48 protein-coding genes and 1 pseudogene (2 of these 49 cut by a window edge) are annotated in these 57,340 nt (G+C 59.1%); 20 read left to right on the forward strand and 29 right to left on the reverse strand.

Annotation, left to right across the window (positions count from 1 at the left end):
• The 3 genes in view from CKW21_RS17645 to CKW21_RS17655 are tightly spaced (at most 30 nt apart) and all read left to right on the forward strand, a layout consistent with a single transcriptional unit that may run on beyond the window.
• Positions 1 to 111, forward strand: the final stretch of a protein-coding gene (locus tag CKW21_RS17645) for an MFS transporter (protein ID WP_095195231.1). Its footprint begins 1,218 nt before the window's first position; 111 of the gene's 1,329 nt are visible here — the last part of the coding sequence; the start codon falls outside the window, past its left edge; it ends in the stop codon at positions 109 to 111.
• Positions 112 to 141: 30 nt separating this feature from the next.
• A complete protein-coding gene (locus tag CKW21_RS17650; protein ID WP_095195232.1) occupies positions 142 to 1,053 on the forward strand; it encodes a dihydrodipicolinate synthase family protein in 912 nt (303 codons plus the stop codon).
• Positions 1,046 to 2,542: an aldehyde dehydrogenase gene (locus CKW21_RS17655; protein ID WP_095195233.1), complete on the forward strand. Its 1,497-nt coding sequence runs from the start codon at positions 1,046 to 1,048 to the stop codon at positions 2,540 to 2,542. The genes CKW21_RS17650 and CKW21_RS17655 overlap by 8 nt, the downstream gene beginning before the upstream one ends.
• A gap of 136 nt (positions 2,543 to 2,678) precedes the next feature.
• On the opposite strand, the gene CKW21_RS17660 is transcribed toward CKW21_RS17655, so the two are convergent.
• From CKW21_RS17660 to CKW21_RS17680, 5 genes and pseudogenes are all read right to left on the reverse strand, one after another.
• Positions 2,679 to 3,539 carry a CAP domain-containing protein gene (locus CKW21_RS17660; RefSeq protein WP_095195234.1) on the reverse strand — a complete coding sequence of 287 codons (861 nt, stop codon included), beginning with the start codon at positions 3,537 to 3,539 and terminating at the stop codon, positions 2,679 to 2,681.
• A 154-nt stretch (positions 3,540 to 3,693) separates the two neighbouring features.
• Entirely contained in the window at positions 3,694 to 4,338 is a 645-nt protein-coding gene (locus CKW21_RS17665; protein ID WP_095195235.1) for a metalloregulator ArsR/SmtB family transcription factor, read from the reverse strand.
• Between the two features lie 19 nt (positions 4,339 to 4,357).
• Positions 4,358 to 4,693, reverse strand: a pseudogene (locus tag CKW21_RS17670) (hypothetical protein); the annotation flags it as partial.
• A gap of 276 nt (positions 4,694 to 4,969) precedes the next feature.
• Complete coding sequence (locus CKW21_RS17675) at positions 4,970 to 9,061, reverse strand: bifunctional nitrate reductase/sulfite reductase flavoprotein subunit alpha (protein ID WP_095195236.1); 4,092 nt, start codon at positions 9,059 to 9,061, stop codon at positions 4,970 to 4,972.
• Positions 9,062 to 9,429: 368 nt separating this feature from the next.
• A complete protein-coding gene (locus tag CKW21_RS17680; RefSeq protein WP_095195237.1) occupies positions 9,430 to 10,332 on the reverse strand; it encodes a LysR substrate-binding domain-containing protein in 903 nt (300 codons plus the stop codon).
• A gap of 131 nt (positions 10,333 to 10,463) precedes the next feature.
• On the opposite strand from CKW21_RS17680, the gene CKW21_RS17685 reads away from it, so the two are divergent.
• Both CKW21_RS17685 and CKW21_RS17690 read left to right on the forward strand, forming a co-directional pair.
• Positions 10,464 to 11,849, forward strand: coding sequence for an MFS transporter (locus tag CKW21_RS17685; protein ID WP_095195238.1), 1,386 nt, complete (start codon positions 10,464 to 10,466; stop codon positions 11,847 to 11,849).
• Positions 11,846 to 13,120 (forward strand): glucarate dehydratase family protein, encoded by a 1,275-nt coding sequence (locus CKW21_RS17690; protein WP_095195239.1) that lies wholly within the window; start codon positions 11,846 to 11,848, stop codon positions 13,118 to 13,120. Before CKW21_RS17685 ends, CKW21_RS17690 begins: the two co-directional genes overlap by 4 nt.
• 214 nt (positions 13,121 to 13,334) lie before the next feature.
• On the opposite strand, the gene CKW21_RS17695 is transcribed toward CKW21_RS17690, so the two are convergent.
• On the reverse strand, positions 13,335 to 14,123 hold the full coding sequence (locus CKW21_RS17695) for an alpha/beta hydrolase (RefSeq protein ID WP_095195240.1): 789 nt from the start codon (positions 14,121 to 14,123) through the stop codon (positions 13,335 to 13,337).
• Positions 14,124 to 14,175: 52 nt separating this feature from the next.
• Between CKW21_RS17695 and CKW21_RS17700 the strand changes: the two genes are divergently transcribed.
• The 3 genes from CKW21_RS17700 (at position 14,176) to CKW21_RS17710 (ending at position 17,326) form a co-directional block, all read left to right on the forward strand.
• Positions 14,176 to 15,453 (forward strand): NTP/NDP exchange transporter, encoded by a 1,278-nt coding sequence (locus CKW21_RS17700; RefSeq protein ID WP_095195241.1) that lies wholly within the window; start codon positions 14,176 to 14,178, stop codon positions 15,451 to 15,453.
• On the forward strand, positions 15,450 to 16,394 hold the full coding sequence (locus tag CKW21_RS17705; protein ID WP_095195242.1) for an aldo/keto reductase: 945 nt from the start codon (positions 15,450 to 15,452) through the stop codon (positions 16,392 to 16,394). The genes CKW21_RS17700 and CKW21_RS17705 overlap by 4 nt, the downstream gene beginning before the upstream one ends.
• Positions 16,395 to 16,672: 278 nt before the next feature.
• Positions 16,673 to 17,326: a peroxiredoxin gene (locus CKW21_RS17710; RefSeq protein WP_095195243.1), complete on the forward strand. Its 654-nt coding sequence runs from the start codon at positions 16,673 to 16,675 to the stop codon at positions 17,324 to 17,326.
• Positions 17,327 to 17,450: 124 nt separating this feature from the next.
• Here CKW21_RS17710 and yghX read toward each other — a convergent pair whose 3' ends face one another.
• The 6 genes from yghX to CKW21_RS17740 form a co-directional block, all read right to left on the reverse strand.
• Positions 17,451 to 18,338 carry a YghX family hydrolase gene (gene yghX / locus CKW21_RS17715; RefSeq protein WP_095195244.1) on the reverse strand — a complete coding sequence of 296 codons (888 nt, stop codon included), beginning with the start codon at positions 18,336 to 18,338 and terminating at the stop codon, positions 17,451 to 17,453.
• A 55-nt stretch (positions 18,339 to 18,393) separates the two neighbouring features.
• Positions 18,394 to 18,795, reverse strand: a complete 402-nt coding sequence (locus tag CKW21_RS17720; RefSeq protein WP_095195245.1) for a heme-binding protein — start codon at positions 18,793 to 18,795, stop codon at positions 18,394 to 18,396.
• Between the two features lie 19 nt (positions 18,796 to 18,814).
• Positions 18,815 to 20,032 carry a glycolate oxidase subunit GlcF gene (glcF, locus tag CKW21_RS17725; RefSeq protein ID WP_095195246.1) on the reverse strand — a complete coding sequence of 406 codons (1,218 nt, stop codon included), beginning with the start codon at positions 20,030 to 20,032 and terminating at the stop codon, positions 18,815 to 18,817.
• A gap of 3 nt (positions 20,033 to 20,035) precedes the next feature.
• On the reverse strand, positions 20,036 to 21,100 hold the full coding sequence (gene glcE / locus CKW21_RS17730) for a glycolate oxidase subunit GlcE (RefSeq protein WP_095195247.1): 1,065 nt from the start codon (positions 21,098 to 21,100) through the stop codon (positions 20,036 to 20,038).
• Entirely contained in the window at positions 21,100 to 22,599 is a 1,500-nt protein-coding gene (glcD, locus tag CKW21_RS17735) for a glycolate oxidase subunit GlcD (protein ID WP_095195248.1), read from the reverse strand. Before glcD ends, glcE begins: the two co-directional genes overlap by 1 nt.
• A gap of 268 nt (positions 22,600 to 22,867) precedes the next feature.
• On the reverse strand, positions 22,868 to 24,631 hold the full coding sequence (locus CKW21_RS17740) for an L-lactate permease (RefSeq protein WP_095195249.1): 1,764 nt from the start codon (positions 24,629 to 24,631) through the stop codon (positions 22,868 to 22,870).
• A 178-nt stretch (positions 24,632 to 24,809) separates the two neighbouring features.
• On the opposite strand from CKW21_RS17740, the gene CKW21_RS17745 reads away from it, so the two are divergent.
• Entirely contained in the window at positions 24,810 to 25,046 is a 237-nt protein-coding gene (locus tag CKW21_RS17745; RefSeq protein ID WP_095195250.1) for a hypothetical protein, read from the forward strand.
• Between the two features lie 655 nt (positions 25,047 to 25,701).
• Here the strand turns inward: CKW21_RS17745 and CKW21_RS17750 are convergent.
• The 3 genes from CKW21_RS17750 to CKW21_RS17760 form a co-directional block, all read right to left on the reverse strand.
• Positions 25,702 to 26,121, reverse strand: a complete 420-nt coding sequence (locus CKW21_RS17750; RefSeq protein ID WP_095195251.1) for an organic hydroperoxide resistance protein — start codon at positions 26,119 to 26,121, stop codon at positions 25,702 to 25,704.
• 202 nt (positions 26,122 to 26,323) lie between these two features.
• Positions 26,324 to 27,577 carry a patatin-like phospholipase family protein gene (locus CKW21_RS17755; RefSeq protein WP_095195252.1) on the reverse strand — a complete coding sequence of 418 codons (1,254 nt, stop codon included), beginning with the start codon at positions 27,575 to 27,577 and terminating at the stop codon, positions 26,324 to 26,326.
• Between the two features lie 289 nt (positions 27,578 to 27,866).
• Positions 27,867 to 28,628, reverse strand: coding sequence for an alpha/beta hydrolase (locus CKW21_RS17760; RefSeq protein WP_095195253.1), 762 nt, complete (start codon positions 28,626 to 28,628; stop codon positions 27,867 to 27,869).
• 113 nt (positions 28,629 to 28,741) lie between these two features.
• Here CKW21_RS17760 and CKW21_RS17765 point away from each other — a divergent pair, with 113 nt between their 5' ends.
• A complete protein-coding gene (locus CKW21_RS17765) occupies positions 28,742 to 30,181 on the forward strand; it encodes an HD domain-containing phosphohydrolase (protein WP_095195254.1) in 1,440 nt (479 codons plus the stop codon).
• Positions 30,182 to 30,184: 3 nt separating this feature from the next.
• Here CKW21_RS17765 and CKW21_RS17770 read toward each other — a convergent pair whose 3' ends face one another.
• Positions 30,185 to 30,694 carry an Lrp/AsnC family transcriptional regulator gene (locus tag CKW21_RS17770; protein ID WP_095195255.1) on the reverse strand — a complete coding sequence of 170 codons (510 nt, stop codon included), beginning with the start codon at positions 30,692 to 30,694 and terminating at the stop codon, positions 30,185 to 30,187.
• Between the two features lie 165 nt (positions 30,695 to 30,859).
• On the opposite strand from CKW21_RS17770, the gene CKW21_RS17775 reads away from it, so the two are divergent.
• The 5 genes from CKW21_RS17775 (at position 30,860) to CKW21_RS17795 (ending at position 36,832) form a co-directional block, all read left to right on the forward strand.
• Complete coding sequence (locus tag CKW21_RS17775; protein ID WP_095195256.1) at positions 30,860 to 31,876, forward strand: 1-aminocyclopropane-1-carboxylate deaminase; 1,017 nt, start codon at positions 30,860 to 30,862, stop codon at positions 31,874 to 31,876.
• 145 nt (positions 31,877 to 32,021) lie between these two features.
• Positions 32,022 to 32,486 carry a transketolase gene (locus CKW21_RS17780; protein WP_095195257.1) on the forward strand — a complete coding sequence of 155 codons (465 nt, stop codon included), beginning with the start codon at positions 32,022 to 32,024 and terminating at the stop codon, positions 32,484 to 32,486.
• A gap of 59 nt (positions 32,487 to 32,545) precedes the next feature.
• A complete protein-coding gene (locus tag CKW21_RS17785; RefSeq protein WP_095195258.1) occupies positions 32,546 to 32,842 on the forward strand; it encodes a hypothetical protein in 297 nt (98 codons plus the stop codon).
• The gene (gene mdeB / locus CKW21_RS17790; protein WP_095195259.1) at positions 32,839 to 35,538 is read left to right on the forward strand and encodes an alpha-ketoglutarate dehydrogenase; all 2,700 of its coding nucleotides are present in this window, start codon (positions 32,839 to 32,841) and stop codon (positions 35,536 to 35,538) included. The genes CKW21_RS17785 and mdeB overlap by 4 nt, the downstream gene beginning before the upstream one ends.
• 40 nt (positions 35,539 to 35,578) lie before the next feature.
• A complete protein-coding gene (locus tag CKW21_RS17795; protein ID WP_095195260.1) occupies positions 35,579 to 36,832 on the forward strand; it encodes a dihydrolipoyllysine-residue acetyltransferase in 1,254 nt (417 codons plus the stop codon).
• 134 nt (positions 36,833 to 36,966) lie between these two features.
• On the opposite strand, the gene CKW21_RS17800 is transcribed toward CKW21_RS17795, so the two are convergent.
• A complete protein-coding gene (locus CKW21_RS17800) occupies positions 36,967 to 37,797 on the reverse strand; it encodes an alpha/beta fold hydrolase (RefSeq protein WP_095195261.1) in 831 nt (276 codons plus the stop codon).
• Positions 37,798 to 37,918: 121 nt separating this feature from the next.
• On the opposite strand from CKW21_RS17800, the gene CKW21_RS17805 reads away from it, so the two are divergent.
• Both CKW21_RS17805 and CKW21_RS17810 read left to right on the forward strand, forming a co-directional pair.
• The gene (locus CKW21_RS17805) at positions 37,919 to 38,374 is read left to right on the forward strand and encodes a MerR family transcriptional regulator (protein WP_095195262.1); all 456 of its coding nucleotides are present in this window, start codon (positions 37,919 to 37,921) and stop codon (positions 38,372 to 38,374) included.
• A 288-nt stretch (positions 38,375 to 38,662) separates the two neighbouring features.
• Positions 38,663 to 40,522: an ABC transporter ATP-binding protein gene (locus CKW21_RS17810; RefSeq protein ID WP_095195263.1), complete on the forward strand. Its 1,860-nt coding sequence runs from the start codon at positions 38,663 to 38,665 to the stop codon at positions 40,520 to 40,522.
• Positions 40,523 to 40,569: 47 nt separating this feature from the next.
• Here the strand turns inward: CKW21_RS17810 and CKW21_RS17815 are convergent, their stop codons facing one another.
• The 5 genes from CKW21_RS17815 to CKW21_RS17835 all read right to left on the reverse strand — a co-directional run bounded on the left by CKW21_RS17815 (position 40,570) and on the right by CKW21_RS17835 (position 46,249).
• Positions 40,570 to 41,376: a lytic transglycosylase domain-containing protein gene (locus tag CKW21_RS17815; protein ID WP_095195264.1), complete on the reverse strand. Its 807-nt coding sequence runs from the start codon at positions 41,374 to 41,376 to the stop codon at positions 40,570 to 40,572.
• Positions 41,377 to 41,672: 296 nt separating this feature from the next.
• Complete coding sequence (locus CKW21_RS17820; protein ID WP_095195265.1) at positions 41,673 to 43,400, reverse strand: type I restriction enzyme HsdR N-terminal domain-containing protein; 1,728 nt, start codon at positions 43,398 to 43,400, stop codon at positions 41,673 to 41,675.
• A gap of 192 nt (positions 43,401 to 43,592) precedes the next feature.
• Positions 43,593 to 43,970: a hypothetical protein gene (locus CKW21_RS17825; protein ID WP_095195266.1), complete on the reverse strand. Its 378-nt coding sequence runs from the start codon at positions 43,968 to 43,970 to the stop codon at positions 43,593 to 43,595.
• Positions 43,971 to 44,525: 555 nt separating this feature from the next.
• Positions 44,526 to 44,975 carry a hypothetical protein gene (locus tag CKW21_RS17830; protein ID WP_095195267.1) on the reverse strand — a complete coding sequence of 150 codons (450 nt, stop codon included), beginning with the start codon at positions 44,973 to 44,975 and terminating at the stop codon, positions 44,526 to 44,528.
• 20 nt (positions 44,976 to 44,995) lie between these two features.
• Complete coding sequence (locus CKW21_RS17835) at positions 44,996 to 46,249, reverse strand: hypothetical protein (RefSeq protein ID WP_141232987.1); 1,254 nt, start codon at positions 46,247 to 46,249, stop codon at positions 44,996 to 44,998.
• A gap of 656 nt (positions 46,250 to 46,905) precedes the next feature.
• Between CKW21_RS17835 and CKW21_RS17840 the strand changes: the two genes are divergently transcribed.
• Both CKW21_RS17840 and CKW21_RS17845 read left to right on the forward strand, forming a co-directional pair.
• Positions 46,906 to 47,310, forward strand: coding sequence for a DUF6632 domain-containing protein (locus CKW21_RS17840; protein ID WP_095195269.1), 405 nt, complete (start codon positions 46,906 to 46,908; stop codon positions 47,308 to 47,310).
• 239 nt (positions 47,311 to 47,549) lie between these two features.
• On the forward strand, positions 47,550 to 48,170 hold the full coding sequence (locus tag CKW21_RS17845) for a tyrosine-type recombinase/integrase (protein WP_095195270.1): 621 nt from the start codon (positions 47,550 to 47,552) through the stop codon (positions 48,168 to 48,170).
• Positions 48,171 to 48,393: 223 nt separating this feature from the next.
• Here the strand turns inward: CKW21_RS17845 and CKW21_RS17850 are convergent, their stop codons facing one another.
• Positions 48,394 to 50,259, reverse strand: a complete 1,866-nt coding sequence (locus CKW21_RS17850) for a DUF4209 domain-containing protein (protein ID WP_095195271.1) — start codon at positions 50,257 to 50,259, stop codon at positions 48,394 to 48,396.
• 398 nt (positions 50,260 to 50,657) lie between these two features.
• Here CKW21_RS17850 and CKW21_RS17855 point away from each other — a divergent pair, with 398 nt between their 5' ends.
• Positions 50,658 to 51,062 (forward strand): hypothetical protein, encoded by a 405-nt coding sequence (locus CKW21_RS17855; protein ID WP_095195272.1) that lies wholly within the window; start codon positions 50,658 to 50,660, stop codon positions 51,060 to 51,062.
• Between the two features lie 470 nt (positions 51,063 to 51,532).
• On the opposite strand, the gene CKW21_RS17860 is transcribed toward CKW21_RS17855, so the two are convergent.
• The 6 genes from CKW21_RS17860 to CKW21_RS17885 form a co-directional block, all read right to left on the reverse strand.
• Complete coding sequence (locus tag CKW21_RS17860) at positions 51,533 to 51,850, reverse strand: hypothetical protein (RefSeq protein WP_095195273.1); 318 nt, start codon at positions 51,848 to 51,850, stop codon at positions 51,533 to 51,535.
• A gap of 166 nt (positions 51,851 to 52,016) precedes the next feature.
• Positions 52,017 to 52,904, reverse strand: coding sequence for a DUF2950 domain-containing protein (locus tag CKW21_RS17865; protein WP_095195274.1), 888 nt, complete (start codon positions 52,902 to 52,904; stop codon positions 52,017 to 52,019).
• A 26-nt stretch (positions 52,905 to 52,930) separates the two neighbouring features.
• Complete coding sequence (locus tag CKW21_RS17870) at positions 52,931 to 54,388, reverse strand: DUF3300 domain-containing protein (protein WP_095195275.1); 1,458 nt, start codon at positions 54,386 to 54,388, stop codon at positions 52,931 to 52,933.
• A gap of 133 nt (positions 54,389 to 54,521) precedes the next feature.
• Positions 54,522 to 55,196: a MarC family NAAT transporter gene (locus CKW21_RS17875; protein WP_095195276.1), complete on the reverse strand. Its 675-nt coding sequence runs from the start codon at positions 55,194 to 55,196 to the stop codon at positions 54,522 to 54,524.
• Between the two features lie 49 nt (positions 55,197 to 55,245).
• A complete protein-coding gene (locus tag CKW21_RS17880; RefSeq protein WP_095195277.1) occupies positions 55,246 to 55,821 on the reverse strand; it encodes a hypothetical protein in 576 nt (191 codons plus the stop codon).
• Between the two features lie 504 nt (positions 55,822 to 56,325).
• Positions 56,326 to 57,340, reverse strand: partial view of an aminotransferase class V-fold PLP-dependent enzyme gene (locus CKW21_RS17885; RefSeq protein ID WP_095195278.1) — the 3' portion only. It continues 119 nt past the right edge of the window; only the last 1,015 of its 1,134 coding nucleotides appear in the window; its start codon lies beyond the right edge, outside the window — the gene reads right to left on this strand; its stop codon occupies positions 56,326 to 56,328.

A 57,340-nucleotide genomic window follows, 5' to 3' on the forward strand; every position in this document is an offset into this window, starting at 1 on the left:
AACACCATGTATGTGGCAGCAGGCGTCACCTTTATCGGGTTGACGGCGGCCTGGGCCATGGCACCTGAAACACGTTCGCTGAACTTGCGCGATGCGGCGGCACTGAGTTGAAAAACATCCCTTACTGATGGAGAGGCAATCATGAAGTTCGAAGGCATCTATACCCCGGCAATCACTCCCTTGACGGCCAATGGCGAGATCGACAAATCGGCCTTCGCCGACGTGCTCGAGTACCTGATCGAATCCAAAGTGCACGGCATCATCATTGGCGGTTCGACCGGTGAGTACTACGCCCACACCGCGCAAGAGCGCATCGCCCTGGCGACCCAGGCCAAGGACGTGATCGGCGGGCGCTTGCCGCTGGTCATCGGCACCGGCGCCATCCGCACCGAAGATTCGGTGGAATACGCTACGGCTGCCCGCGCCATCAAGGCCGATGCGATTCTGGTCGGCTCGCCACCCTATGCGCTGCCGACCGAGAAGGAAAACGCCATCCACGCGTTGACCGTCGACCGCGCCGCCGACCTGCCGATCATGCTCTACAACTACCCGGCGCGCATGGGCGTCAGCATGGGCGAAGAGTATTTCGCGGCGGTGGCTGAATCGAAAAATATCGTCGCCATCAAGGAAAGCTCCGGCGACATGGCGCAAGTCCATCGCCTGGCGCGCAACCACCCGAACATTGCGTTGTCCTGCGGTTGGGACGACCAGGCTCTGGAGTTCTTTGCCTGGGGTGCGCGCAGCTGGGTGTGTGCCGGTTCCAACTTCATCCCCCGCGAACACGTTGCACTCTATGAAGCCTGCGTGATCGAGAAGGATTTCGAAAAAGGGCGCAAGATCATGAGCGCGTTCATGCCGCTGATGGACTTCCTGGAAAGCGGCAAATTCGTGCAGTCGATCAAATACGGCTGCGAACTCAACGGGCTGCGCACCGGCAGTGTGCGTTCGCCGCTGCAACCGCTGTACGAGCACGAAAAACAGGCCCTGAAAGACGTCATCGCCACCCTCAAGCGTGAAGTCGCTCAAGTGATCGGGAGTTCGAACAATGGCTGATCTTCTCAGTGCGGCTGAATATGCCGCTATCGCCCAGAAACTGAAGTTCCCAACGCAGTCCTTTGTGAATGGTGAGTCTTACACTTCTGGTTCGGGCAAAACGTTTACTACAACGAACCCGGCGACCAACGAAGTGCTGGCCGAGATCACCGCATGCGATGCCAAGGATGTCGATTTCGCCGTGGCCAAGGCCAAGGAGGCCTTCGACGACGGTCGCTGGCACAAGCTCAGCCCCGGCGAGCGCAAGAAAGTACTGCTGCGCTTTGCCGATCTGCTGGAGCAGAACACCCACGAACTGTCGGTCATGGAAAGCCTGGACAGCGGCAAGCCGATTCGCGAGTGCCAGCTCACCGATATTCCCGAAACCATTCATACCCTGCGCTGGCATGCCGAGCTGATTGACAAGATCTACGACAACACGGCACCGGTCGGTTCCGGTGCGATGACCCTGGTGGTGCGTGAAGCCATTGGTGTCGTCGGTCTGGTGTTGCCATGGAATTTCCCGCTGCTGATGCTTGCGTGGAAAATCGGCCCGTCTCTGGCCGCCGGTTGCTCAATCATCGTCAAGCCGGCCAAGGAAACCACGCTGACGGCACTGCGTGTCGCCGAACTGGCCCATGAAGCCGGCGTGCCGGCCGGTGTGTTCAACGTGTTGTCGGGTGGTGGCAGTGAAGTCGGGGAGCCACTGGGACGGCACATGGACGTGTCCATGGTCAGCTTCACCGGGTCGACGGCGACCGGTCGCCGCTTCCTCAACTACGCGGCCGATTCGAACCTCAAGCGCATCGTGCTGGAGTGCGGGGGCAAGAACCCGGCGGTGGTGATGAACGACGTCGAAGATCTGGATCTGGTGGCGAGCCATGTGGTCAACGGCGCGTTCTGGAACATGGGGGAAAACTGCTCGGCGTCGTCGCGGCTGATTGTCCATGCCGACATCAAGGACGAGTTGCTCAAACGCATCGGCGTGCAAATGCGCGAGTGGAAAATGGGCAGCCCGCTGGACCCGGAAAATCGCATCGGGTCGATGGTCAGCAAGGCGCACTTCGAGAAAGTCCGCTCTTACCTCGAACACGCTGCTGTCGAGAAGCTCAACGTGGTGTTCGGTGGCAACACCGAGAGCGACATTTTCGTCGAGCCGACCGTGGTCGACGGTGTGGGCGCTGAAAGCCGCCTGTTCCAGGAAGAAATCTTCGGCCCGGTACTCGCCGTGACCACCTTCACCACCATTGACCAGGCCATCGCCCTGGCCAATGACTCGGTATATGGCCTGGCGGCGTCGGTCTACACCGATAACCTGCGCAATGCGATCAAGCTGTCGCGGGAAATCCGCGCAGGGATCGTGACGGTCAACTGCTTCGGTGAGGGTGACGCATCAACGCCGTTCGGTGGCTACAAGGAATCCGGCTTCGGCGGGCGTGACAAGTCGATCTGGGCGCATGATCAGTACACCGAGATCAAGACGATCTGGATCGACGTTTCCGAGCGTTGACTGACTCTTCGCGAGCAGGCTCGCTCCCACAGGGGACTTTTGCGGCCACAACATCTGTGTGCGCATTGATCCATTGTGGGAGCGAGCCTGCTCGCGAAGACGGCATTACAGTCAACACAAAATCAAGCTACCTCCGTCAAGGCGCCCCAAACATCATCGTCCAATAAACCCCCTGATCACTGCGCGCTTGCGTGGCGACGCCTGCACCCACCTGGGTAAACATCGGATTCATCAAATTGGCGCAATGGCCCGGGCTGGCCAGCCAACCGGCCATCGCCTTGCTCGGTGAGCCTTGACCCGCCGCGATATTTTCCCCGATCTGTCGACCACGAAAGCCGGCGGCCCGCGCCCGGTCAGTGGCGGTGTCACCATCAGGATCGCGGTGGGAGAAATAATTGCCGTAGGCCATCGCCTTACTATGCCCCTGGGCCGCCGCGCCGAGGCTGGCGTTCCAGGCCAATGGCCGGGCGGCGGCGAAACGCTGGCGACCACACAGACGCGGTTTGGCACGGGCGGCGTTGACCTGTGCCAGCAAGGTTTTGCCGACGCTGCGCGTATCGCCCACCTGGCTGTCCAGCACCGGCCGCGCCAGCACCACTTGCCATTCACCGCGGCTGCGGCTGACCCCGACATCCGTGTATTGGCTGTCGAGCAAGGCGGAGCAGTGGTCACTCTGCATCAGGTCGAAAGCCTCTTCGGCATCTCGCGCACCCACCACCCGGATGCTGCGCACCGACACCGCCTGATACCCGGAATCCTTCAATCTTTCCCGCAAGCCGCCGCCATAACCCATCGGTAACGCCAGGCTGGATTTCTGCGCCAGCGGCGACAAGCGTTGGGCGGGGCGGCGTTCGCAGCCCCGGGGGTGGGCACGGTAGTCGTTGATCGCTTCCACCAGATCTCGCTCCGCACCGGCGTGGGCGGGGCTGGCGATGAAGGGAAGAGCGTTTAACAGGCACAGCGAAGTGAAGCGCAAGGCGAGGGCGGTTTGGCGCATGGGACGGACAGCTCTGATGAGATGACGACGGTTGGGAGGAGGATCAATCGCCGGTTTAGACTGGCGCCCCGAAACAAGTTCAAGGCGCAGGAGGGGATATTTTCAGGGGCGCTCTTATGTCCGACGGACGTAGCACAGGAGGGCATTTTTCCTGTCAGCGGGAATGGTGTTCAACCTCCGGCACAGACTTGACCGGCTGCAGTTTGAAACGGCAGACATGCCCGCCACGGACCATGCATTCGGTGTGCTCGACCTCACCGCCGCCCAACGTACCGATCAGAGCCAGATCCAGTTCGCAGACCACTGGATGGGCCGCGGCCAGGCGATGGAACACGCAGTTGTGTGCGACGATTTGCGCGTCACCGGATGAGCGAAAGAACACTTCGGCTTCATACCCCGCCTGATTCATGTGCTCCACAATCTTCACTTCATCGACGACTTCCTGTTCGCGGTCCCGGGCCAGTTTGCGACCCAGGCTGCGCATCAGCGTCGCCAGGGCCTCGGGGCCGATGATCTCCGCTACTTCATCGATCAGCGCGCTGGCCAGCAACTGATACTGGCGTGGGAATTGCTCCCTGGCATGGTCGGTGAGCCGATACAGCTGCTCCGGCCGCCGCCCCGTCGGACGGGTTTCGCCGCGCAGCACCAGGCCGTCACGCTCCAGCGCCGCCAGGTGTTGGCGAATCGCCGTGCGCGTGACCGCCAGATGCTCGGCCAACTCGTCAATGCTCATGCCGCCCGCTTGGTGCAGCAACGCATTGAGCAAGTCCTGCTGTGTGCGGCCCAGTCCTTCCAGCATGGTGTGCCCTCGCGCGGTGTCAGAACTTGTCCGGGAATTGCTTGACCAGTGCCGCGGTCAACGCGTCCGACAGCGTCAGGATGTGGGTGCGCATCATCTGCCAGGTCTTCGCTTCGCCTGCGTAGTCGTGGGCGGCGAACTCATCGATTTGCGCAATGTGGTGGCCGCCGTGTGCCGACAGCAAGTTCACCAACGTGGCTTCGGGCAGGTTGGGGTTGGCACCGGCCAGAAAAGCCGCAATCGCCTTGGCATTGCTGGTCAACTCCGTAACGGCGGCTTGCTTGTCCTTGGCGTCCTTGGCAACTGTCGCGTCGCTGTAGTGTTTCACCGCGCCCCAATGGCCTGCAAGCAACTCAGACCGGTTGTGCGCAGAAGGCCAGCAGGATCAAAGCCAGGATCTTGATATTCATGACGGCACCCTCTTGTAGTGGGAACGTTCGACAATATCAATTTAAGCATATAAATATGTTTTTATTGCGAAGGCAAAATCCCGGATTAACGGTCGTGAGTGCACTCACATAAATGTGGGCGCGAGCCTGCTCGCGAAAGCGGCGTATCAGTCAACAACGAGGTCGACTGACACTCCTTCTTCGCGAGCAGGCTCGCTCCCACAGGTTTATCGGCAAACCAGTCAATAAACATCCCGCAGATAACGCTTCTGTTCACTCAACTGGCGCCAGTAATCCGCAGCGCCTTCGGTGCACAATCCGCCATGGTCCTGGGCGATCCGGCGCAAGGCCTGGTCGACATCCCTGGCCATGCAACTGGCGTCCCCGCAGATGTACAGCTGCGCGCCTTCCTGCAGCCAGCGCCACAGTTCGGCACCCTGTTCGCGGATGCGGTCCTGCACGTAGATCTTCTGTGCCTGGTCACGGGAAAAAGCCAGGCTGAGTTCAGTCAGCAGGCCATCGCGCTGCATGCCTTGCAGTTCATCACGGTAGTAAAAGTCGCTGGCGGCGTGCTGCTCGCCGAAAAACAGCCAGTTCTTGCCCTGGTCGCCCCGGGCGCGACGTTCTTGCAGGAAGGCGCGAAACGGTGCGACGCCGGTGCCGGGGCCGATCATGATCATGGGCACGTCGCCATCGGCGGGGGCGCGGAAGTTTTTCGACGGCTGGACGAAGACAGGGACGGTGCTGTCTGCGGCGCGATCGGCAAGAAAGGTCGAGGACACGCCTTTGCGCTTGCCGTAACGCACGGCGGCCACTGTGAGATGGACTTCCTGCGGGTGCGCCTTGGGGCTGGAGGAGATGGAATACAGTCGCGGTTGCAGACGCTTGAGCGTGCCCAGCAACTCACTGGCGGAGCAGTCGACCGGAAACGCCTGCAACACATCCGCCAGTTGCCGACCCCACAGCCAGTCTTTCAATTCAGCCTTGCGCTCGCTGCCTAGCAGTTGTTTCAACGCCGGATTGCGACTGCGCTCGGCGATGAACGCCAGGGTATCGCTGTTGGGCCGGGCGATTTCGAAGTGTTCGGTCAGTGCCTGATGCAACGGCAGTTCACCGACCTTGTCGACGTGAACGGTGGTGTCGGCGCCCAGCCGCGTCAGTTCCAGCATCTCGCCGACCAGTTCCGGGCAGTTGCGCGGCAAGACGCCCAAGGCGTCGCCCGCTTCGTAGTGCAGTCCGGAATCGGCCAGCGCCAGGGAAAACATGCGGGTTTCCTTGTTGGCGCTTTGCTGGTTCAGGTGCAGGTTACTCAGCAAGCGTGAGGCATAGGGTTTGGCCTTGCACGGTGCGGTGACAGGGTGGGCGATAGCCGCCGGTGCTGGATTGATCGTTACCGGTTGCAGGGTTTTCAGAAGGTCGGCCAGCCACTGGTCCGCGCGGGCCTCGAACTCGGTGTCGCAATCGACCCGTTCCAGCAACCGCGTGGCGCCCAGTTCCTGGAGACGCTGATCGAGTTTTTTACCGTGCTGGCAGAACTGGTCATAGTTGGGATCGCCCAGGGCCAGTACCGCGAAACGCAGGGACTCCAGACGTGTCTCGGCACGGCTCAAGCTGTGCCAGAAACCTTCTCCATTGTCCGGCGGATCGCCGTCGCCGAAGGTGCTGCTGATCACGGCCAGGGTGTGAGTGTTGGCCAGTTTGTTGGCGGGAAAGTCGGCCATCGCGCTCAGCTCGACGGCGATGCCCGCGTCGCGTAAACGGCTGGCGAAGCGCTCGGCCAAGGCTTCGGCATTGCCCGTTTGCGAAGCCCATAGCAGCGTCACGGCAGGTGTGCTCGCCAATGATCCGCTGCTGTCGCTGAGTAGCGGAAGGGGTTCGGCCCGGCTGAATAAGCCGCCCAACACGCCGTCCAGCCATAACCGGGTGTCGGTGGCCAGGGGGGCGTTGGCTGGCAGGACAGGTACGCCACCGGCCTGGCGGCTCTCCGTCGATTGCAGGCCACTGACGAATCCGGCCAGGTAAAGGCGTTCATGTTCATTGAGCTTCGGTGAGGGCAGGCGACTGACGCCGGCGATATCGGCAAATGCCTCGATGCTCGACATGGCGAGTTCCTCTGGCAAGGGGCAAACGGGGAGACGTTCATCGGCAGGCGCAGGCACTTCGAGGAACTGGTGCTCGATCAGTTCGACCCGTTGCAGGGCGACTGCGCAGAATTTGAATCCGGGCTGCAGCGAAATCGGGTCGACCGCATCATGGGTGACGGCATTGACCGCCAGGTTTTCACCGAACACATCGTTCCAGTGAAACGGCGCAAAACAATTGCCCTGACGCACCCGGTCGGTCACCACCGCCGGCAGTACGGCGCGGCCACGCACGGAGCGCACTTCGACATGATCCTTGTCGCGAATGCCGAAGATGGCGGCATCTTGCGGATGGATCTCGACGAAGGGGCCGGGATTGAGCTTGTTCAGGGTCGCGACCTTGCCGGTCTTGGTCAGGGTGTGCCACTGGTGCTGCAAGCGTCCGGTGTTGAGGACAAAGGGAAAGTGTTCATCGGGCATTTCTGCCGGCGGCATGTGTGGACGGGCCAGGAAGATCCCTTTGCCGCGTTCGGTGGCGAAGACAATGGCCGGCCGGCTGCCATCGGCTTCGACCTTGAGCTGTTGGCTCACGCCATTGTTGAGATAGCGAATCGGATGGCGGTCCTCGCTGTCGTTTTCCGCGCAGGGCCATTGCAGCGGTTTTTCCCGAAGACGCGCATGACTGGCCCCGCGAATGTCATAGCCGGTCTTGGGGTTCCAGGCGCGTTTGATCTCTTCAAACACCTCGGCGGCCGAAGTGTAGGTAAACGCCTCGGCGAAGCCCATTGCGCATGCTACCCGAGCGATGATCTGCCAGTCGGCCAATGCTTCGCCGGGCGGCTCCACGGCTTGCTGCATCAGCGTCAGGTTGCGTTCGGAGTTGATCATCACCCCTTCGGCCTCGGCCCAGAGCGCGCCGGGCAGGAGGATGTCGGCGTAACGGTTGGTCTCGGTGTCGAGGTAGGCGTCCTGGGTGATGACCAGTTCGGCGGCTTGCAGGCCTTCAATCACTGTGCGGCGGTTGGGCACCGATGCCACCGGGTTGGTGCAGATGATCCAGCAGGCCTTGATCCGGCCCTCAGCCATTTGCTCGAACATGTCCACGGTGCCACCACCGACGTTGCGGGGCAGGCTGTCGCGGGGAATGCTCCACAAATCCTCGATGAACGCCCGGTCCGCCTCGACCAGCACCGAACGCTGGCCGGGCAGGCCTGGCCCCATGTAGCCCATTTCCCGACCACCCATGGCATTGGGTTGGCCGGTCAGGGAAAACGGCCCGCTGCCGGGCCGGCAGATCGCGCCGGTGGCCAGGTGCAGGTTGCACAGGGCATTGGTGTTCCAGGTGCCGTGGGTGCTTTGGTTCAGGCCCATGGTCCAGCAGCTCATCCACTCGGCTGCCTGACCGATCCACTCGGCCGCTTGACGAATGTCCGCTTCGGCCAGGCCGGTGAGTGCTGCGACCTTGTCCGGCGGGTAGTCGTCGAGGAATTGCGGCATGACTTCCCAGCCTTCGGTGAACGTGGCGATGAAGTCCGGGTCGGTGTAGCCGTTTTTTACCAGCAGATGCAGCAAGCCATTGAGCAAGGCCAGGTCAGTGCCGGGGCGGATTTGCAGAAACAGGCCGGCCTTGTCCGCCGTGGCGCTGCGCCGCGGATCGACCACGATCAGTTTGGCCCCGGCCTTGACCCGGTCCATCATGCGCAGGAACAGAATCGGGTGACAGTCGGCCATGTTGGCGCCGATCACAAAGAACAGATCCGCCTTGTCGAAGTCTTCGTAGGAGCCGGGCGGCCCGTCGGAGCCGAGCGAGAGCTTGTAGCCGCTCCCCGCGCTGGCCATGCACAGGCGCGAGTTGGATTCGATGTTGTTGGTACGGACAAAGCCCTTGGCCAGTTTGTTGATCAGGTATTGGGCTTCCAGCGACATCTGGCCCGAGACATAGAACGCCAACGCGTCTGGCCCATGGCTATCCAGAATGCCACGCAGCCTGCTGGCCGTTTCACTGATCGCCTGATCCATGGCGACCCGCGCCGGTTCCTGATTGCGCGCCTGGCGCAGGTAGGCGTTTTCCATTCGGCCCGACTCGGCAATCGCCTGCCCGCAGGTCGTACCCTTGGTGCAGAGTCGACCAAAGTTGGTCGGATGGGTCTTGTCGCCTGCGACCTTGACCACCCGATTGCCTTCGACCTGCATGACGATGCCGCAACCCACACCACAGAAGGGACATACGCTGCGTACGGTTTTGTCTGCCATCCTCGAAACCCTGCCAACACCTGATCAATTCAGAAACGCAAAAGGCGCCATGCGGCCCTCCGTCGGAACGGGGGCTACACGGCGCCTTTGTCGTATAGGTGCAATCTGCGTTGACTGCGTAGTGGGTGGTTGCAAAGGGCGGGCCAGAACCCTCAAGGCCACGCTGTAAAGGCTTTCGAGGCTGTCAGCAGTGATGGAACAACCGTTGGATGCACTTTTTTATTGCGATGTTCAGGCTCGATGCACCAGCGGATGGCGAGCCTGTAATCCCTGTGGGAGCGAGCCTGCTCGCGAAGGCGGCGTATCAGTCACCGTAAAAGTCGCCTGACACACCGCCTTCGCGAGCAGGCTCGCTCCCACAGGGGGGGCTACGATCCCCATCCCTCACGCACCGCCCGCCGAATCCCTTCCAGCAGCATCGCGAACGCCGGGTTGTCGTTGTTCTCGCGCCAGATCAGATGCAGCTCGCTTTGCACCCCTTCGCCCAGGTCGATATCGCGAAACACGACGTTCTTGAACACCACGCTGGTGGCGCAACGGGGCACCAGGGCCAGCCCCATGGCGGCGTTGACCAGGGCGAGGATGGTCAGGGACGACCCGAGCCACTGAACGTAATCAGGCGCAACGCGGGCCGAGCGCAGCATGCCGGTCAGCAGCTCGTTGAACGGCGGGTAGGCGGCGTGGGAGTACATCAGGAACGGCTGGCCGTCGAGGTCCTTGACCGACACGCTGGTGGCCGTGGCCAGTGGGTGAGTGCTCGGTACCGCCAGTACAAAGGGTTCGCGCACCAGGCATTCGGTGGAATAACCAGGCTCCAGCAACGGCGCGCGGGCGATGCCCAGGTCAATGCGCCGGGCGCGCAGGGCTTCGTGTTGCTGGTAGGTGTTCATTTCCGACAGGTCGATTTTGACGTGGGGTTGCGTCAGTCGCGCCTCGGCGATGACCTTGGGCAGGAACTCGTACACCGCGCTGCCGACGAAGCTGATATTGACCGAGCCGATATCGCCCTCGGCAAAACGCCGGGCGGTCACCGCGGCTTGCTGGGCGCGCTCCAGCAGGTTCTGTGCCTCGATGAAGAACGCACGGCCGGCAGCGGTGAGGGCGACGCTGCGGGTACTGCGGGTGAACAGCTCGACCCCCAGGTGATGCTCCAGCAACTGAATCTGCCGGCTCAGCGGCGGTTGAGTCATGTTCAGCCGTTCGGCGGCGCGGCGGAAATTCAGTTCGGTGGCGACGGTGGTAAAGCAGCGCAGTTGCGTCAGTTCGAACATTGATCTAATCCAGGTATCAATCGAATGCCAAGTTAGATTAGACGGGATCAATGCGGGCGTCCATCATCGCTCCAGGCCTACACCAATCCCTTAAAGCTACCCCTACAAAAAAAATGATCGGGAGTCGCCCCTTGAATACCCACCAGAGTCCACCCGACCCGAACGTGCTCGCCCGCGCTGCCGCCAAGGTCAAGCGCCACATCCTGCCGCTGTTCGTGATCATGTTCATCGTCAACTACATCGACCGGGTCAACATCGGCTTCGTACGCAGCCACCTGGAAACCGACCTGGGCATTGGCGCTGCCGCCTACGGCCTGGGTGCCGGGCTTTTCTTCATCGGCTACGCCATTTTCGAAGTACCGTCCAATCTGCTGCTGCAACGTTACGGCGCCCGCGCCTGGCTGACGCGGATCATGTTCACCTGGGGCGCCGCCGCGATGGCGATGGCCTTCGTCCAGGGTGAAACCAGCTTCTATGTGCTGCGCTTTATCCTTGGCGCCGCTGAAGCCGGCTTCTTTCCCGGGATCATTTATTACTTCACCCAATGGCTGCCATCCACCGAACGCGGCAAGGCCATGGCGATTTTCCTCAGCGGCTCGGCCATCGCTTCGGTGATTTCCGGCCCGGTGTCCGGCGCGCTGCTGCACATCGAAGGCTTGAGCCTGCACGGCTGGCAGTGGATGTTCCTGATCGAAGGCTTTGCCTCCATCGCCCTCTGCGGTTTTGTCTGGTTCTGGCTGCAATCGCATCCACGGGAAGCCAAGTGGTTCAGCGAGGAAGAAAAGACCGCGCTGATCACGGCCATTGATCTGGAGCAGCAGGCTCGCGATGCCACGCATACGGTCAAGCCGTCGATGTTCAAGTTGCTGGCCGACAAACAGATCGCGCTGTTCTGCTTCATCTACTTCTCGATTGCCCTGACCATTTACGGCGCCACGTTCTGGCTGCCGAGCATGATCAAGAAGATGGGCAACCTCGGTGACTTCCAGGTCGGCCTGTTCAACTCGATTCCGTGGATCATCTCCATCGTCGCGATGTACGGCTTCGCCGCCATGGCCAGCAAATGGAAGTACCAGCAGGCCTGGGTCGCGGTGACGCTGGTGATCGCCTCGTTCGGCATGTTCATGTCCACCACCGGTGGTCCGGTCTTCGCTTTCGTCGCCATCTGTTTTGCCGCGATCGGCTTCAAGGCGGCCTCGGCATTGTTCTGGCCGATCCCGCAAGGCTATCTGGACGCGCGCATCGCCGCGGCGGTGATCGCCCTGATCAACTCCATCGGCAACCTCGGCGGCTTCGTCGCCCCGACGGCGTTCGGCATCCTGGAACAGACCACCGGTTCCATCGAAGGCGGCCTGTATGGCCTGGCCGCTACATCATTGGTCGCGGCGGTGGTGATCTTCTTCGCCCGCACCGCACCGCGCGGCAACATCCTGAGCTCGCCGGCCGAAGATGCCACCGCAAAAAAGCCGGTCAGTCATCAAGCCCTGAAATCTGATCCAACGGGAGCAGCCTCTTGAAAATCACACGAGTCACCGTCACCCCCATCGCCTTCCGTGATCCGCCGCTGCTGAACGCCAGCGGTATTCATGAACCTTTCGCGCTGCGCTCGATCATCGAGATCGAAAGCGACAATGGCTACATCGGCCTGGGTGAAAGCTACGGCGACGCGCCTGCACTGGCGATCCAGCAGCAACTGCAAAGCCAACTGATCGGCCTGGACCCGTTCAACCTCAATCAACTGCGCGCGATCGTCCAGGCCACGGTGGCGGCGAACAAACCGGCGAGCCTGGCCGGCGCGGAACTGGCGCCCGGGTCCCACGCCAGCAAAGCGGTGAGCAATGCCTACTCGGCGTTTGAAGTGGCGTTTCTGGACCTGCAGGCACACTCCCTGAACGTGCCCTTGGTGGACTTGCTGGGCGGGGCGATCCGCGACGAGATTCCATTCAGCGCCTATCTGTTCTTCAAGTACGCGCAGCACGTCGATTCACCCTACAAGCCCGACAGTTGGGGCGAGGCGCTGAACGAGGAGCAGATCGTCGCCCAGGCGCGGCGCATGATCGAGGCCTACGGCTTCAAGAGCATCAAACTCAAGGCCGGCACGCTGCCGCCGGAGCATGAAGTGTCGTGCATCAAGGCCTTGAAAAGGGCGTTTCCCGGCTATCCGCTGCGCATCGACCCGAACGGTAACTGGTCGCTGGAAACCTCGGTCCGCATGGCCGAACTGCTCGGTGACGACCTGCAGTATTACGAAGACCCGACGCCGGGCCTGGATGGCATGGCCGAGCTGCACAAACGCACCGGCCTGCCGCTGGCGACCAACATGGTGGTCACCGACTTCGATGAGTTCCGCCGCAGCGTGGCGCAGAACAGCGTGCAGATCGTCCTCGCCGACCACCACTACTGGGGCGGCCTGCGCGACACCCAGGCACTGGCGAAAATGTGCGAGACCTTCGGGCTTGGCGTGTCCATGCATTCGAACTCGCACCTGGGCATCAGCCTGATGGCCATGGCCCATGTCGCCGCCTCGGTGCCGAACCTCGATTACGCCTGTGACACCCACTATCCATGGCAGGAACCGGATGAAGAGGTGATCAAGGGCGGCAAGCTGCCGATCGTCGACGGCTGCGTGAAAATCACCCGGGCTCCGGGGCTGGGCCTGGAACTGGACCATGATCAATTGGGCAAGCTGCATGACCAGTACCTGACGTGCGGGATTCGCCAGCGCGATGATGTGAAGCAGATGCAGCGTTACAAACCGGACTGGAAGGCGGTCAAGCCTCGGTTCTGATTGCAGTGTTTTGATGGGCATGTAGCAACCTTTGGTCCGGGAAGCGTGGTCGCGCTTGCCCGGACTTTTTTTCCTGTCGAACTGTTTTTTTGTAGGGGAGCAGGATGTGCCGGCCTTATCTCGACCTTGTGGGAGCTGGCTTGCCAGCGATGGCGACCTCGAGATCGCTATCGCTGGCAAGCCAGCTGCCACAGGTCCGTGTTTTCCTTTCACCCTACAATCCATCTCCCAGCAATCTGAGGTATTCAGGGCTGTCGCTGATGGAATTGTGCCCGGTGCCCGCAATCACCTGCAGCGTCGCTATGCCCTCAGGAAAATGGCTGAAGAGCCGCCGGGTACTGGCAGCGGGAATCACTTCGTCATGCTCGGCAGCGATCAGCCGTGTCGGTATCGTGATGTGTTCGGCATAGCGCCAGGACTCGAATTTATCCTGCAGCAGCCACTGCACCGGAAACCAGCGGAACTGGCGGACAGCGAGCTCCTCCAGGCTGTTGTAAGGCGTGATCAATAGCAACTTCGTCGCCGGGCGAGAACCGGCCAGGCGAATGGCCACGCCCGAACCCAGGCTGCGCCCGACCACGGCAATCTGCGGGTGGTCGGCGTAGACCTTGTCGAACAAGGCCATGGCGTCGCGGGCAATGGCTTCTTCGGAGGGCGAGCCGCTGCTGCCGCCGTAGCCCCGGTAATGCATGAAATACAGGGCATGCTCAGGAAAGGCCTGGGCGAATGGCGGCAGGCTGCGCGAGACGTCCTCGGCGTTGCCACCGAAGTAAATCAGCGCTTTTGGACCCACGTGCGGCCTGACCGAAACCAGTATCTGCGCGTCGTCGACGGGCAATGTAAGCAGCGTCGCGGCTGAGTCGACGGCGCGGGGTTGCGGGTAGTAGATGAGCGCGCGCTGAAACACGAACAGCGCAGCGCAAAGCGCCAGGTACAACGCTGCGAGGATGACGACGAGTAACATCAGGGTCCGGGACATTCGGCTAACGTTAGTGGGCGGCATTGACGGCTCCGGGGTGCTGTCAGAGTGTAGCTGGCGGTAAAGGAGGGGACCGATGCCCGATATTCCTCAATGGCTCAACGTACGGCCATCCGAACGATCGGCCCTGTGGCTGGGGTTCGCCTTCCATTTCTGCGTGCTCGCCAGCTATTACTTGGTGCGACCGTTGCGCGATGCCCTGGGGCTCGAAGGCGGCGCCGACAAGTTGCAGTGGCTGTTCACCGCCACTTTCGTGGTCATGTTACTGATGGTGCCCGTGTTCGGCGCGCTGGCGTCGCGCCTGCCGGCCACGCGGTTCGTGCCGCTGATCTACCGGGTGATCGCTGTGTCGATGCTGGTATTTGGCGGGCTGATCGCCAACCACGTCGCACCGGTCATGGTTGGTCGGGTGTTTTTTGTCTGGATCAGCATCTACAACCTGTTCATCGTCTCGATTTTCTGGAGCGTGCTGGTCGACCGCTTTTCCAGCGAGCAAGGGCGGCGACTGTTCGGATGCATCGCGGCGGGCGGCACCCTCGGCACGTTTGTCGGGCCGTTGCTGGCGGCGACCATGGCCACTCGTCTGGGGCCGATGGCCCTGACCGTCGCGGCGGCGCTGTTGCTGGAAATCGCCGTACGCTGCTATCGGGCACTGCTGTCGCGCACGCAGTCACAGTCCGGCAATCGGCTAATCGACGAACGGCGCATGGGCGGCAGCATGCTCGCCGGTATCACCCTGATTCTGCGCTCTCCCTACCTGCTGGGGCTGGTGCTGTTCATGCTGCTGCACACCAGTGCGGCGACCTTCTTGTATTTCGAGCAGGGACGGATTGTCGCTGGCAGCTACGCTGATACTGGCAGCAGGACGCAATTCTTCGCCGTCGTCGATCTGATCGTGTCGGCGCTGACCTTGACGTTCCAGCTGCTGCTGACGGCGCCGTTGATCCGCCTGGTGGGCATTGGCGGAGCGTTGGTCGCCCTGCCGATGGCGACGATCGTGGCATTCACCGCCATGGCGCTGGCACCGGTGCCGACCACCGTGGCGCTGGCCCAGGGCCTGCGCCGCGCGGTGGAGTTCGCCATCGTGCGCCCGGCGCGGGAGGTGTTGTGGACGGTGGTGAGCCGCGAGGAGAAGTACAAGGCCAAGAATGTGATCGAGACCCTGGTCTATCGTGGTGGTGATGCCGCCAGTGGCTGGTTGTCCGCCGGTTTGACGGCGCTGGGCACGGGGTTCGGTCTGGTGGCGGTGGCGATCGTGCCATTGGCCGGGTTGTGGGGCTGGTTGTGCCTGTGGCTGGCCAGGCAGCAGGCACGACGCGCCGGACCTGCACCACGGGAGAGGGACATGTCATGAGCCATGCGGATGGTTTCACCCGCAGGAAACTACTCACGCTGGCTGCCGGTGTTTCGGCGGTCTTCACGCTCGGTCCGGCGGTTGCGCAAACCGTGCTGTCGACGGGAACAGGAGGCAAAACCATGCAGACCCGCGCCATTCCTTCCAGCAACGAACCACTGCCCATCGTCGGGTTGGGCACCTATCGCGGGTTTGATGTCTCGCCCCAGGATCAGGCCTACCGGCAATTGCCCGGGGTGCTGCGTGCGTTGTTCGAGAAGGGCGGGACGGTGATCGACAGTTCGCCGATGTACGGTCGCGCGGAAGAGAACACGGGCGAATTGCTGTCGATCCACGAACCGCGCTCGCCGGCGTTTCTGGCGACCAAGGTGTGGACCCAGGGCCGCGAAGAAGGCATCGCGCAGATGGAGCAGTCGTTCAAGCTGTTGCAGACCGACCGTATCGACCTGATGCAGATCCACAATCTGCTGGACTGGCAAACCCATCTGCCGACCTTGCGGCAATGGAAGGAACAAGGGCGCATTCGCTACATCGGCATCACCCATTACACCTCGTCGGCTTATGAAGAAGTGGAAGCGGTGCTCAGGGCCGAGCCGCTGGACTTCCTGCAAATCAACTATGCCCTGGACGATCGCGGCGTCGAGAAGCGCCTCCTGCCGCTGTGCCGCGAGCGGGGCGTGGCAGTGATCTGCAACCGACCGTTCGGCGGCGGCGGGCTGATCGGCCGCTTGCAAGGCAAACCGCTACCCGGTTGGGCCGCACAAGTCGGGGTCAAGAGCTGGCCGCAGCTGGCACTCAAATTCATCCTGTCGCATTCGGCGGTGACTTGCGTCATCCCCGGCACCGGCAACCCGCGCTACATGACGGAAAACGCCGGCGCGGGCTTCGGTCCGATGCTCACCGATGCCCAGCGTCATCAGTTGATTGCGCTGGTGGAGTAGGGGATGCCCACTTAAGGGAGAACACAGGTAAGTGGCATACATACATTTGTGGCGAGGGGATTTATCCCCGTTGGGTCGCGAAGCGGCCCCCATTGTCCTTTCAGCCAAACCGAGTTGTTTGAGTTTAGGGCTGCTTCGCAGCCCAACGGGGATAAATCCCCTCGCCACAGGGGATTCATTGGTTTGAGGATCTCATCAGGACTTCACAAAAGCTCTCCTATACTGTCCGCGTTGACTGGCTCGACTCCCCAATGACCATTACTGCAAGGAGATCAATCATGGCAATCCGTATTGGCGACGAAGCACCGGATTTCACCGCTGAAACCACCGAAGGCAAGATCAACTTTCACGAGTGGATCGGCGACAAGTGGGCCATTCTGTTTTCCCATCCGAAGGACTTTACCCCTGTCTGCACCACCGAGCTGGGTTACCTGGCCAAGCTCAAGCCTGAGTTCGACAAGCGCAACACCAAGATCCTCGGCCTGAGCATCGACCCGGTCAGCGACCATAACAAGTGGGTCGGTGACATCGAGGAGACCCAGGGCAATGCCGTCAACTATCCGCTGATCGGCGACGAAAACCTGGTGGTGGCCAAGCTCTACGACATGATTCACCCCAATGCCAGCGGCGGTTCGCGCACGGCCGTGGACAACGCCACGGTGCGTTCGGTGTTCCTTGTCGGGCCGGACAAGAAGATCAAGGCGATGCTGATCTACCCGATGAGCGCCGGGCGCAATTTCGATGAAGTGCTGCGGTTGCTCGATTCGTTGCAACTCAATGCCAAGCACACCGTGGCGACCCCGGTGAACTGGCGTCCGGGGGAAGACGTGATCATCCCGACGTCGGTGTCCGACGAGGATGCGAAGAAGAAATACCCGGATGGCTTCAAGACCCTCAAGCCTTACTTGCGGACGGTGGCACAGCCGAAATAACCGTCAACTATAAATCGCCTTCGCGAGCAGGCTCGCTCCCACAGGTGGTCTTTGTCGGACACACATTCAGCGTCCACTGAAGATCCACTGTGGGAGCGAGCCTGCTCGCGAAGAGGCCCTTCAGTCACACCAGATATTTTCTAAACCACCCCAACGTCCGTTCCCACGCCAGTTTCGCCGCCGCCTCGTCATAACGCGGCGTGGAGTCATTGTGAAAGCCGTGGTTGGCGCCCGGGTAGATATGCGCTTCGTACGTCTTGCCCCCGGCCTTCAACGCCTGCTCATAAGCGGGCCAGCCTTCGTTGATCCGCGTATCCAGTTCACCGTAATGCAGCATCACCGGTGCCTTGATCCGCGGGACATCCTTGGCCTCCGGCTGGCGGCCATAAAACGACACCGCGGCACCCAACTCCGGATAGGCCACCGCCGCCGCATTGGTGACACCACCGCCGTAGCAGAACCCGGTAATGCCGACCTTGCCGCTGCCGGCGTCGTGTTTCATCAGCCATTCCACGGCGGCGAAAAAGTCGTTCATGAGCTTTTCCGGATCGATTTTGGCCTGCAGTTCCTTGCCCTTCTCATCGTTGCCGGGATAACCCCCGACCGAGCTCAGCCCGTCGGGGGCCAGGGCGATGAAACCGGCCTTGGCCAGTCGCCGGGCGACATCCTCGATGTAAGGATTCAGGCCTCGGTTTTCATGCACGACCACCACCGACGGGACCTTGCCGCTGGCCTTGGCCGGGCGCACGAGGTAGCCGCGAACCTGTCCGTGACCCTTGGGGGAAGGGTAGGTGATGTACTCGGCGATGATGTCCGGGTCGGTGAACTCGACCTGTTCGGCCAGGGCGTAGTTCGGGCTCAGGGACGCCAGCAGCGCACTGGCCGTCAATCCGCCAAAAGTGAACAGCGCCGCCCGGTCGAGAAACTCGCGCCGGTTGATCAGGCCATGGGCGTAATAGTCGTAGAGTTCCAGCAATTGGGGGGCAAAGTCTTTCGCAGTGAGACGGGGCATCTGTGCGCTTCCTCTTCTTCGACTGATTGAACGCGATCCCACAGGGAATTTGTGTTTATTTCAGGCACTGCGCCCCGGCTTTCGCCACCTGCGCATCCTGCTCGGCCTTGACCCCGGACACGCCGACCGCGCCGATCACCTGGCCATCGACGATGATCGGCACGCCGCCTTCCAGCGAAGTCAGCAACGGCGCCGACAAAAAGGCCGTGCGTCCACCATTGACCATGTCTTCATAGCCCTTGGATTCGCGGCGGCCCAGGGCGGAAGTCCGTGCCTTTTCGGTCGCGATGTAGGCGCTGATGGGCGCGGCGCCGTCGAGGCGTTCGAGGGCCAGGGGATGGCCGCCGTCATCGACGACCACGATGGTCACCGGCCATTGGTTGGTTTGCGCTTCGGTCCGCGCCGCAGCGAGGATCTGGCCGATTTCGGTCTGGCTCAACACGGCTTTGCTTTTCATGAGCATCTCCAGGGTTCGGTTACGGCAAGGCGGCCTCGACCACTTCGATCCAGTGCCTCACCGGCGTGCGGCCTGCGCCGTCGAGGTGGGACTGACAGCCGATGTTGGCCGTGACAATGACCTCAGGGTAGCCGCTTTCCAGCGCATTCATCTTGTTGTCGCGCAGTTGCCGGGACAGTTCCGGCTGGGTCAGCGAATAGGTGCCCGCCGAGCCGCAGCACAGGTGGCCGTCGGGCACGAAGGTCAGGTTGAAGCCAAGGCGTTCGAGTACCGCTTCAACGGCGCCACCGAGTTTTTGCGCGTGCTGCAGGGTGCAGGGGCAATGAAAGGCCAGGCGCTGTGCGCTGTGGATGCCGAGCTTTTCGAGCGGCTCGTTACGCAACACCTCGACCAGGTCCCTGGCCAACGCACTGACCCGCTTGGCCTTGGCGGCATAGGCCGGATCGCGTTCGAGTAAATGGCCATAGTCCTTGATAAACGCGCCGCAACCGCTGGCGGTCTGCACGATGGCCTCGGCGCCTTGTTCAATGCTTGGCCACCACGCGTCGATGTTGTGGCGGGCACGGTCAAGACCGGCCGCCTGGGCGTCCAGGTGATAATCCACGGCGCCGCAGCAACCGGCCTCGCGGTTCGGGGTGACGCTGATGCCGAGTCGATCCAGCACCCTGGCGGCAGCGGCGTTGGTATTGGGCGACAGGCCCGGTTGTACGCAACCTTCGAGCATCAAGACCTGGCGCGCATGGCGTGTGGTGGGGCGTGGTTTACTCGGCGTCGCACTGCGCGGCAGTTTGCTTTGCAGGGCGTCGGGCAGCAGCGCTCGGAACACCTGGCCGCTGTTGACCAGGCTTTTGAACAGATCCGGATGCGGCACGACCGTGCGCAACCCCTCACGCAACAAACGCTGGCCGATCGGACGTGGCACCGCCGCATCGACCACCGCACGGCCGATGTCCAGCAGGTTGTGGTAATCGACACCCGACGGGCAGGTGGTTTCGCAGTTTCGGCACGACAGGCAGCGGTCCAGGTGTTGTTGGGTCTTTTGCGTGACCTCGTTGCCTTCGAGCACCTGTTTGATCAGGTAAATGCGTCCGCGCGGGCCATCCAGCTCATCACCGAGCAATTGATAAGTCGGGCAGGTGGCGTTGCAGAAGCCGCAGTGCACGCAAGTGCGCAGGATGCTGTCGGCCTCTTCGGCGCGGGGCAGTCGGCGGGCTTTTTCGCTCAAGGTGGTCTGCATGATTCAAAGCTCCGCGTACAGGCGACCGGGGTTGAAAATACCCCGGGGATCGAGTTGCTGCTTCAGACTCTGGTGGTAGCGCATCAGGGCAGGGGGCAATGGCTGGAACGGGCTGTCGATCAGGCCATGGCTGTAGCAGGTCACATGTCCGCCGACTTCTTCGACGACTTTGCGAATGAAGGACGCTTGGGCGTCGGACTTCAGCCAGCGCTGGGCGCCGCCCCAGTCGATCAGTTGCCGGCCGGGGAGGGACAGTTTTGGCGTGTTGTTGGGCAACGATAGACGCCACAGTGGCTGGTCTTCATCGAAGAAGCTCAAGCGCTGTTCGTTGAGATCCGCCCAATAAGAAGCGGCCAGCAACTCGCCACCCAAGCGGTCATGGGCCGCCATCACCGAGCCTTCGCCACCCTCGAGCCGCAGATGCAGGCGCTCACCGTCATGGCACGCGGCACTGATCGGCAAGGGTTGCTGGCCCCATTGCGCGAGATTCAACAGGGCGCGCTCGCTTTTCATTTCCAGGCTGATACTCAAGGTTCGCCGGGGCTTGGGCAGGACTTTGAGCGAGACTTCCGTGATCAGGCCCAGGGTGCCGTAACTGCCGGCCATCAACCGCGACAAGTCGTAGCCGGCGACGTTTTTCATCACCTCGCCGCCGAAACGCAGATGCTTGCCGAGGCCTGTGATCACCCGTGTGCCCAGAACGAAATCCCTGACCGAACCCGACCAGGGGCGCCTTGGCCCCGACAGGCCGCAGGCAATCATGCCGCCGACGGTGGCGCCGTCACCGAAAGAAGGCGGTTCGCAGGGGAGCATCTGGTGCGCGGCATCCAGCACTTGCATCAGTTGCGCCAGTGGCGTGCCGCAGCGCACGGTCATCACCAGCTCGGTCGGGTCATAGCTGACGATGCCCCGGTGGGAACGGGTGTCGAGTATCTCGCCAGCACCGATGCGTCCGAGGAATGCCTTGCTGTTGGAGCCTTGTATGCGCAATGGCGTGGCGTTTTCCAGCGCCTGATTGATCTGCTCCAGCAGTGCGTTGCTGTCATCGTTGCCACCTGTACCGTACATCAGAAACGCTCCAGGTCAGGGAAGGGCAGTTGCCCGGCATGAATGTGCATTGCGCCGAATTCGGCGCAGCGGTGCAGGGTCGGAATGTTCTTGCCGGGGTTGAGCAGACCGCTCGGATCAAACGCCGCCTTGACCCCGTGGAACAGCGTCAGCTCATCGCTGTTGAACTGCGCGCACATCTGATTGATCTTCTCGCGGCCCACGCCGTGTTCCCCGGTGATGCTGCCGCCGACCTTCACACACAACTCCAGTATTTTGCCGCCCAGGTTTTCGGCGCGCTCAAGCTCCCCTGGCGTATTGGCATCGAACAGAATCAGCGGATGCATGTTGCCGTCACCGGCGTGGAACACGTTGGCCACCCGCAGGCCGTATTCGGCCGACAGTTCGGCGATGGCTTTCAGAACACCGGGCAACTCGCGCCGGGGGATGGTGCCATCCATGCAGTAATAGTCCGGCGACAAGCGGCCCACCGCCGGAAAGGCGTTCTTGCGTCCGGCCCAGAAACGCACGCGCTCGGCCTCGTCCTTGGCCAGGCGCACTTCGGTGGCGCCGGCCTGCTCGAGCACCTGGCGCACACGCTCGCAATCATCGCGAACATCGGCTTCGACGCCATCGAGCTCACAGAGCAGAATAGCCTCGGCGTCGACCGGATAACCGGCGTGGATAAAGTCCTCGGCGGCGCGGATGGCCAGGTTGTCCATCATCTCAAGGCCGCCCGGGATGATGCCGGCGGCAATGATGTCGCCGACGGCGCGTCCGGCCTTTTCCACGGAATCGAACGCCGCCAGCAGCACCTTGGCGGACTGTGGTTTAGGCAGCAGTTTGACCGTCACCTCGGTGATCACCCCGAGCATGCCTTCGGAACCGGTGAACAGCGCGAGCAGGTCCAGGCCCGGCGAGTCGAGGGCGTTCGAACCCAGGCTCAGGTATTCGCCGTCGACAGTGAGGATGTCGACCTTGAGTACGTTGTGCACGGTCAGACCGTACTTCAGGCAGTGCACGCCACCTGCGTTTTCGGCGACGTTGCCGCCGATGGAGCAGGCGATTTGCGACGATGGGTCCGGCGCGTAGTAGAGACCGTACTGCGCGGCGGCCTGGGAAATCGCCAGATTGCGCACCCCCGGCTGGACCCGCGCCGTGCGGGCAGCGGGGTCGATGTGCAGAATCTGGTTGAAGCGCGCCATCACCAGCAGCACGCCTTTTTCCAGGGGCAAGGCGCCGCCGGACAAACCGGTGCCGGCCCCCCGGGCAACCACCGGCACCTGCATTTCATGGCAGAGCCGGAGTACGCCCTGAACCTGCGCGATGTCGCGTGGCAGCACCACCAGCATCGGTGTGGTGCGGTAGGCCGAGAGACCGTCGCATTCGTACGGCTTGAGTTCTTCCTGCTGATGCAGGATTTCCAGCTCGGGCATCCGCATTTGCAGGGCTTGCAATAGCGCGCTTTTGTCGACGTCAGGCAGGGCGCCGTCAACGCGTTCATCGTAAAGAATGTTCATCGGCGATCGACACTCGTTTTGTCGTTATGTGAGGTCTGTTTCCGGAAACCAGTGGCTGTCCATGCCTTGTTTGTGTGCGCGAAGAGGCTTTCTACTCAATAAGTTTCGCTTGGAACTGCGGATGCGCAAGGCAACCACCATACAACTGTGGGAGCGAGCCTGCTCGCGAATGGGGTGGAACATCAAGCATCCCAGTGCCTGACACACCGCCTTCGCGAGCCGGCTCGCTCCCACAGTTCAACAGTCCGGGGTCCCCGGACCTATCGACTCAATGCCCACCCACCACCATAAGGCTGAACGGCGACACATAAGCCTGCAACGTCACCAGGCCGCCGACCAGGATCGCCAGAATGATCGAGTGGAAGAACACATAACGCAGGATTTCCCCTTCGTGCCCGTACCAGCGGGTGGCGGTGGAGGCGACCACGATGGATTGGGCGTCGACCATCTTGCCCATGACCCCGCCGGAGCTGTTGGCGGCGGCCATCAACACCGGGCTGAGTCCCAATTGCTCGGCGGTGACTTTCTGCAGCCCGCCGAACAACACGTTGGAGGCCGTGTCCGAGCCGGTCAGGGCCACGCCGAGCCAGCCGAGCAGGGTGCCGAACATCGGGTAGAAAATCCCCGTCGCGGCAAACGCCAGGCCCATGGTTGCGTCCAGCCCCGAGTAGCGTGTGAGGAAGCCGAGGGCAAGCATCGCAACAATGGTGATCAAGGAGTAGCGCACGACCCAGATCGTTCGAAGGTATTGGTGGATCAATTGCGGTATGGAATAGCCCATCAGCAAGCCGCCGAGGATGGCCGACAGCAGGATGCCGGTGCCGGTGCTGGTGAACCAGGTGAATTTGTAGATTGCTTCCTCCGTTTTCACAGCAGGCACTACCGGTGGAACCTTCTCGATTTGTTGGTGAATGGTGGTGAAGGTCACGGTCGGGGCGAAGATCGGGTTGGCTTCGCGCAGCGGTTTGCCCTGGGGATCAAGCTTGGCCGAATGGGTGACCGGATCGATCGCCGGGCGGGTGTCGAACATGTTCTTGAAGTTCTGGGTGCCCCAGGCAAACACGAAGACGGTGAGGATGATCCAGGGCATCCACGCGCGCATGACCGCGGGCTTTGCCTCGTTGGCAAAGGCTGCGCTGGCAACGGGTTGCTCATCATGTTCTTCGGCAATCTTGGAATCGTCTACTCGCCCGGACAACGCGGCGGAGGTGTGCACGGTGGCCGGTTTCCAGACCTTGAGGAAGCCGGTCAGGCAGGCCATGGAAATCAGCGCGGCGATCACGTCCACCAGCATCGGCCCGTGATAGTTGGACACGATGAACTGCGGGATGGCGAAACTGACCCCGGTGACGATGATCGCCGGCCAGATTTCCACCATCTTGCGCCAACCGGCGAAAGCCCAGATCAACCAGAACGGCACGATCACCGAGAAGAACGGCAGTTGCCGGCCAACCATCATCGACAGTTCCATTTCATCCAGCCCGGTGACCTTGGCCAGGGTGATGATCGGCGTACCTAATGCGCCGAACGCCACCGGCGCGGTATTGGCGATCAGTGCCAGGCCCGAGGCGGCCAGTGGTGAAAAGCCCAAGCCGATCAGAATCGCCCCGGTCACCGCCACCGGTGTACCGAAGCCGGCGGCGCCCTCGAAAAAGGCGCCGAAGCAGAAGGCGATCAACAGCAGCTGCAAACGGCGGTCGTCGGTGATGCGTGCCAGGGAGTCCTGCAGCACTTTGAACGAGCCGTTCTCGGTGGTCAGTCGGTGCAGAAAGATGATGTTCAACACAATCCAGCCGATCGGCAACAGACCGTTGGCCGCACCGTACAGCGCCGCGGAGCCTGCCATGTTGGCGGGCATGCCGAAGGCGAAGATGGCGATCACCAGCGCCGAGGCCAGGGCGAGCAATGCCGCCAGATGCGCCTTGACATGGAAGAACGCCAGGGCGGCGAGCATCACCACCACGGGGATGGCGGCCATCAGGGTTGAGATGAGCGGGTTGTTGAACGGATCGTAGATTTGCTGCCAGACCATGTTCCACCTCTGCTTCTTATTGTTGGAAATGCAGACCCCTGGGGGGGAGGTGGCTTGTAGTATAGGTGGCATTACGCCGCTGTCAGGTTCAGGCTCCAGTACCGCGAATCAGCGCAATTCAGGGGCTGAGCTAGCATTGCCAATAGGGTCTGAATCCAGCAAGGGGAGGAAAACCGCAATGACTGAGCGACATCTGGAGCACAAGGAGACACTGTCGAACGGATGCAGCATCAGGGTCAAAGCCGAGATATTGAAAGACGGTTCATTGGGCATGTTCATCGGTGTCTACTGGCCCGACGGCTCGGTCATCGATGAAAACCACGATCCCAAGCCGCATATGCTGGACATGGAAGCGGCGATGGACTGGGGGATTGATATTGCCAAGGGGATTGGCAATAGCCAGCGGACGTTGTGAGGCAGGTCTTGAATCTTCACCGAACTGTAGGAGCGAGGCTTGCCCGCGAAGCTTTTGGCGTTTTCGAGGATGCCTTCGCGAGCAAGCTTCGCTCCTACAGGCGCAGGTGTTGTCAGATTGCTGATCTGTAGCCGCTGGCACGCGCAATAAAGGCCGCTACGACGATCAACGACTGGCAAATTTCGCCGATAGTATTTTTCTGTCCTGTGGCGTTTGTCACAAAATCAAAACGGTCTAAAAATGCCGTTGCTCACTTCGCGGGCTTTGCTAATCTTGAACTTGTAGGTGAAAACGCAGACTGATGCGCAAGCGGATAGCGAGGACGCGTGGGGCGCGCTCCGAAGGGTACACGGTTAGAAAGATCTCCGCGCTGAGATCCAGCCCTTATGCCGTGTGAAGCAGGACAGCGCATTGCTGTACCTGTGAGAGTCCTGATAAACCTCGTAAGCCAGAGACCAGCACTGGCCACCTACTAAAACCTCCCAGAGCCCGCCTTGTGCGGGCTTTTTAATGCCTGTCGGAAACTGGGTGAGGCTTATTGCTTTTTGTGGGAGCGAGCCTGCTCGCGATGAACTTGAATGCACCGCGTTAATCCAGATCGAACGCGTCATCGTTAACGTCCATCGCGAGCAGAGCTCGCTCCTACAGGAAGGTGTTAAACCAGGTTGATCGTCACATCGATGTTGCCACGGGTCGCCTTGGAGTACGGGCAGGTCTGGTGCGCGGTGTCCACCAGGGTGCGGGCCAGCACAGGGTCCACGCCCGGCAGGCTGACATTCAGGCGCGCCTGGAGGAAAAACGCGGTGTCGGTCTTGCCCAGGTCGATTTCGGTGGCGACGCTGACGTCAGCCGGCAAGCTCACCTTCAACGCCGCCGCGGCCTTGCCCATGGCACCGATGAAACACGCCGACCAGCCGGCACCGAGCAGTTGTTCCGGGTTGGTGCCGCTGTCGGATGAGCCTATCGGGGAAAGCTTGACGTTCAGACGGCCATCGTCGCTGCGGGACTCACCTTGGCGGCCGCCGGTGGTGACGGTCTTGCCGGTGTACAGCACGGTTTCGATTTGATTGATCATGGGGGCTCCTGAAGGATTTCGGTGTTGAGGCCTGGATGTCGCTCGATTGATCGAAGAACACCTGAAGGGCAACCCGCGCACTCTTTCACCCTCATGTACGCCGTGTGTGTCTTGAACCGGCGGTTGTGTATCGCTGTGTAGCTTCGGCGGGCAAACATACACAGCGATACAAATCACCTGACTCCAGAACGCCACCCATCGTTCAAGCACCCGCTTTGGCTTCCTCAGTAGTGAATTTGCGCAGGGCCTTGTAGCCGGCCCAGTCAAAACTTTTCAGGAATTCGGCCGCGCAGTGGGCACCTTCGAGAAAAAGTTTTATTTTGTTTTGATCTGACATTTTGAAGTCGAGCCAGTTGAAGCCTTGCGCAGGAATCCAGGTCACCAGTTTGTTGTAGTCCGGGTTGCGGTGAATGAAGTCAAAGTCGAGCGTATGCCGCGCCGCATTGAAAATGGTAGCGAATAGATCCAAAGGGCCGTCAATGACTCTCAGGCGTTTGTCCATTTCGAGTTTGACGCCAAAGGTCGGAGCACTGGGTATTTTTTTAGTGTTGTGAAATACATCAATCGGGAAGTTCGACATGATGCCGCCGTCAATGAAAAGAGCCTCACTCGGAAGCCGGCCTTCTTCCACAATGCGGTAACTGGCTAAAGTGTCCCAGCGTTTTTCTGCCTCTGGCCCCTTGGGAATGCGAGTAACTTTCATGGGATGGAAAAAGTAAGGGATCGACATCGAGGCCCTGGCGAACAGCGCAGGATTAATCTTATCTACGTCCTTCCAATAGAGTTCTGCCATGCGAGGGAACTCGACTTTGGTTTCTGTTGTGACGTCCGCGGCGATGATTGCGAGGCGGAAAAAATCCTTGGCAGGTTTTTCGAAGCCTTCGTTGGACCTGAGTCGTAACCCGTCAGGCACGGTTTGCATCCGTTTCCTTAAACCGGCCAGGTCGACAATGCCCTCTCTTTTCAGGAGTTGACTCAGCCAATCTGTGAAGGCATTACCTGGATTCAATCCCAGATTACTTTGCAGGTTATCGATGACCTGCGCCGCCTTGAAGGCAAGCTTGAAATGACCCGCGTCATTTACCCAACTCTCGATCAAATCCCGGGCGTCGGAGTCACCGTCCACGAAGTCGAAGAAGTTCTTGTTCGCCAACTCCATTAGCAACTTCTCGCCTTTTGGTTGCCCCGGTTCAGCCAGAGCAGCCACTAACAGGGCATTGATCGAGCCTGCCGAAGTGCCGCCTACGCCCAAAAACCGTATTCCCAATTGCTCCAGCACATAGGTGTATCCCACCAAGGCTATGCCGAGCATTCCCCCGCCTTCCATCACCAGGTCGACATACTGATTTCCTTGCGCATCGACAATGTCGCTGAACTCCTTGCCTTTACAGGCTGCCTTTGCGTTTCTCAGGATTTTCAGTAGATCTTCATTGTTTTTGAAGTCGTTGAGATTCATGTTGACCTCAATGTACGAGAGGGCTGAAGTAACTGTGCAGCGTCAGTGAGATGCAATCTAGTCTTCAATTTCTTTAGTGCAAGGTGGATTGATTGGATAGTTACGTGACAGTTAGGCTGATTTGGAGTAGCCGACTTGTTTTTTATTGCGGCTATATTTTGAAGTAGTAGAAAGTGCCATCGTACCAGGGCTGTAGTTGTTATCAGCCGGACAGCAAGCCGCTTATGTACAGCCTGTTGAGATCCCGAAGACGCACGCGCGCTCGCCGTGCGTCTATTCGTTTGTGGCGTTATTGCGCCTTGTGCACCGCCTGGATGATGACCTTGGCCACGTCCGAGGGGCGCGATTGCTGGGGCACGTGACTGGTTTCAAGTTCGGTCACTTGCGCGCCGATTTTCTTCGCGAATGCACGCTGCAGGTCGGGTTGGATCATGTGATCTTCCCGCGCTACGACGTACCACGACGGTTTGCCTTTCCAGGCCGCGACGCTGGTTTTGTCGTCAAAGGCCGACGCGCGGATCGGTCCCTGGGTGGCGGCCATGATGGCGGTCTGCTCGGCAGGAAGATCCTGGGCAAATCCTGTCGCCATGCCCTGTGGCGTCATGTAGAGAAAGCCGTTCTTGTCGGCGGCAATGTCCTTCACCCCCGACGGGGCCGGGTAGTCCTTGCCCAGGTCCTTGCTGGCCTGGCCCGCATCCGGTGCAAACGCGGCGACGTACACCAGGCCACGAACCTTCTTGTCGGTTCCCGCCTGACTGATTACCGTACCGCCCCAGGAGTGCCCGACCAGCACCACGTTGTTGTCCTGATTGTTCAAGACGCGCTGGGTCGCCGCCACGTCGTCAGCCAGCGAGGTCAACGGGTTCTGCACCACGGTGACCTTGATACCTTCGGCTTGCAGCAACGGAACGACCTTGGCCCAGTCGGACCCGTCGGCGAAGGCGCCGTGGACGATGACCACCGAGGGTTGCGTGGTGGCGGCATGGCTGGCGACGGTAAACAGCGAAGCGGTCATGGCGAGGGCGAGGGCAAGCGTCTTGGGTTTGAACATGATCAGAACTCCTGTGGTTGGTGAGGTCCAGTTTCAGCAATACCCGGATGTTCAGGTATCGGTCGTTTATCCGAGGCGAGCGATAAATTTTCAGCGATGGTAGGGAGAGCACCATGTCGGACCGTGACTGTATTGAGCTGGAAGGCGCCATTCTCGCGTTGTCCATGGTGGGCGACCTGAGCATGGGGCAGCCTTTCGACCAGTCACGTCGCACGGCGCGCCTGGCCGGGTGGTTGGCGCAAACGTGCAATGGCGCCGGCGATCATCAGGAGGTGGCGCGGCAGGTGGCGCTGCTGCGCTGGTCGGGGTGTACCGCCAACGCCGAGGGCTTCACGCGTCTGCTGGGCGATGATGTGGGCGGGCGCAACGCGATGCTCAGTCAGACCCTCAACGCTGCCGGGCAACGGGCGATGCGCAAGTCCACGCCCCTGGCGCAAATCCATTGCGAAGTGTCTGGCGACATCGCCCGCACGCTGGGCTTGAATGCGGCGGCCGAACACGGGTTGCGCCATGTATTCGAACAATACGATGGTGAAGGCAAGCCCCTTGGCCTGCGACACCCCGAGGTGCCGGAGGTGGTGTATCAGGTGCTGCTGGCCGGTGATCTGGAAATCCTGTCCCGGGTCCACGGTCTGGAGGCTGCGTTGGAGTGGATCGCGACCCAGGGCGATCGTCGCTATCCCGCTTCCCTGGCCAGCGAGCTTTCGCGTTTTGCCGAAGACTGGTTGCAGCAGCTGCGCACGCCACAAGTACCTGCCGCTATTTCGCCGGAGTCTGGCGGGACGGTGTCGCTGACCCTGGTCGGCGATGTCATCGATCTCAAGCTGCCATGGCTGGCGGGATACTCGCGGCGATCGTCGGAGCTGGTGCGGGAAGCCGCCCGGCTGTCGGGGCTGGCGCAGCCATCGGTCGACGCGTTGGGCCAGGCGGCGCTGATCCACGGCATCGGCCGGGCCGCGGTGCCCAACCGGATCTGGAACACGCCGGGCACGCTGCTTGAAGGCGATCTTGAACAAGTGCGGCTTGTGCCTTACTGGACGTTGCGCACCAGCAGTCAGGTGGCCGAACTGACGGCGCCGGGGCAACTGGCTGCCCACGCTTACGAACGCCTCGACGGCAGCGGCTATTTTCGCGGCTTGGGCGGCGAAACCTTGCACACCGAACATTGCCTGCTGGCGGCCGCCTTGGCCTGGCAGGCGCTGTGCTCCGATCGGCCATGGCGACCGGCCTTCAGTGCGCAAGCGGCGCAGCAGTTGTTGCTCGACGAGGCGACGCAGGGGCGTTTCGATACGCGCGCGTGTCAGGCGGTCATCGCCGCCGCCCGTGGCGAGACGAGCGTTGCGCCCGGCAAAGCGAACGGTGGCCCGCTGTCCGAGCGCGAGACGGAAATCCTGCGGCGCATCAGCCTGGGCGGCAGCAACAAAGAGGTGGCGCGCCAGCTTGGCATCAGCCCGAGCACGGTGCGCACCCATGTCGAGAGCGTGTTCCGCAAACTGCAATGCACCACCCGCGCGGCGGCAACGCTCAAGGCGCTGACGCTAGGGCTGATCTGAGTTTCAGAGGGGGATTTGCGGCGTCGACAGCACCTGGCGCAGCCCCATGAATGAGCGGATCTGCCGGACGCCCGGCAGGTACAGCAACTGCTCCGCATGCAGCCGGTTGAAGCTCTGGCTGTCCTTGGTCCGCAGCAACATGAAGTAGTCGAATTCGCCGGTCACCACATGGCACTCCATGCAGCCGGAGACTTTTTGCGCGGCGGACTCGAAGGCGGCAAACGATTCCGGCGTGGAGCGGTCCAGCACCACGCCGATCAACACCACCATTCCCGCATCCAGCGCTTCGGGGTCAAGCAGGGCGACAATGCCCCTGATCAAGCCTGCCTGCTTGAGCCGCTCGACGCGCCGCAGACAAGCCGGTGGACTCAACTTCACCTTTTCCGCCAGTGCCACATTGGAGATCGACGCGTCGCGTTGCAGCGCCTTGAGGATGGCGCGGTCGATGCGGTCAAGCGGTGCAGGCTCCACGGCTTTGTCGTTTGATTTGTTATGGTTGTTTGTTGCGTTCATGATTGTTTACACGCAATAAAGAGTTATTTGAATGTGCTCTGCGAAAATAATGATTCTATTAATGGCCTGAACTTGCAACACATATTTTCAGGTTTTTTCTTAAGATTGATTCATCGAAGCCGCCGTGAAAGCGCTTGGATATCTCACTCTTTAAGGATTGGCGCCATGAACCTGAATCGTTTTAAACGTTATCCGTTGACCTTCGGTCCATCCCCCATCACCCCCTTGAAACGCCTCAGCGAACACTTGGGCGGCAAGGTGCAGCTGTATGCCAAGCGTGAAGACTGCAACAGTGGCCTGGCCTTTGGCGGGAACAAAACGCGCAAGCTCGAATACCTGATTCCCGAAGCCATCGATCAAGGCTGCGACACCCTGGTGTCCATCGGCGGTATCCAGTCGAACCAGACCCGCCAGGTGGCTGCGGTCGCCGCCCACCTGGGCATGAAGTGTGTGCTGGTGCAGGAAAACTGGGTGAATTATTCCGACGCCGTGTACGACCGCGTCGGCAACATCGAGATGTCGCGGATCATGGGCGCGGACGTGCGGCTTGACGCGGCAGGCTTCGACATCGGCATTCGGCCCAGCTGGGAGAAGGCCATGAGCGATGTGCGGGAGCGGGGCGGCAAGCCGTTTCCGATTCCGGCGGGCTGTTCCGAGCATCCCTATGGCGGCCTCGGGTTCGTCGGTTTCGCCGAGGAAGTGCGGCAACAGGAGAAGGAACTGGGTTTCAAATTCGACTACATCGTCGTCTGCTCGGTGACCGGCAGTACCCAGGCCGGGATGGTCGTCGGTTTCGCGGCGGACGGACGCTCGAAAAACGTGATCGGTGTCGACGCGTCGGCCAAGCCGGAACAGACCAAGGCACAAATCCTGCGCATCGCCCGGCACACCGCCGAGCTGGTGGAGCTGGGGCGTGAAATCACCGAAGAGGACGTGGTGCTCGATACGCGCTTCGCCTATCCGGAATATGGCTTGCCCAACGAAGGGACACTGGAAGCGATTCGACTGTGCGGACGCCTTGAAGGGGTGCTGACGGATCCGGTGTACGAGGGCAAGTCGATGCACGGGATGATTGAAATGGTGCGTCGTGGCGAATTCCCGGACGGCTCCAAAGTGCTTTACGCCCACCTGGGCGGAGTACCGGCGCTGAACGCCTACAGCTTCCTGTTTCGTAACGGCTGAGAAAACCAGTCGCAAGGAGGTAGACCTGTGGGAGCGAGCCTGCTCGCGAAGAGGGAGGGTCGGTGGACATAGTGTTACCTGACACACCGCTTTCGCGAGCAGGCTCGCTCCCACAGGGATTGTGGTCATTACGGGGAGTTCCACCATGCACGCAATTTCGCAGGCCGCAGTCTGGGTCAAAGAACCTTCGGTGGATGCCGGCGTCGTCATCGTGACCAGCGCCGCGCTGCCCAAATACATGATCGACAAGCTGCATGTGGCCATCGATGACTGGGACCAGGTGGCCTATCTGGTCATCAAGCACCCCGGGGAATTGATGCTCGACTGGCTGCACGCCGGGTCCGGCGCCACGGAGTCGAACCCGAACGCCACGTGCGATGCCAGCCAACTGCTGCGTTGCGTGTCCAAGGAGAGTTTTTTGCTGGATGTCGAAGTCAGCCCGCTACCTGGCCTTACCTGGCTGGGATCGGTCTGCGGCCACAAGCTGCGTGTCTTCGAACCAGGAAAAGCAGCGTCATCCGACGCGGCGATGGATCAACAGGTGGAGGCCATTCTATCGGTCACCCGGACGCTGGCCAAAAGCGTATTGCAGGAGCGCTGCTTCACTTAACGAAAGTCATCACCCGTTCAACGGCCGACTCAATCATTCAAACAACAAAGGCAACGCCTATGAGCCAAACTGCCGACTGTCGTCATCAATCCCTGAAGTGGATGCGCGAGCCTTCCAGTGGCACGCGCATCGTGGTCATCGTGTCGGGACTCGATAGCGATCATATTGACCTGATGCATCATGGTTTCAGCTGTTTCGACAACATCGCGCTGATGCACGTCGATACGGCGAACGCCGGGCCTGACAAGCGTGTTGAAGGGCTCATCGATGCGGTAGATCAAGTCAAAAGCCTGGCCCGTACGAGCCCGCCGCCCCCTCTTGAAGCGCTTCCCGACCTGTGCAGGAGTTGCCCATGAACCCGTCCGATATTCATGCCCAATTGCCGGGTCAGTCAGCCGAAGATCTCCAGGAAATCGCCGAATGGCGCGAGGCCTTGCTGTCCGTCATCGCCCATGGCGGCACGGCCCAGGCCAGGCAGATCCTCGACATGCTGGTGACGGTGGCCAGCCGTTCCGACATCGGCTGGCGGCCAAGCCACGGCACGCCTTACGTCAACACCATCAGTGTCGAACACCAGCCCGTATTTCCAGGGGACCTGGCCATCGAGGAACGTCTGGCTTCGATCATGCGCTGGAATGCCTTGGCCATGGTGGCCAGGGCCAATCACGCCTATGGCGAATTGGGCGGACACATCGCCAGTTATGCCAGCGCCGCGGATCTGTTCGAAGTGGGCTTCAACCATTTCTTCAAGGCTCGCACCGAAAACAGTGGCGGTGACCTGGTGTTCTATCAGCCGCACTCGGCGCCGGGCGTGTATGCCCGGGCGTTCCTCGAAGGACGCCTCGACGAGCGGGACCTGCAGCACTACCGCCAGGAAATCGGTGCGCGCACGAACGGCGCAAGGGGCTTGTCGAGTTACCCGCACCCCTGGTTGATGCCGGACTTCTGGCAGTTTCCGACCGGGTCCATGGGCATCGGTCCGATCAGCTCGATCTACCAGGCGCGCTTCATGCGTTATCTGGAGCACCGGGGCCTGCAGGACACCACGGGCAGGACCGTATGGGGCGTGTTCGGCGACGGTGAAATGGACGAGCCGGAAAGCATGTCGGCGCTGACCCTGGCCGCGCGGGAAGGCCTGGACAATCTGGTGTGGGTGGTCAACTGCAACCTGCAACGGCTGGACGGGCCGGTGCGTGGCAACGGCCGGATCATCGACGAGCTGGAGGCCCTGTTCGGCGGGGCCGGCTGGAACGTGATCAAACTGGTCTGGGGTTCCGATTGGGACGGCTTGTTTGCAAGGGATGCGGATGGCGCGCTGGTCAAGGCGTTGTCGAGCACCGTCGATGGGCAGTTCCAGACGTTCGCGGCGAAGGACGGGCGCTTCAACCGCGAACAGTTCTTCGGCCAGAACGAGGCATTGGCGCACCTGGCGCAAGGCCTGACCGACGAGCAGATCGACCGCCTCAAGCGCGGTGGTCACGACGTGGTGAAGATCTTCGCCGCCTATCAGAGCGCACTGCTCGAAGGCCGCAAACCCACGGTCATCCTGGCGCAGACGAAGAAGGGCTTCGGCATGGGGGATGCGGGGCAGGGCCGGATGACCGTGCACCAGCAAAAGAAACTCGACAAGGATGCGTTGATCGCGTTCCGCAACCGATTCAACCTGCCGTTGACCGATGAGCAGGCCGCCGACTTGAGTTTCTTCAAACCCGACGCAGACAGTGCCGAAATGCGCTATCTGCATGAGCGTCGCCGGGCATTGGGTGGGTACATGCCTGCACGGCCCACCGCTTGCGAACCGCTGGCCGTGCCCGGCATCGACAGCTACGGCACCTTTGCCATTACCGCTGAAGGCAAGGAAATGTCCACCACCATGGCCTTCGTGCGGATGCTCAGCGGCTTGCTGCGGGACAAACAACTGGGGCCGCGCATCGTGCCGATCGTGGCGGACGAAGCGCGCACTTTCGGCATGGCCAGCCTGTTCAAGCAGATCGGCATCTACTCCAGCGTCGGCCAGCGCTATGAGCCGGAAGACATCGGCTCGATCCTGAGTTATCGGGAAGCCCTGGACGGCCAGATTCTGGAGGAGGGCATCAGCGAGGCGGGGGCGATCAGTTCCTGGGTGGCCGCCGCGACCAGTTACTCGGTGCATGGCCTGCCGATGTTGCCGTTCTACATCTACTACTCGATGTTCGGCTTCCAGCGCATCGGCGACCTGATCTGGGCGGCAGCGGATCAACGGGCCCGCGGCTTCCTGCTCGGCGCCACCGCAGGGCGCACGACGCTGGGCGGCGAGGGCCTGCAACACCAGGACGGCAACAGCCACCTGATGGCGGCGATGGTTCCCAACTGCCGTGCCTACGACCCTGCCTTCGCCGGCGAATTCGCGGTGATTCTGGACCACGGCATGCGCCAGATGCTGGAGCGTCAGGTGGACGAGTTCTACTACGTCACCCTGATGAACGAAAACTACCCGCAGCCCAACCTGCCTGAAGGTGTCGAACAGGCGATCATCAAGGGCATGTACCTGTTTGCCCGGCATGAATTCGAGGATGCCCGTGGCCGCGTGCAGTTGCTGGGTTCGGGCGCCATCCTGCGCGAAGTCATCGCCGCCGCCGAATTGCTGGCCAGCGACTGGAACATCGACAGCCAGGTGTGGAGTGTCACCAGCTTCACCGAGCTGGCGCGCGACGCCCGGGAGGTCGAGCGCTGGAACCGCCTTCATCCAGGCCAACCGGCACGGCTCAGCCATCTTCAGGCGTCGCTCAACGACCCGGCCCCGATCATTGCCTGCACCGACTACGTGCGCGCCTTGCCCCAGCTGATCGCCAGTTATCTCGATGCCCGTTACACGGTGCTCGGCACTGACGGTTTCGGCCGCAGCGATACCCGCAACCGGCTGCGCACGTTCTTTGAAGTGGATCGCCATCAGATCGTCTTGAGCGCGCTGACGGCCCTGGTTAACGAGGGGCGACTCGATGCCGGTGTCTGTGCCGAGGCCATTGCCCGATATGCCATCGAGGTTGACGGCGTGGCGCCCTGGGAAGCCTGACGCCGGGCTTCGGACCGAATCGAATTTTCAGAGAGTGTTTATGAAGAATGTGCATGAAATTCGTCTGCCCGACATCGGCGATGCCAGGGATGTGGGTGTCATAGAAATCCTGGTCAGGGCCGGCGATGCGGTGGTCGAAGGGCAGCCCCTGATCATCGTCGAGACCGACAAGGCGTCGATGGAAATTCCTTCGACCCACGGGGGTGTGTTGCAGTCATTGGCGGTCAAGCTGGACGACAAAGTCAGTGAAGGCTCGCCGATTGCCCGTATCGAAGTTGATCAGCCAGCGTCGCCGCCGGTGCAAGCGTCGGTTCAGCCACCGCCAGTTGCCCAGCCCGTTGTGATTCACCCACAGCCTGCGCCTGTCGCTTCAGTGCATCCCATTGCCTCAAGACCGGACTTGCCCCTGGCGTCGCCTTCGGTGCGCAAGTTTTCTCGAGAACTGGGGGTTTCCCTGCAAAGCGTTCAAGGCACAGGGCGGCGTCAGCGCATCACCAAGGATGACGTCGCGGCTCATGTCAAAGGTGCGCTGAAGGCGGTGCCTCCCACGGTTTCACCCCTGGGTGATTGTCTGCCGTGGCCGGCGGTGGATTTTGCCAAGTACGGGCCGGTGGAAAGCAGGCCGCTGTCGCGGATCAGGAAAATCAGCGGAGCCAACCTGCATCGCAATTGGGTGATGATTCCTCACGTCACCAACCACGACGACGCCGATATCACGCAGCTCGAACAATTCCGCCAGCAAGTGAACAAAGACAACGCCCGGCTCGGGGTGAAAGTGACGTTGCTGGCGTTGCTGATGAAAGCCTGCGCGGCGGCGCTCAAGCAGTTTCCCGAATTCAATGCCAGCCTCGACGGCGACGACCTGATCCTCAAAGGTTACGTCCACATCGGCTTCGCCGCCGACACGCCCCAAGGCCTGGTGGTTCCAGTGATCCGGGATGTCGATCAAAAAGGCGTCCTGGCGATTGCCCGGGAAATGTCGGAACTGGCGGCCAAGGCCCGGGCGGGCAAGTTGAACGTTGCCGAGATGAGTGGCGGGTGCTTCTCGATTTCATCGTTGGGCGGTATTGGCGGGACGTACTTCACACCGATCATCAATGCACCGGAAGTGGCCATACTGGGCGTCGGTAAAAGTGTCGAAAGACTGGCACTGGATAGGGGCGAAGTGGTTGCGCGTAACATCCTGCCCTTGAGCCTGAGCTGGGATCACCGCGTCATCGATGGTGCGGCAGCGGGGCGGTTCAATGCCTATTTGACGGCGGTTCTGGCGGATTATCGGCGGTTGGTTTTGTAGCCGGGGGCGGGCTGCTTTGGCCAAAAGCGAGCATTCTGTCAGCACAGCGTTTGGGCATTTAGCCGAGCCTGAAACGCGTCGATTGAGTGACTTCGCAGAAAGCGGGGGCAGGACTTTACCTGCCCCCTTGTTGCCTAACCTCGCAGGAAAGCGAGCAAATCGGCGTTGATGGTATCGGCGTTGGTTGTGGGCATTCCGTGTGGGTAGCCCGGGTAGGTTTTCAACGTGCTGTTTTGCAAGAGTTTGGCCGACAAGAGCCCGGAGTTTTCATAAGGCACGATCTGATCATCATCACCATGCATCACCAGCACGGGGATCGTGATGCTCTTCAGATCGTCGGTAAAGTCGGTTTGGGAAAAGGCCACGATCCCGTCGTAATGAGCCTTTGCACAGCCCATCATGCCCTGGCGCCACCAATTCAAGATGATGCCCTCGGACGGTTTTGCACCAGGGCGGTTATAACCGTAGAAAGGCCCCGTCGGGACGTCATGGTAGAACTGTGCACGGTTGGCCTTCAGCTGTGCCTGCAAGTCATCGAAAACCGACTTTGGCAAGCCGCCCGGATTGCCTGGGGTCTGGACCATCAGCGGTGGCACTGCGCTGATTATCACCGCCTTCGACACGCGGTCTTCGCCGTGGCGCGCAATGTAATGGATGACTTCACCGCCGCCGGTGGAGTGGCCCACATGGACGGCACCCTGCACGCCAAGATGGTTGACCACGGCCGCGACGTCATCCGCATAGTGATCCATGTCGTGTCCGTCCCAGACCTGACTGGATCGCCCGTGGCCACGTCGGTCGTGTGCAACCACCCGGTAGCCGTTCGCCAGGAAAAACAGCATTTGCGCATCCCAGTCGTCCGCGCTGAGCGGCCATCCGTGATGAAAAAAGATCACTTGGGCGTCGCGTGGCCCCCAGTCTTTGTAAAAGATCTCAACACCGTCCTGCGTAGTGACATAACTCATGCTCGCATCTCCTGTGGGGTAGGGAGGCCATGACCCAAAGCATTAAACCTGCGTCGCTTGGCTGCCCGATAACTTTAGGTTTAAAGTCAACTTTAAGGTCAACGGCTTTTTTGGGTGGAATATGAGAATAGGCGAACTGGCGAAAATCAGCGGACTGGCGCCTTCACGTATCCGCTTTTACGAAGCGAGCGGCCTGATCAAGTCTGTTGCGCGCAAGGCCAATGGGTATCGGGACTATGCACCTGATACAGAGTGGGTGTTGGAGATCATCACGGGCGCCCAGGCGGCGGGTTTTTCATTGGAAGAAATCCGACAGTTACTGCCAATGAATGCCAACGGCTGGAAGCATGAAGAGTTGCTCAGTGGGCTCAAGCGCAAGGTTGAGGAAATCGAAATCCTCCAGCAACGGCTGGCCCAGAATAAGGCGCAACTGCTTCTGGTGATCGAGGGCGTTGAAAGCAAGCCTGAAGGCATGGGGTGCGTGGACAACACCCAGTTGTTGCTGCATCGTCTGCGCGAGGAAGGTGTGGCGCCAGTACCACGTGGCCGTGATAGTGCGTCGTCCGAGCCAGTGTGACCTGTCAGGCTCGTGACGCCTGACAGGTTTTTGCCGGATCGTTGAATCAGACAAACAGCAATTGGCCGAACGCGGTCCCTGGATGAACGTCTTGTCTTGGCCAACCCCCTTCGATACTGGCCGATTTATCCCTGCCGACCAGGTCTCTGGCAACGCATGAGAGGCCGCTCCCGGCTACCCAATCCTCAGCGCGACCTGTCAACAGCGCCATTGCTCTAACTTCGCAAAAACCTCAAAGCAACCGTTCAATGGCAGAATCACCTCAACTTGACCGTTTTGGAGAACACCATGCTTCGTGCGTTTGAACGAAGACTCGATCCCTTTCCTCCCGACGAGGTACCACCGCCACCCGAAGGCCTGGCTCGGTTCCTGTGGGCCTGTACGCGGGGCGCCCGCGGTTACATCCTGATGTTTGCGCTGCTCAGTGCCGGCGTGTCGATTTACGAAGCCTGGCTGTTTTCCTTCCTCGGCCAGGTCGTGGACCTGCTCTCGACCTGGCAGGCAGGCGGTGAAGCGGCTGCGCAGGAAAGTCGGGTGTTGTGGGGCATGGGCATCGTCATGGTGACCAGCGTCGGGCTGGTGGCGTTGCGTACCATGGTGCAACACCAGATATTGGCGATTAACTTGCCGTTGCGGCTGCGCTGGGACTTCCATCGCCTGATGCTGCGGCAAAGCCTTTCGTTTTTTTCCGATGAGTTTTCCGGCCGGGTCACGACCAAGGTGATGCAGACGGCGCTGGCGGTGCGCGACCTGTTGTTCACCCTGATCGAGATCGCACCCGGGATCGGCGTGTATTTCATTGCGATCATCGCGCTGGCCGGCGGCTTCGCTTTGAAACTGATGCTGCCTTTCGTTGCCTGGGTCGTGTTGTTCGGGCTGGCCATGGGGTACTTCGTGCCTCGCCTGGGGAAAGTCGGCCAGGAACAGGCCAATGCGCGGTCGATGATGACCGGGCGTATCTCGGACGCCTACACCAACATCACGACGGTGAAGCTGTTCTCCCACTCCAATCGTGAAGCGCACTTCGCGCGTGCGGCGATGGAGGATTTCAAGCAGACCGGCTTTCGCCAGATGCGCCTGGTCAGCCAGTTCGAGATCGTCAACCAGGCGTTGGTGGTGGCGTTGATCATGGCAGCCGGTGGCTATGCGCTGTGGCTATGGCATCAGGGACAGGTCGGCGCGGGTGCCGTGGCGGCCATCACCGCCATGGCGTTGCGTATCAATGGCATGTCGCACTGGATCATGTGGCAAATGACCTCGCTGTTCGAGAGCATCGGCACCGTGCAGGATGGCATGGAGACCCTTACCCGCGGGCCAAAAGTGAAGGACGCGCCGGACGCGGGCGTGCTGGTGACCTCCGGTGGCGCGGTCACCTTCGATAACGTGAGCTTCAATTACAACGGCGAACGCCAGGTGCTCGATGGCCTGAGCCTGAGCATCCGTGCGGGCGAAAAAATCGGCCTGGTCGGCCGCTCTGGCGCCGGCAAGTCCACGTTGATCAACTTGCTGCTGCGCTTTTATGACGTCGACAGCGGGGAGATTCGCATCGACGGCCAAAACATCGCACACGTGACGCAAGACAGCCTGCGCGGCGCCATCGGCATGGTCACCCAGGATACCTCCCTGCTGCACCGTTCCATTCGCGACAACATCGCCTACGGTCGTCCCGATGCGACCGACGCACAAATCCGCAACGCCGCCGCCAATGCCCAGGCCGATGAGTTCATCAGCCAACTGAGCGACCGGCAAGGCCATACCGGCTACGACACCCTCGTGGGTGAGCGTGGCATCAAACTGTCGGGCGGCCAGCGCCAACGCGTCGCGATTGCCCGGGTGATGCTCAAGAACGCCCCGATCCTGCTGCTTGACGAGGCCACCAGCGCGCTGGACTCGGAAGTCGAAGTGGCCATTCAGGAAAGCCTCGATGAAATGATGCAGGGCAAGACCGTGATCGCCATCGCCCATCGACTGTCCACGATTGCGGCCATGGACCGGCTCATCGTCATGGATGACGGCCGCATCATCGAACAGGGCACCCACGCCGAATTGCTCGCGAAGAACGGCGTTTATGCGCGGCTGTGGCAGCATCAAAGCGGCGGGTTCCTGGGGGAGGATCAGGGCGTGGTCGAGGCGATGGATCAGGCGTGAGCGTGATGGCGGTGTATTAATTATTCCGGGTTACGCGCCCTGCGGTACTAGCGATGGTTGCGATAGCGTTCGGTCAAGGACTGCACGCGGTTGACGTAGGATTGCGTCTCGGCGTAGGGAGGTACCCCGTTGTATTCGACCACGGACGCTTCGCCGGCGTTGTAACCTGCCAACGCCAGCATCTGGTTGCCGTTGAAGCGCTTGAGCAGCCAGGCCAGGTAGCGCACGCCGCCACGAATGTTTTGTCGTGCGTCGAACGGATTGTCCACGGCGAAGCGCTCGGCGGTGGCGGGCATCAACTGCATCAGCCCCTGGGCGCCTGCTTGGGAAATGGCGTTGGGGCGAAACGCCGATTCGGCGTGAATCACTGCGCGGACCAGCGCCCTGTCGACACCATAAAGACCTGAAGCGGCTTCGATCTCCCGCCGATAGGATTGAGTGTCCAGGCGCAGCGAGGCGACCTTGAAATCCTTCGGCGCCATGCACAGATAGCAGCCCTTGATGTAATAGAGCTCAAGGACATCGACCCGTGCGGAGATCCCGACGGGGCGCCGGCTCACATATTGACGAATCCCCCGGTGGATGAAGGTGTACACCCGGATCCGCACCGCGCCTGGGTCATCGTCTCGCACAATCCGTGGCTGGGCCAATGCCTTGGCGCCGACACTGGCGTCCGCCATGCCATTGAGGCGAGTGCAGCGGGCGCTGGCGATGGCTTGGCTGGTGTAGCTGATGGCTCCGTCCCTGGCTTGGCACTTGAACATGGCGCTGGCGCACAGTGGAGCGGCCAGCAAGGCCAGCTCGATGCCGCCAAGAAGGCTCTTGCGAGCCCATCGCCATGCTCTGGAACTCATCACATCGCTCCGTGTCGCAGGCGCCGATCAGGCCTGGGGCGCCTGGCCCGGGCGCTGCCTTTGGAGGGCGGGTTGCGGGTGACCGCCTTTTGTTCTGATAGTTATACCCCTTGTAACCGGCCTTGGAACTTGCGTTGACGTACCGGCTGCGGGCGTTCCAAGGCGAGGCGCAAGCCTGATTGCTCGCACGACGCGTCGGGTTGATCAAGTGGGCGTAAAAAGAGGTAGGTTTAAAGAGTGCTCAATGACTGCTTTTGGTCGGTATGGGCAGTATCAATCGGCCACAGCTTTGCGACTCAAGTCTTCGGCTTCCGGTTCCAGTAAGCGTCCCGAAGCGCCGTGAAAAGCGCGACGTCGCCATCGAAGAACCACTTGGCGCTCTCGGTATCCGGCAAGCGCGGCAACTGCGCATCTTGTGCAATCCCCAAAATTTCACGAGCTGCCCACGAACCGCAAGCCGCAATCCGCTGGACGTCGTCGCGGTGATGGGCAAGTACGTACTCGCGCCAATAAGGGATGTCTTTCAAAACGCACAGCACGATGTGACCCAACGAGTCGTAGTCGACCCAGTTGTGCTCCGTCGGATGAACCTCGCCCCCAAGTCCTCGGCCGTCCAGGCTCCTCCAGTAGTCAGCGCCGTCACCGAGCAGCAGACGTTCAGCATTCCATGAGTCATTCAGCAGCGTATGCGCCCGGTTCAAATTGAAGCGGCCACGAAACTGCTGCTTGTCGGCGCACTCGTGCACGAATCGTTCGGTGAGCAGGTGCGCGTGCACGTCGAGCTGCCGGAGGTTATGCCCTTCGGGGGTCGACATGAACTGTGCATAGTCGAACTCATCAAAAAAGTGGCGCACTTGCTGGTGTCGGATATGCCCCAACTTCGATAACGTCGGGATGAGCGCCATCGAAACCTTCGACAGCCTTCGCGCGCAGGCCGCAAATTGGAGCACGGCCCTGAACTCTGGCGCAGCCAGAAAGGCCGTGAGTGAGAGTGCAATAAGTTTCTTGATCGGCGCCTCCAGATTGGCACCGGGTTGCTGGGCACCCAGCCAGGCAGGCATCCAACTGGCCTCACGTCCTGACTTGCCGAACTCGATGAGGGTTCGTAAAGCCTGCGCCACGTAGTGGTCGTTCAAGTTCCCAGGATGGTCCGGAAACATCGCGTACATCAACTCGAACGCGCCCGGCTTCGCCTTGTCCACCAAAGACTTGGCGACAACCCCCAGGCCGGACGCTGTCTGACTCGAAAAGAACTCGGTCGCAACAATGTCTCTGATAGATGCCTGTTCAAGCGCGCTGCGCCACTGCGCGTCTTGATCAGTGGAGGGCTTCACCTTGCGCCAGTTGTCGTACACCTTCGTCCGCGCGTCCTGCACCCGCCGCTGCATGGCATCCGAAAACTCCTCAATTCGGCCAGGCGTCATCTCCAGTTGCAGGACGCGGCTGGCAACCCTGAGCGCGCGGCGCTTCTGGAAGAACCAAGCCTGCCACGGACCGAGTAGAGCCTGAAGCACGTGGAACTGCTCCGGCAGCTTTTTGACCTCCACGCGCGCGGCTGGCTTGGTGACGCTCTCATCGCGGTCGTACACCTCAAAGACTCGCCCGTCGCATAGCACAACGAGAGCAGCGTCGATTTCCGGATGCACCGCATACAGCAGCGCCTGTTGCAGTTCCGCTGAGGTGAATTTCAGCGGCTTGCGCTTAACCTTCTTAGCCTCAATGATCCAGAAGGCTTGTGACCACAAAGTCATTCGGTAGTCGATGAACAAGTCGCCGTCGGCAACCTTCAGGTGCTTTTCACGCTGCGTGGAGAAATAGGTCTCCTTGGCATAGCCCAGGACTCGGATGACGGGGTCAATGATCTCCGCCCGGACGTCTTCCTCCGAATAGGTCGAGACGTCGTACTTCGAAATGCGCTCCAGCTCCGCCGTCTGCTCGGGGGTTAGCGGCCGTGGCGCCTTCGAATGAAGCAGCAACTCGCTGATGTCAGCAGCGGTTTCGATTTGAGGGCGTTTAGTGGTCATTTACATTCTACGAGAGTGGTTAGTATCGAATAGGTGCGGTCGACGGGCACAGAGCCTCGGTCGCACACGGGTGACCGGTTGAATCCACAACCGTTTACTGTCCTTGGCGACAGGCAACAACCGGCCAATAGCAGCCGGTCTCAACCGACGGAGAACAGCCAAAACCGCACACTCATAAGCGTTCGTCATTCTCTACGCAGACTCGTAAGTGAATGGCTCCAGCAAAATTTGAGGTTCGACCCACAACCTTAAACCGTAGGGAATTACCGAATACCCGTCGTATCGCCCAGGGAAAGTATTCGAAGCTGCAAACTCCAGGAATTTACCGCGCTTGTCATCAACAACGCGGATACCGGGGCATCCGAGCATTGTGTATTTGATAATGGGGTTGGGTAGTGAAGCCTCACTCACGTGAATTTCCACATCAGATTCATATTGCCAAATTGTCAATTTCAGTCTGACAGTACCTTGCTCGATAACGTAACGGTGTGATGTTCCGGACTCACCCTCGGAGGGGAAGACGCCGAGTACGGCGATTAGATCAAAAGGATCCCATGTTAAAAGGGGCATAAAGCATCCTTTGCTGACATCACGATGAATTTGATCCCATTCTAATCATCAGCCATCTGTAACGCAGTTTTTCTCCAAGACGTCTTGGCCATAGGCTGGGCAATTTTTCGCAATCCTTCACCAAACGAACATTTGCGATCTGGAGGACTCTACGGTTTTTCCCCTCCGTCCGCTTAGGGTCGTTTGCAGCCGGTCATGAGAGGCAAAAAAAGGCCAAAAGCTGCCAGTCCTGAATCCACGTCTCTGTTGAGGCAGCTGGCTGCTAATCCCGTTTTCAGGACAATTGCATCACGCCTACGGTCTGCCAGTACAGCAAGCCCATGTGAGGGACCGAGACCTTACCTGCACAGGCATGATGGAGCAGGTAGAGAAATCGAGCGGCGCGCCGGATGTCTGTAAGAATTTTAGGCCGCGTCATTCTCTGGCATCTGGACACCGGGAGTGAACTGGGCGTCAACTAGATTTGATGCGTAAACTATTCGAAGTGGCTCTGCACCAAGCGGTACAGCGTCGCCAGATCGCTGTGAAACGTTTCGACTGGAGCAGTCTCGCGGTTTATAGCGGCTTTTCATCCTCTCCCGGTATTTCGGCGCCCTCAGCAGCGAATCTGATGAATCTAACGCTTGGAATTTGATTTTCGATGCTAGTAAGAGAGGTAGACAGCAGAACATCTTCTGCTTGACTAACCTCGACAACTACAGTGATGTTGCTTGTTTCCAAGGCATCCCTGAGGAGTTGAACATTGGGGTTGCGCGCCAACTCTTCAAGTTTCGCGAGAACCTCGTCATGGCGTTGTTTGGCGGCGACCGCAGCCGACTTTCGATAATAGGCCGCAACAGCCTGACCAATAATAAAAAGCACGCCAGAAAGCAGTATTGTTTCTAACGCAAACTGCCTGTTAGACGTTAGTTCTTCAGGGCCTTCCAAAAAGAAATGCTGAATAAACTCATCGCCATTGCGAAATACTTCACTAAACTCCACCATGTTATTTATAGTTACTTGCATTGCCAAGCCCTCAAAAAAGATCAGATGGAATTATTTTGCCGGCGGAGCATTTTTAAAGCATATTCTTGGGGTGACTCAGCATCTAATCCAAGGTATGAGACAGCGGCAGCGACCTTGGCGCATGCGTTGGTTGCGGGGTGATCAAAACTTTGCAAGCGGTCCAACAGCACCGTAGGATGATACGGAAAGTTGCTAGAATTGAGCCCTTTCAGCATGTAAAGCGGTATATAATTGACAAGACACCTAAGATAGTTCTCACAAAGTTGTTTCGACATCATGCAAAATGCGAATCCGTGCATATCATAAATTCTTTTATAGAAAGTTAGACCACGCCCATATGGTGAATCCATGTCAGCTATGGCTGCCGCTATTTTAATAGGCAGCTGACTTATTGCTTCTTCCGGAGTCATAGCGAAATGTATTGAACATAACGGGACTTTTGAAATAATGTCTAGCGACAAGAAGCTGTGAAGCTCGGCCATTCCCTCATCAGTAGTCAACAGATGAAAGTTAAAAACGCTTTTTTTTCGAGCCGAGAGAGCGTGGACCTGCTTACTCATCTGATCTGACATAACACCTGCTCGAAAAAAAGCGACGTTGGCTACCACTTCTGCACTGTAGCCATCGAGGCGCTCGATCGCCGCTGCAGTTTGATAGCCAGCGAATAGATGATCAATGCGCTGATGATCGTTCGCGCTGGTATCGAAGGCGTGGCGGTGTTGCGCAAGTATCGCGCACAAATCAGGTTTGAGACGTAAGGGTTGATAGTGTTTGGAAATTTCATACTCGACTACGTCCTTCGGACTTATATTCGCTGCGACATAGCTTTCGTCCAAAATCCGTTCGTTAAGTATCATGCCGATTTGTATGTGCATTAGCTGGTTATCGACGGCTTTCTCAATCGCTAAAAAACCAACATCCAAGTCTTCTGGGGGAAGCTGTGTGCCAGTTATCTGAAGGCAGGTATTTTTTATATATTCAGGCAGCTCGCCCTGATTATTGACCACGTAGACATTGAACGACCATTCAGACTTCAACTTATCCAGAATCTTCTGGTGATACTGTTCAAGTACATTCCCAATTAAACCTGGATGCGTCAACAAGGTTGCGAACGTTGGCAAACGCAAAAAAAGTGCCTTATTAGATACTTCCATTATTCCTGCAGGTAATGTGGACGCCCCTCGAGGCCAACCTGGAGCGATCGGGCAATAAAACTCAACAACAGGGGCAAGCGATCCCACAATAGGGTCTAGCTCGGAGTCTGGTCGGCTCATATGTTAGCTCCATGACTTCGCGTTGTTGTTGCCGCATGCAGTCATCCGTCCTCGGAACTGGCGAACATTCTGCATAACGAATCGTCAAAAGCGTATCAGGCCTTCACTATTTTTTTTCTAAGGGTAATCATAGACGCGATTCCGGAGGCGGTGCTCATTTTCTAAGGCGGTACCTAATACTCATGGATTTCGGCAGTGAAGCGGTGAAAAGCTTCGGAGCTGGCCGAGTCGACATCGCACTCGCAGTCTACCGACGCCGTAGGCGCAAAAACGCTCGCAACAAAATAGCCGTCGAACCACTCCCTTGAGATCGTCATCTGCTGACCGATCAGTTCTTGCAAAACGTACTTGATGTCGGCGGTTGATGCCGCGTGCGGGTGATGTAGGTGCTCGTCGCAGGGTGCTATCGGCCAGAAGCAGCCGGTGGACGGAGCGATAGCAAATGAGTAGCTATGCTTGGTCTACTGCCGGTACTGATTGAGCAGATTGAGCTTTCCGTCCATGGTGTATAAACCCGTTCAGCGGTCACCCGACTGTCACAATGCCCAGCCTAGTCAGGATAGACGACAGAACAAGGAATGTTATCCACCAAGCCCGTGAAGGCGTTATCACCCACTTGGGGTCTATTTAGAGTTAGGCCCAAAGAGGAGTCCGCCATGACCGTAGTCGATCGCCTCAGGTATTTGCGCGTCGTTCTAGTTTTGGCTGGCCTCGCGTGCCTTGCTCTCTACCCACTTATGTTGTTCTGGCCGTCCGGCTGGGCCTGGCACGTCGGTCACTCGGACTACCCGATGATGATCGTTGGCATATACGCCACACTTGGCGTGTTCTTGATCCTGGCCGCACGTGATCCATTAGCCAATCTGAGCCTAATCTGGTTCACCGTGTGGTCTAGCGCCGTACACGGAGGAATCATGGCCGGCCAGGCGGTCACCCAGCCGGGGCAAATGGGGCACTTGGCAGGTGACGTGCCGGCGCTCTTCATCGTGGCGGTTGTCTTGGCCATCTTGACGCCCCGCTCGCAATTGGCCGCTCGGCCCCGGACACACAATGGGGCCTAAGAGCAGGTTTGACTGTCAGGGTCGAGACGAAAATCGCGTTTCTACGCAAATTTTTGGTCTGGTGATCAACCAACGCCGACAGATTTTACGTAGCAACGCAGTCTTCAAGAATGTGCCCGCGTTTTTTCACAGCGTGGGGCGTTTTCTGCCTGTCACGACTGACCGGTTTGGGTCGATTAGCGACCACTACGCAATGCGATTGATCCACCCTTGTCCTCCCTCAACCTGGAGGACAAGCCATGAACACTATTGCTTTACATCGCCGTCAGCCTTGGAACAAGGGAAAGCTTGTAGGGCAGAAAGCCCCGCTCCGAGTCAGAGATATCTGGGCTATTCGGGTCAGGCTTCAGCTCGCGGAGAAGACACGGGATCTGGCTCTCTTCAACTTGGCCATCGACAGCAAACTGCGTGCCTGTGACTTAACCAAACTGCGAGTACGTGACATTGCGCATGGAAAGCATGTTTCGTCACGGGCCATCGTGATGCAGCAGAAAACTCAGCATCCAGTGCAGTTTGAAATTACTGAGCAAACACGAACAATTCTGGAGGCTTGGATGCGTCAGGCGCATCTTCGCAGTGAGGACTTTCTGTTCCCGACGCGTTTGCACGGATCAGATCATCTCTCTACCAGGCAATACGCTCGAATAGTCAAAGCATGGGTAACAGCCATTGGACTTGACCCGACGATGTACGGTACCCACACGCTACGGCGAACCAAGGCTTCGTTGATCTATCGCAGGACCAAGAACTTGAGGGCAGTCCAACTCTTGCTTGGTCATACGAAGCTCGAAAGCACTGTCAGGTACTTGGGCATCGAGGTAGACGATGCTCTAGAAATGGCAGAGCAGACAGAAGTCTAATCATCCACTGCGACGGTCGAGCCCAGACCGTCGCTTTCCGACCCAAAGCTGCCGGTGCCGAACAGCAGCGATTGGCCAGAAGCGGACGCGCACTTCATCTTGGCACTCTGTACTGCTACCCAAAGCACCATCTCGTCGACGTCGCTGATTGCACCTTGCTGATCACTGGTAGTGTGAATCCGCAGAGAGTGACTGCGAATTCACAGCTGGGGCCTGTCGTTTTTTAGTGAACTACTTCTTGGATTGCCGGCTGAATGTGAGTTCCCCAAAGTTTCACGAGAGGGCTACAAGTGATGTGAAACATTAGCCAGCATGCGTAGATGCAAGGGGCGCTGTAGCAGTTGCTAGCAGTGAGTTTGCCGTGAGCCATTTCGTGCCTCAGCATAGGCCCGCCCTTTAGGTTGAAAAGCAGATGGAACATGTATGCTATGTCCTTGCCGAATGCCTGCTCTAACTCATCTTTACGGTTCGAGTACATTTGACTGAGAGACTGGTCTTCCTGCGTAAGGTTAACATTGAGCTTTGCTGTTCTGGCGCCCCGGTTAGTAAGCACGTATCGGAGAGAGTTTTCCAATTGTGGAATGAGTGCATGAACAGCAGAAACCATGTCTCCTTGAATCATTCGAGCGAAACCCAGTGCAAAAATTGCCTCGTGCCCTGGTGGTACGAAAGCACTGTGGGAAACGAGTGGCTCCAAATGTCTCTCGTCGATGCACTCGTACTGAGTCATGGTGATGCATGCAGGCTTAATGAAGGCTTCGGTTTCAACATGATAGTGGAACCCAACTTCTGTGAGGGCTTCATGATCGAACCACTCTTCAGAAGGCTTGTCTCCGAAACCAGCTGATGGAGATTGAGCAATCATCTTTCCTTGCTGGTCGGAATAACTTTTCCCCATGCTTGAAGATAGAAAGTATTTATTTTTCTTTTGGAGGCAGTTTTTATGTAGCGCGATTTTCTCTGGTGGCCTCGAAGCAAATGCAAGTCGGTACAGCATTTCGTGAACTTCCAGGCCCTCGAATTCATCAACCGTTGCCTGTCGTGCGTCAGTTAGGTCTACGGGTATGCTGAACTCGCCCAATTCCGATAGCGAGTCTTCCTCAAATTGCTGTAACTCTAGCTTTAGCTCATTGATTCGCTCATTCATGCCACCAATAGATCTTAGCTCACCAATCGCTTCTCTTGTCCATGATGCTTTAGCCATATTTGAGTCGATTGCATCCCTCATTCTTAGTGTCTGGTCAACAGCGTTTACCTTGCACTGGGCCGAGGCTTCTTTGTCGCCTACTTTGGAATATGCATAAGCGGCATACAGCCAAACTTTTTTCACTGCTTCTGCGTATTGTTTGTCCTTGGTAGCTGTAGCCATTGACTCTGCATCATTTGCTATATCTCCCCATTCAAGCAAATCGAAGCTCTGACCTAGAGAGGAAAGCCTATGGAAAGAAATCAAATTTAGTTTGTCTTTTGTGATCTCATACGCTTTTGCGAACATCTCTTTTGCATAATCCGGAATAGCCTTTCTCTTCCCGGTTGAAGCGTATATCGCAAATGCTCGCTCAATAAGATCAACAACCTTTGAAGGGACTTCGAAATCTGATTCGTATTGATACAGCAGGCCTCCAGTGAAGAACAGGCTCACGGCATCAAGGTACGAGGTAGACGCAATCTCCGCCATTCTGTGAAGCTTTCTATTCGTGTACCAGCAACTGTCTGCGATTCGCGCACGAAGCAATGGATGGTCGATATGGTCAGTGACTTGCGTCAAAGCGTCTTGCTGCTCACCTATGTAATCACTTGGTATTAGTGTCCTCCGACCATCCATGATCATTTGAGGACTAAACGCGTCAGCCCTGTTGGGGTTGAAGTGGTAACTGCAAATCACAGCAAGCACGCTGTAGGCACGTCCGGCAGCGGCCTCTCCCAAATCTTTGGCATCTTGAGCCGCCCTTTGGAATACATCCTGCAATGTATGGAAGTGGAGGGTGTTCGTTAGGGTAAGGATGGACGAAAGACTGACGTGCTCAAAGTCATCTACGGTCGCCACGTCCATCACGGGTTGGTTTTCCTTCTGATCCTGCTCACCCACGTTCAAATCCTCCACGATTCAAGGTGGAGTCAGCTTATCCGAATTCGCGGTGGTAGCCACGAGCCACTGAACGGCCCTCTGTAGGGATCTATAGGCAGTGGCAGTCGTTAGTGCCAGGGCGGAAGGGGTTCAGATGGCTGTCGAAGGCTTCTGTCCAAAACCAGTCATTCCACGCCCCCCCGCGAAGGGGCGTTAGCAGCCATTTACGAACAGCTACATTCGACCCATTGCAGACGTTCGCGACAGACAGCTACTGGGCAGTTTCTGTCTATGGGGCCGCAGCGTTTTATGGTTCTAGGATTTACCGCTCAATCCGCCATTTTTCTCATAACGGCTGATCACAAGGCATAATGGGGGGTAGAAGCCGTCCTTCTGGAAATAAATACATGAGATAAATTATGAGCGATATAACTTCCGAGATAGTTAAGTGGCTAACAGAAAAGCATTCGACAGGCGTCCGCTCAATTTATGGTTTTGAGTCCGTCTTGGTGATCGCTGTGGGTATCGGCGCTATGGTCAGTGCAAAGTCGCTTGTCGCAAAACGGAATGCGCTTAAAAAGCGGATGACTGGTGATTTGTCCGAGACCCACTTAATCGCAACTTTACGAGCAGAAGAAGCTGGAGAAACAGTTATATATGTCGCAACGCTGGGCAGTACCAGCGAAGGGCTCACTGTTATGATTGTTCGCGAAGCTGGACCGGATCGTGTGAAATCATCCAGCCCTTCAATGCGATCACTGGATGAGGTTGACGCTTGGTTGACAAGCAGCACCCCATTTATTCTTGCTGACTTTAGGAATTGAAACGACTGTAGTGCGCTGGTGGTGGAAGGTTGCTTTCGACCCGTTGCAGCCACTCCCAAACGCTCAAACACGCATTCTCGGTTAAGGGAGCGAATGACTTGAGTCGCCTGTCAGGCACGGAGCTGGTCGAATAGCTTTTGCAAAAAAACATCACCCGCCACTGAGTCTGAAAGCAAGTAATGCCCAGACCAACTGTCCCAGCCAGCTACGAGGCTGAATTCAGAACACTGGAAATTTTGGTGAATTTTTTCATCAAGGCCTGTGACGGGTGAACCCGATCGTTTGAACCCTCGGAGTTTGATCAGGTTTTCAGCTAGCGATGACCAGCAAGAGTCTGACACCTCGTTGAAACAGAGTGTCAGATACCCGTTAGCTGCCGTGTCGAGAGTTGGGTTCATCTATTACCGTCTATGGGTTGACGCGAAGGGGATGCGCAAGCACGGCTGCGAGCGCGTTTGTTAAGTGCCTGATCAAGCTTGAGAACATTTTATTGCGTTGGCGAGCTGCTCGGCTTTGTCGCGTAACTCAATGAATTTTTCGTTCAACTCGACATGACCAGGTTTCCAGGAAAGGGTGCCATCGACATAGTTTTGACCAAGAATGAGATCATTGAGTGAGCCCATTCCGCCATAGGCTGACAGAAGGTACTCAATCCCTGAGAAATCAGAACCCAGCAATCGTGCTCTTGCCTTATGCATCCAAGCGCTCCAGTGGGTATCTCCATCGCTTTCAAGCACGGCTGCAAGCTGATCAAGAATGAAAATCAGCTCTTCGGTTTTCGGTCCCATTTTTTGATATCGTCCAAAGTGAAACGCGGCATAAGCGGGATGATCCGTTTTACTTGCCCGCTAGCTGCATAAGCTACTGTTTCGCCTGTAGGGTGTCCACGGGCCGCTCCTGGCCGGTAGCTTCAAACATGTCCTTGACTGCCCGCCAGCGCAATCAACGCAAATCCTACGGCTTCTGATCTTCGGTGACCTCCTGCCAGCTGTCATCGGGATCAAACCGTTTCATCGACTGTGCGAGTTTATAACCCTCGGGTCCCAGGTCTTTCTCGAACACCTGGCCCTCATGGCTGATCATGAAACTCATCACCCCGGTGTCATCGTATTTCGCCGGCCAGGCAATGAGGGCAAAGCCACGGCTCATCTTGTCGCCGATGAGGTAGCTGTAGGCGCCGCCGGGTGCGGAGGGGCCTTGTCCGTCGAGGATTCGGAAGTGGTAACCATGCCAGTCTTCATCGGCGATGGCTTTGCCGAACAGCGGCCCCAATGGACTGATTTGACCGCTGTCGTCGTCCGCCCAATAAAGTCCGTCGTGCTTGCCGGGAGTGCTGAAGATTTTCTGCGCATATTCAAGGGCACCGTCCCCGTCACGGTCCACTGACGCATAGTCCATCTGGGCGTCGTGATAGGTCAGTACCGATTGCACCGCGGCCAGTTCGTTGCTGCCGATTCGCCGTGTACGGATTTCGGCGCTACCGGCCTTCATGTCGAAGCGCCAACCCTTTTCGGCTTTTACCAGGGGTATCGGCAGTGTCCAGTGGTCACTGCCCACCGACAGGACAGCTTTTCGCTCACTGGTTTTTTCGATGGCATGTTGCTCGCGGTAAAGCTTCAAAAACGCATCCACGTCACTGCGCTGGACGCCACCTCGCGGGATGAAACTGCGCCAGTCTTCACCCAGCAGCTGCGTCAGGCGTTCCTGATCGGCGTGTTTAGTACCCAGTGCTTCGACGAACGCCTGGGCAGCCTTTTCCGGGGTTGGAAATGCCTGCTGTGCCGTCGCCACGCATGACCATGCCAGGCTGCCGATCATCAGGATAAGAGGTAGCAGGCCCATGAATGCATTCTCTTGAAGATGGTTTTTCAACGCCGGCCCCCCCCTCTTTGGCGCATGGGAGGACTGGACGGCCTGCTGATCTGGTGACCGGCGGATCGCGCTGCGCTGGGGCGCATGGCGGATGCCTGGCTGGTACGGCCACGCAGGGCCTGTGCGTTCGATCGGGACGGCGAGCGTGCGCCGGCGAATGCGTTATTGCGGGCGCTGCCGGCACTGGCCGTCGGGCGTTTTTGCGTTCCCTGGCGCGCCTGGGATTCCTGACGGCGCTGACTGGTCTGGGCGGTCTGTTGCCTGGGCTGCTGATTTTCCCGGATGTTTCTGCCCGTGCCTTGGCTCCTGTCAGACGCCTTCGGTCTGTCTGCCCCGGCTTGCATGCGATTACCGACTGAGGGTTCGGACTGCGCTCTGCGCGCTTGATCACGGGCCTGACGATTGGTGTTGGCGGGTCGCTCGATACCGTGTCTGTCCATTGAACTGCGGGCTTTTTCTCGCGCCTGGGCGCGTTGGGCATTATCCCCGCGAAATGCCTCACGTTGATTGGCACCGTCCAGTTGCCGGCCGTACTGCTGACGGCTCCTGCTGTCTCGATAGGGAACGCCATCGCGATGAATGGAATTGTGCTCCCACTTGTTCTGGTTCCGGTTGATCTGGGTGTTGCGATTGATGTTGTTGTAGCGGTCGACATCGATGTCGATGTCGTTGTTGTCCCAGTCACAGTCCCCCCACAACGAGGCGACGATCGCCACGCCGGTGCCGAACGCCAGCCCGGCCATCAAGGCTGATCCGGGGTAATACGCAGGGGGCGGTGGATAGTAGACGGGCGGCGAAGCAGGGTAGGCCCAGGTGCCATAGGTCGTGGTCGGATTGTAAGTGGGGACGTACACCACCTGCGGGTCGGCAGGCTCGATGACGATGGTGGTGGAGCTGCTGGCGGGGGCAGGGGCCTGGGCCTGGGCTGCCGGTGCCGTCTGAACCGTCACGTTCTGGTATTGGTTGCTCTGCAGGTTGCCTGCTGCCTGCGCCTGATGACGCAAGCGTTGCACGCCGTTCATGACATCGTCGGGTTGCGCCAGAAAGGCATCGCCCAGGCGTTGCACCCAGACGGGGTCCTGTCCGAGCGTTGCCAGGACCTGTGGGAACGCGACCAGCGCCTGTACGCTCGGGTCCCAGGTCTGGCTCGACACTTGTTTGACCGCATCATCGCCCTTGGCGTCCGGATGGGCTTTGGACCAGGTGACCGCCTCGGCGATTTCCCCGGGGTAGGTGCTGGCCATCAGCACCTGTGCCAACAGTGGGTCCGGGTAGAGCGCAATGGGCGCCAGCATCTGGTCCAACTGCTCCTCGGTAAACACCACCTCTTTGGCCGGTGCCGCTTGGGGCGCCGTATCGGCAGCGTTGGCGGGTCCCTGCGGCGACTGCGCCAGGCAAGAAAATCCACTTAGAACCAGTACAACAGAGACTGCGTAAAGTAGAGAAGTGCGCATCGCCCCACCTCATGTGGTCAGGCAGGCTTGAGAAGGCTGGATCAATGTCAGGGAGTGAAAACAGCCGACCTCGATGACAAAACTAAGGGTAGCAGACCCCCACGGTTTAGCCGCCCGCAGCCTGTAGATTGAGCTACTGAGGTCGGGGTAGATGAAAGTTGTTATCAATGATGGTTTGTACGATCTCCACCGAACCGTTTATGGCGAACTGAGCACCCATGCAGACGAGTAGAAAGCCCATCAGGCGTGATATCGCATCTATGCCTGATTCCCCTGTTATTTTCATGATTAATCCTGAGCTGCGCAGGCAGATCCAGAGAATAATCGCAGTCAACAAGAAGATTAACGGCGGTGCGGTTAATAGCACCCAGGCTGGAAATAACGTGCTGTGTTTGATGGTTGCCGAAGAGCTGATAATCATCGCGATGGTTCCTGGCCCGGCCGTACTGGGCATGGCCAGCGGAATGAAGGCGAAACTGGCCTGTTCCTTTGGGTTGTTGACGGCGGCAGAAGCCTGGACGGGCGGCGGGAAGAGCATCTTCAAACCCATGATCATGAGAATACCGCCGCCGGCCATTCGCAATCCCGGAATGGAAATGTTGAAAGCGTCCATCACAAACTCACCTATGTAATAGGTCAGTGCCATGATGAGAAAAACATAGAGCGAAGTTGCAAGCGCCTGTCTGTTTTTTTCTTTTTGGGTAAGGCCTTTGCTCAGGGCGATAAATAACGCCACTGTTGTAGGCGGATTGGTCAGTGGCAGTAACGCCAGTAATCCAAGCGCGATAGCATTCAACAAATCTGTCATATCGAAGCGTCCGCAGCAGCCTTTTTCAAGGCCTTTGCTTGTCAGGCACCTAACGCGAGGTTTTGATCTTCATGACCTCGGTGTAGATGGCATTGATCGTCTGACCCACCTGAAGCTTCTTCATTCGTTCCTGAAGCTGCGGGTCCTCGACCTTCAGGACGGTCAGTTCGCCTTCCGGCGGAAGCAAGGTCACTTCATGCTTTTTCAAGTCAATGCGAGTGATCTTTGACGTGACCTTGACCCGGCGAACCGCCTCACCGCCCGGATCAGGATTGTCCTGGGTGGCACGGACAACCACGGATTCATTGCTGACCCCTGGTGCAGCGTCGACATTCGTGTCGAGCACATAGGCGACCGTGCGAACAACGTGGATATCGACCTTGTCGCCAACTTTCAGATTGCTCAGGGTCTTGGCTTTTTCCGTGAGCTGGATGGACACCGGGTTTTTGTTGGCGTCTTCTATGGTGACCTGATGATTCGCCGGATCAACGGCCAGCACCCGGGTGACGATGTGACCTTCCATGGAGTGGCTACCCAATGGCACCTCGGCTGCATGGGCCGCAAAGCCGATCGCGGCCATGATCGAGGCAAGGACAACAACGGTAAGGGAGGGAATCGGTTTCATGGGCCTGTTTTTCTTTTGTTGGCAGGTAGAACAGCGCTATGGATTACCGGTGGGCGCGTTTTGCACACAGGTCAAAGCATAGACATTGATTGCCGGGGTGCCCCATCACGGTGTCGATCGGGGCTGTTCGCCTGTTTCCGAGGGCGGCTACTGTTCAGGGGCGCAGGGATTGAGCTTCAAGAGAGGTTTGAGGTGAGCATGCACGGACATGCATGACAGTCGGTCCTTGCCCGCAGGTGGCAATCGGCTGCGGATTCAACCGGTCGCCATCGTCGGCTTTGGCTCGATCCAAGTCATACAGCCGCCGATCATCCGCCCGGTGAAAGGCTTCGTTGGAAGCCTTTTCTGATAGCGCTGAAGGGTGCACGTGTCGGTAAGACGCGTGCACGGGCTTTCCCTCATGGTTCTGACATGACGTCCGGGCGACCAGCGTCATATTCGTCGACGATCAGCGCCATGGGCCGACAGTGCCCAGGGCGGGATGCGTTCCTGGAATTCACAAGCTTAGTTAACCATCACCTCGTCCAGTGCCTGCTCCAGAATGCTGACCGTGCGCTCGATATTGTGCAGCTTTTCGAGTCCGAACAGACCGATGCGGAAGGTCTGGAAGTCGGCCGGCTCGTCGCATTGCAACGGCACTCCGGCGGCGATCTGCAGGCCGTGGCTGGCAAATTTCCTGCCGCTCTTGATGTCGGCATCATCGGTGTAGCTCACCACTACGCCAGGGGCCTGAAAGCCGGCTGCGGCCACGCTTTTGATGCCTTTGCCGGTCAACATTGCGCGCACCCGATCGCCCAGAACCTGTTGTTCGCCGCAGACCTTGTCGAAACCATAGGCTTGCGTCTCTTTCATCACGTCGTTAAATCGCGCGAGGGAATCGCAGGGCATGGTCGCATGGTAGGCATGTCCGCCCTGTTCGTAGGCCTGCATGATCTGCAGCCACTTTTTCAGGTCGCAGGCGAAGCTGCTGCTCTGCGTCTGTTCGATGCGCTCGAGGGCCAAGGAACTGAGCATGACCAGGGCGCAGCAAGGGGAGGCGCTCCAGCCTTTCTGCGGTGCGCTGATCAGCAGGTCGACGGCGCATTTGTGCATATCAACCCAAAGCGTACCCGAGGCGATGCAGTCCAGCACGAACAGGCCACCCACCGCATGCACGGCGTCGCCGACGGCCCGCAGGTACTCGTCGGGCAGGAGAATCCCTGATGAGGTTTCAACGTGAGGAGCGAAGACAATCTGCGGCTTGTGCGCCGCAATGGCTGCCAGCACTTCGTCCAGCGGGGGTGGGGCGTAGGCAGCCTGGCGACCGGTGTCGACCGGTCGGGCTTTGAGCACCGTGGTGGCCGCCGGGATGTTGCCCATCTCAAGGATTTGGCTCCAGCGATAACTGAACCAGCCGTTGCGTATCACCAGGCATTGCTGGTCGGTGGCAAACTGTCGCGCCACCGCTTCCATGCCGAATGTGCCGCTGCCCGGGACCACCGCAACAGCCTGGGCGTTGTAGACCTCTTTCAGGGTCCTG

This window comes from Pseudomonas sp. Irchel 3A7, from assembly GCF_900187565.1.
Classification (GTDB): Bacteria; Pseudomonadota; Gammaproteobacteria; order Pseudomonadales; family Pseudomonadaceae; genus Aquipseudomonas.

What these genes read in the sequence shown, in the direction of transcription:
- CKW21_RS17745 (WP_095195250.1), top strand. Translation starts at nt 24,810, where the DNA reads ATGACTGAGCGACATCTGGAGCACAAGGAGACACTGTCGAACGGATGC.
- CKW21_RS17805 (WP_095195262.1), top strand. Translation starts at nt 37,919, where the DNA reads ATGAGAATAGGCGAACTGGCGAAAATCAGCGGACTGGCGCCTTCACGT.
- CKW21_RS17675 (WP_095195236.1), bottom strand. Translation starts at nt 9,061, where the DNA reads ATGGCAGACAAAACCGTACGCAGCGTATGTCCCTTCTGTGGTGTGGGT.
- CKW21_RS17660 (WP_095195234.1), bottom strand. Translation starts at nt 3,539, where the DNA reads ATGCGCCAAACCGCCCTCGCCTTGCGCTTCACTTCGCTGTGCCTGTTA.
- CKW21_RS17710 (WP_095195243.1), top strand. Translation starts at nt 16,673, where the DNA reads ATGGCAATCCGTATTGGCGACGAAGCACCGGATTTCACCGCTGAAACC.
- CKW21_RS17705 (WP_095195242.1), top strand. Translation starts at nt 15,450, where the DNA reads ATGAGCCATGCGGATGGTTTCACCCGCAGGAAACTACTCACGCTGGCT.
- CKW21_RS17775 (WP_095195256.1), top strand. Translation starts at nt 30,860, where the DNA reads ATGAACCTGAATCGTTTTAAACGTTATCCGTTGACCTTCGGTCCATCC.
- glcE (WP_095195247.1), bottom strand. Translation starts at nt 21,100, where the DNA reads ATGTACGGTACAGGTGGCAACGATGACAGCAACGCACTGCTGGAGCAG.
- CKW21_RS17740 (WP_095195249.1), bottom strand. Translation starts at nt 24,631, where the DNA reads ATGGTCTGGCAGCAAATCTACGATCCGTTCAACAACCCGCTCATCTCA.
- CKW21_RS17875 (WP_095195276.1), bottom strand. Translation starts at nt 55,196, where the DNA reads ATGACAGATTTGTTGAATGCTATCGCGCTTGGATTACTGGCGTTACTG.
- CKW21_RS17765 (WP_095195254.1), top strand. Translation starts at nt 28,742, where the DNA reads ATGTCGGACCGTGACTGTATTGAGCTGGAAGGCGCCATTCTCGCGTTG.
- CKW21_RS17770 (WP_095195255.1), bottom strand. Translation starts at nt 30,694, where the DNA reads ATGAACGCAACAAACAACCATAACAAATCAAACGACAAAGCCGTGGAG.
- glcD (WP_095195248.1), bottom strand. Translation starts at nt 22,599, where the DNA reads ATGAACATTCTTTACGATGAACGCGTTGACGGCGCCCTGCCTGACGTC.
- CKW21_RS17650 (WP_095195232.1), top strand. Translation starts at nt 142, where the DNA reads ATGAAGTTCGAAGGCATCTATACCCCGGCAATCACTCCCTTGACGGCC.
- CKW21_RS17755 (WP_095195252.1), bottom strand. Translation starts at nt 27,577, where the DNA reads ATGAATCTCAACGACTTCAAAAACAATGAAGATCTACTGAAAATCCTG.
- CKW21_RS17840 (WP_095195269.1), top strand. Translation starts at nt 46,906, where the DNA reads ATGACCGTAGTCGATCGCCTCAGGTATTTGCGCGTCGTTCTAGTTTTG.
- mdeB (WP_095195259.1), top strand. Translation starts at nt 32,839, where the DNA reads ATGAACCCGTCCGATATTCATGCCCAATTGCCGGGTCAGTCAGCCGAA.
- CKW21_RS17860 (WP_095195273.1), bottom strand. Translation starts at nt 51,850, where the DNA reads ATGGGACCGAAAACCGAAGAGCTGATTTTCATTCTTGATCAGCTTGCA.
- CKW21_RS17795 (WP_095195260.1), top strand. Translation starts at nt 35,579, where the DNA reads ATGAAGAATGTGCATGAAATTCGTCTGCCCGACATCGGCGATGCCAGG.
- CKW21_RS17815 (WP_095195264.1), bottom strand. Translation starts at nt 41,376, where the DNA reads ATGAGTTCCAGAGCATGGCGATGGGCTCGCAAGAGCCTTCTTGGCGGC.
- CKW21_RS17830 (WP_095195267.1), bottom strand. Translation starts at nt 44,975, where the DNA reads ATGCAAGTAACTATAAATAACATGGTGGAGTTTAGTGAAGTATTTCGC.
- glcF (WP_095195246.1), bottom strand. Translation starts at nt 20,032, where the DNA reads ATGCAGACCACCTTGAGCGAAAAAGCCCGCCGACTGCCCCGCGCCGAA.
- CKW21_RS17810 (WP_095195263.1), top strand. Translation starts at nt 38,663, where the DNA reads ATGCTTCGTGCGTTTGAACGAAGACTCGATCCCTTTCCTCCCGACGAG.
- CKW21_RS17760 (WP_095195253.1), bottom strand. Translation starts at nt 28,628, where the DNA reads ATGTTCAAACCCAAGACGCTTGCCCTCGCCCTCGCCATGACCGCTTCG.
- CKW21_RS17825 (WP_095195266.1), bottom strand. Translation starts at nt 43,970, where the DNA reads ATGCCCCTTTTAACATGGGATCCTTTTGATCTAATCGCCGTACTCGGC.
- CKW21_RS17680 (WP_095195237.1), bottom strand. Translation starts at nt 10,332, where the DNA reads ATGTTCGAACTGACGCAACTGCGCTGCTTTACCACCGTCGCCACCGAA.
- CKW21_RS17785 (WP_095195258.1), top strand. Translation starts at nt 32,546, where the DNA reads ATGAGCCAAACTGCCGACTGTCGTCATCAATCCCTGAAGTGGATGCGC.
- CKW21_RS17700 (WP_095195241.1), top strand. Translation starts at nt 14,176, where the DNA reads ATGCCCGATATTCCTCAATGGCTCAACGTACGGCCATCCGAACGATCG.
- CKW21_RS17800 (WP_095195261.1), bottom strand. Translation starts at nt 37,797, where the DNA reads ATGAGTTATGTCACTACGCAGGACGGTGTTGAGATCTTTTACAAAGAC.
- CKW21_RS17720 (WP_095195245.1), bottom strand. Translation starts at nt 18,795, where the DNA reads ATGAAAAGCAAAGCCGTGTTGAGCCAGACCGAAATCGGCCAGATCCTC.
- yghX (WP_095195244.1), bottom strand. Translation starts at nt 18,338, where the DNA reads ATGCCCCGTCTCACTGCGAAAGACTTTGCCCCCCAATTGCTGGAACTC.
- CKW21_RS17870 (WP_095195275.1), bottom strand. Translation starts at nt 54,388, where the DNA reads ATGCGCACTTCTCTACTTTACGCAGTCTCTGTTGTACTGGTTCTAAGT.
- CKW21_RS17655 (WP_095195233.1), top strand. Translation starts at nt 1,046, where the DNA reads ATGGCTGATCTTCTCAGTGCGGCTGAATATGCCGCTATCGCCCAGAAA.
- CKW21_RS17695 (WP_095195240.1), bottom strand. Translation starts at nt 14,123, where the DNA reads ATGCCGCCCACTAACGTTAGCCGAATGTCCCGGACCCTGATGTTACTC.
- CKW21_RS17835 (WP_141232987.1), bottom strand. Translation starts at nt 46,249, where the DNA reads ATGAGCCGACCAGACTCCGAGCTAGACCCTATTGTGGGATCGCTTGCC.
- CKW21_RS17780 (WP_095195257.1), top strand. Translation starts at nt 32,022, where the DNA reads ATGCACGCAATTTCGCAGGCCGCAGTCTGGGTCAAAGAACCTTCGGTG.
- CKW21_RS17750 (WP_095195251.1), bottom strand. Translation starts at nt 26,121, where the DNA reads ATGATCAATCAAATCGAAACCGTGCTGTACACCGGCAAGACCGTCACC.
- CKW21_RS17665 (WP_095195235.1), bottom strand. Translation starts at nt 4,338, where the DNA reads ATGCTGGAAGGACTGGGCCGCACACAGCAGGACTTGCTCAATGCGTTG.
- CKW21_RS17865 (WP_095195274.1), bottom strand. Translation starts at nt 52,904, where the DNA reads ATGGGCCTGCTACCTCTTATCCTGATGATCGGCAGCCTGGCATGGTCA.
- CKW21_RS17845 (WP_095195270.1), top strand. Translation starts at nt 47,550, where the DNA reads ATGAACACTATTGCTTTACATCGCCGTCAGCCTTGGAACAAGGGAAAG.
- CKW21_RS17855 (WP_095195272.1), top strand. Translation starts at nt 50,658, where the DNA reads ATGAGCGATATAACTTCCGAGATAGTTAAGTGGCTAACAGAAAAGCAT.
- CKW21_RS17820 (WP_095195265.1), bottom strand. Translation starts at nt 43,400, where the DNA reads ATGACCACTAAACGCCCTCAAATCGAAACCGCTGCTGACATCAGCGAG.
- CKW21_RS17880 (WP_095195277.1), bottom strand. Translation starts at nt 55,821, where the DNA reads ATGAAACCGATTCCCTCCCTTACCGTTGTTGTCCTTGCCTCGATCATG.